Source organism: Nocardiopsis sp. iso_40 (assembly GCF_056173285.1).
Map to the genome: position 1 here is coordinate 1719742 of NZ_CM149666.1, position 56242 is coordinate 1775983.

54 protein-coding genes and 3 tRNA genes (1 of these 57 cut by a window edge) are annotated in these 56242 nt (G+C 72.1%); 22 read left to right on the forward strand and 35 right to left on the reverse strand.

What is annotated here, in order from left to right; genetic code table 11:
* The first annotated feature begins 9 nt into the window (after positions 1–9).
* From AC0VYD_RS07555 to AC0VYD_RS07570, 4 genes are all read left to right on the forward strand, one after another.
* Positions 10–2730 carry a bifunctional acetate--CoA ligase family protein/GNAT family N-acetyltransferase gene (locus tag AC0VYD_RS07555; RefSeq protein WP_475480217.1) on the forward strand — a complete coding sequence of 907 codons (2721 nt, stop codon included), beginning with the start codon at positions 10–12 and terminating at the stop codon, positions 2728–2730.
* Positions 2731–2816: 86 nt separating this feature from the next.
* On the forward strand, positions 2817–3395 hold the full coding sequence (locus AC0VYD_RS07560; RefSeq protein WP_473040995.1) for a DUF5998 family protein: 579 nt from the start codon (positions 2817–2819) through the stop codon (positions 3393–3395).
* Positions 3396–3789: 394 nt separating this feature from the next.
* On the forward strand, positions 3790–4614 hold the full coding sequence (locus AC0VYD_RS07565) for an enoyl-CoA hydratase-related protein (RefSeq protein WP_475479213.1): 825 nt from the start codon (positions 3790–3792) through the stop codon (positions 4612–4614).
* A gap of 139 nt (positions 4615–4753) precedes the next feature.
* Positions 4754–5407, forward strand: coding sequence for an MBL fold metallo-hydrolase (locus tag AC0VYD_RS07570; protein ID WP_475479214.1), 654 nt, complete (start codon positions 4754–4756; stop codon positions 5405–5407).
* A 38-nt stretch (positions 5408–5445) separates the two neighbouring features.
* Here the strand turns inward: AC0VYD_RS07570 and AC0VYD_RS07575 are convergent, their stop codons facing one another.
* The 3 genes from AC0VYD_RS07575 to AC0VYD_RS07585 all read right to left on the reverse strand — a co-directional run bounded on the left by AC0VYD_RS07575 (position 5446) and on the right by AC0VYD_RS07585 (position 8788).
* On the reverse strand, positions 5446–7560 hold the full coding sequence (locus AC0VYD_RS07575; protein ID WP_475479215.1) for a CHAT domain-containing protein: 2115 nt from the start codon (positions 7558–7560) through the stop codon (positions 5446–5448).
* 199 nt (positions 7561–7759) lie between these two features.
* On the reverse strand, positions 7760–8203 hold the full coding sequence (locus tag AC0VYD_RS07580; RefSeq protein WP_475479216.1) for a carboxypeptidase regulatory-like domain-containing protein: 444 nt from the start codon (positions 8201–8203) through the stop codon (positions 7760–7762).
* A 3-nt stretch (positions 8204–8206) separates the two neighbouring features.
* Complete coding sequence (locus tag AC0VYD_RS07585; RefSeq protein WP_475479217.1) at positions 8207–8788, reverse strand: RNA polymerase sigma factor; 582 nt, start codon at positions 8786–8788, stop codon at positions 8207–8209.
* Between the two features lie 313 nt (positions 8789–9101).
* On the opposite strand from AC0VYD_RS07585, the gene AC0VYD_RS07590 reads away from it, so the two are divergent.
* Positions 9102–9593 (forward strand): DUF3145 family protein, encoded by a 492-nt coding sequence (locus AC0VYD_RS07590; RefSeq protein ID WP_473040829.1) that lies wholly within the window; start codon positions 9102–9104, stop codon positions 9591–9593.
* A 28-nt stretch (positions 9594–9621) separates the two neighbouring features.
* Here AC0VYD_RS07590 and AC0VYD_RS07595 read toward each other — a convergent pair whose 3' ends face one another.
* The 4 genes from AC0VYD_RS07595 to AC0VYD_RS07610 form a co-directional block, all read right to left on the reverse strand.
* Positions 9622–10083 (reverse strand): DUF1707 SHOCT-like domain-containing protein, encoded by a 462-nt coding sequence (locus AC0VYD_RS07595; RefSeq protein WP_475479218.1) that lies wholly within the window; start codon positions 10081–10083, stop codon positions 9622–9624.
* Between the two features lie 127 nt (positions 10084–10210).
* The gene (locus tag AC0VYD_RS07600; protein ID WP_475479219.1) at positions 10211–10999 is read right to left on the reverse strand and encodes a 3'(2'),5'-bisphosphate nucleotidase CysQ family protein; all 789 of its coding nucleotides are present in this window, start codon (positions 10997–10999) and stop codon (positions 10211–10213) included.
* The gene (locus AC0VYD_RS07605; RefSeq protein WP_475479220.1) at positions 10996–12057 is read right to left on the reverse strand and encodes an ATP-grasp domain-containing protein; all 1062 of its coding nucleotides are present in this window, start codon (positions 12055–12057) and stop codon (positions 10996–10998) included. Before AC0VYD_RS07605 ends, AC0VYD_RS07600 begins: the two co-directional genes overlap by 4 nt.
* A gap of 235 nt (positions 12058–12292) precedes the next feature.
* On the reverse strand, positions 12293–12823 hold the full coding sequence (locus AC0VYD_RS07610) for a YbhB/YbcL family Raf kinase inhibitor-like protein (protein WP_473040825.1): 531 nt from the start codon (positions 12821–12823) through the stop codon (positions 12293–12295).
* A 238-nt stretch (positions 12824–13061) separates the two neighbouring features.
* On the opposite strand from AC0VYD_RS07610, the gene AC0VYD_RS07615 reads away from it, so the two are divergent.
* Positions 13062–14027 carry an LLM class F420-dependent oxidoreductase gene (locus tag AC0VYD_RS07615; protein WP_473040824.1) on the forward strand — a complete coding sequence of 322 codons (966 nt, stop codon included), beginning with the start codon at positions 13062–13064 and terminating at the stop codon, positions 14025–14027.
* A 63-nt stretch (positions 14028–14090) separates the two neighbouring features.
* Here the strand turns inward: AC0VYD_RS07615 and AC0VYD_RS07620 are convergent, their stop codons facing one another.
* Positions 14091–15308 carry a PucR family transcriptional regulator gene (locus AC0VYD_RS07620; protein ID WP_475479221.1) on the reverse strand — a complete coding sequence of 406 codons (1218 nt, stop codon included), beginning with the start codon at positions 15306–15308 and terminating at the stop codon, positions 14091–14093.
* 363 nt (positions 15309–15671) lie between these two features.
* Between AC0VYD_RS07620 and AC0VYD_RS07625 the strand changes: the two genes are divergently transcribed.
* The 3 genes from AC0VYD_RS07625 to AC0VYD_RS07635 all read left to right on the forward strand — a co-directional run bounded on the left by AC0VYD_RS07625 (position 15672) and on the right by AC0VYD_RS07635 (position 17716).
* Complete coding sequence (locus tag AC0VYD_RS07625; RefSeq protein WP_475479222.1) at positions 15672–16178, forward strand: lumazine-binding domain protein; 507 nt, start codon at positions 15672–15674, stop codon at positions 16176–16178.
* A 137-nt stretch (positions 16179–16315) separates the two neighbouring features.
* A complete protein-coding gene (locus AC0VYD_RS07630) occupies positions 16316–16639 on the forward strand; it encodes an antibiotic biosynthesis monooxygenase (protein WP_473040821.1) in 324 nt (107 codons plus the stop codon).
* Between the two features lie 27 nt (positions 16640–16666).
* Positions 16667–17716 carry an aldo/keto reductase gene (locus tag AC0VYD_RS07635; protein WP_475479223.1) on the forward strand — a complete coding sequence of 350 codons (1050 nt, stop codon included), beginning with the start codon at positions 16667–16669 and terminating at the stop codon, positions 17714–17716.
* Positions 17717–17843: 127 nt separating this feature from the next.
* Here AC0VYD_RS07635 and AC0VYD_RS07640 read toward each other — a convergent pair whose 3' ends face one another.
* Together AC0VYD_RS07640 and AC0VYD_RS07645 are read right to left on the reverse strand one after the other, a co-directional pair.
* Positions 17844–18137, reverse strand: coding sequence for a hypothetical protein (locus tag AC0VYD_RS07640; protein ID WP_475479224.1), 294 nt, complete (start codon positions 18135–18137; stop codon positions 17844–17846).
* Between the two features lie 149 nt (positions 18138–18286).
* Positions 18287–19501, reverse strand: coding sequence for an acyl-CoA dehydrogenase family protein (locus AC0VYD_RS07645; RefSeq protein ID WP_475479225.1), 1215 nt, complete (start codon positions 19499–19501; stop codon positions 18287–18289).
* 536 nt (positions 19502–20037) lie between these two features.
* Here AC0VYD_RS07645 and AC0VYD_RS07650 point away from each other — a divergent pair.
* Positions 20038–21852, forward strand: coding sequence for an AMP-dependent synthetase/ligase (locus tag AC0VYD_RS07650; protein WP_475479226.1), 1815 nt, complete (start codon positions 20038–20040; stop codon positions 21850–21852).
* Between the two features lie 223 nt (positions 21853–22075).
* On the opposite strand, the gene AC0VYD_RS07655 is transcribed toward AC0VYD_RS07650, so the two are convergent.
* Positions 22076–23113: a hypothetical protein gene (locus AC0VYD_RS07655; protein WP_475479227.1), complete on the reverse strand. Its 1038-nt coding sequence runs from the start codon at positions 23111–23113 to the stop codon at positions 22076–22078.
* Between the two features lie 166 nt (positions 23114–23279).
* Positions 23280–24128, reverse strand: coding sequence for an LLM class F420-dependent oxidoreductase (locus AC0VYD_RS07660; protein WP_475479228.1), 849 nt, complete (start codon positions 24126–24128; stop codon positions 23280–23282).
* Between the two features lie 233 nt (positions 24129–24361).
* Here AC0VYD_RS07660 and AC0VYD_RS07665 point away from each other — a divergent pair, with 233 nt between their 5' ends.
* Positions 24362–25156, forward strand: coding sequence for a winged helix-turn-helix domain-containing protein (locus tag AC0VYD_RS07665; RefSeq protein WP_475479229.1), 795 nt, complete (start codon positions 24362–24364; stop codon positions 25154–25156).
* 24 nt (positions 25157–25180) lie between these two features.
* Here AC0VYD_RS07665 and AC0VYD_RS07670 read toward each other — a convergent pair whose 3' ends face one another.
* Positions 25181–26068 (reverse strand): LysR family transcriptional regulator ArgP, encoded by an 888-nt coding sequence (locus AC0VYD_RS07670; protein ID WP_475479230.1) that lies wholly within the window; start codon positions 26066–26068, stop codon positions 25181–25183.
* Positions 26069–26161: 93 nt separating this feature from the next.
* Between AC0VYD_RS07670 and AC0VYD_RS07675 the strand changes: the two genes are divergently transcribed.
* The 3 genes from AC0VYD_RS07675 (at position 26162) to AC0VYD_RS07685 (ending at position 28646) form a co-directional block, all read left to right on the forward strand.
* Positions 26162–26869, forward strand: coding sequence for a LysE/ArgO family amino acid transporter (locus AC0VYD_RS07675; protein WP_475479231.1), 708 nt, complete (start codon positions 26162–26164; stop codon positions 26867–26869).
* 129 nt (positions 26870–26998) lie between these two features.
* A complete protein-coding gene (locus AC0VYD_RS07680) occupies positions 26999–28108 on the forward strand; it encodes a helix-turn-helix domain-containing protein (RefSeq protein WP_475479232.1) in 1110 nt (369 codons plus the stop codon).
* Positions 28109–28124: 16 nt separating this feature from the next.
* Positions 28125–28646 carry a PIN domain-containing protein gene (locus AC0VYD_RS07685; protein ID WP_475479233.1) on the forward strand — a complete coding sequence of 174 codons (522 nt, stop codon included), beginning with the start codon at positions 28125–28127 and terminating at the stop codon, positions 28644–28646.
* Positions 28647–28762: 116 nt separating this feature from the next.
* On the opposite strand, the gene AC0VYD_RS07690 is transcribed toward AC0VYD_RS07685, so the two are convergent.
* The 5 genes from AC0VYD_RS07690 to AC0VYD_RS07710 all read right to left on the reverse strand — a co-directional run bounded on the left by AC0VYD_RS07690 (position 28763) and on the right by AC0VYD_RS07710 (position 34046).
* A complete protein-coding gene (locus AC0VYD_RS07690; RefSeq protein WP_475479234.1) occupies positions 28763–29020 on the reverse strand; it encodes a hypothetical protein in 258 nt (85 codons plus the stop codon).
* A 242-nt stretch (positions 29021–29262) separates the two neighbouring features.
* On the reverse strand, positions 29263–30894 hold the full coding sequence (locus AC0VYD_RS07695; protein WP_475479235.1) for a glycoside hydrolase family 43 protein: 1632 nt from the start codon (positions 30892–30894) through the stop codon (positions 29263–29265).
* Between the two features lie 122 nt (positions 30895–31016).
* Complete coding sequence (locus tag AC0VYD_RS07700) at positions 31017–31865, reverse strand: carbohydrate ABC transporter permease (RefSeq protein ID WP_475479236.1); 849 nt, start codon at positions 31863–31865, stop codon at positions 31017–31019.
* 1 nt (position 31866) lies between these two features.
* A complete protein-coding gene (locus AC0VYD_RS07705; protein ID WP_475479237.1) occupies positions 31867–32754 on the reverse strand; it encodes a carbohydrate ABC transporter permease in 888 nt (295 codons plus the stop codon).
* Positions 32751–34046 (reverse strand): ABC transporter substrate-binding protein, encoded by a 1296-nt coding sequence (locus tag AC0VYD_RS07710; RefSeq protein WP_475479238.1) that lies wholly within the window; start codon positions 34044–34046, stop codon positions 32751–32753. Before AC0VYD_RS07710 ends, AC0VYD_RS07705 begins: the two co-directional genes overlap by 4 nt.
* 217 nt (positions 34047–34263) lie before the next feature.
* On the opposite strand from AC0VYD_RS07710, the gene AC0VYD_RS07715 reads away from it, so the two are divergent.
* Positions 34264–35280 (forward strand): LacI family DNA-binding transcriptional regulator, encoded by a 1017-nt coding sequence (locus AC0VYD_RS07715; protein ID WP_475479239.1) that lies wholly within the window; start codon positions 34264–34266, stop codon positions 35278–35280.
* A gap of 241 nt (positions 35281–35521) precedes the next feature.
* Here the strand turns inward: AC0VYD_RS07715 and rpsN are convergent, their stop codons facing one another.
* From rpsN to AC0VYD_RS07765, 10 genes are all read right to left on the reverse strand, one after another.
* The gene (gene rpsN, locus AC0VYD_RS07720) at positions 35522–35827 is read right to left on the reverse strand and encodes a 30S ribosomal protein S14 (RefSeq protein WP_475479240.1); all 306 of its coding nucleotides are present in this window, start codon (positions 35825–35827) and stop codon (positions 35522–35524) included.
* Positions 35827–36063, reverse strand: coding sequence for a 50S ribosomal protein L28 (gene rpmB, locus AC0VYD_RS07725; RefSeq protein WP_475479241.1), 237 nt, complete (start codon positions 36061–36063; stop codon positions 35827–35829). Before rpmB ends, rpsN begins: the two co-directional genes overlap by 1 nt.
* 84 nt (positions 36064–36147) lie before the next feature.
* Complete coding sequence (gene rpsR, locus AC0VYD_RS07730; protein ID WP_475479242.1) at positions 36148–36399, reverse strand: 30S ribosomal protein S18; 252 nt, start codon at positions 36397–36399, stop codon at positions 36148–36150.
* Between the two features lie 55 nt (positions 36400–36454).
* On the reverse strand, positions 36455–37570 hold the full coding sequence (locus AC0VYD_RS07735) for a CobW family GTP-binding protein (RefSeq protein ID WP_475479243.1): 1116 nt from the start codon (positions 37568–37570) through the stop codon (positions 36455–36457).
* Between the two features lie 129 nt (positions 37571–37699).
* A complete protein-coding gene (locus AC0VYD_RS07740) occupies positions 37700–38551 on the reverse strand; it encodes an NAD-dependent protein deacetylase (protein WP_475479244.1) in 852 nt (283 codons plus the stop codon).
* A gap of 244 nt (positions 38552–38795) precedes the next feature.
* Entirely contained in the window at positions 38796–39071 is a 276-nt protein-coding gene (locus tag AC0VYD_RS07745) for a hypothetical protein (protein WP_475479245.1), read from the reverse strand.
* A 1-nt stretch (position 39072) separates the two neighbouring features.
* A complete protein-coding gene (locus AC0VYD_RS07750; protein WP_475479246.1) occupies positions 39073–39342 on the reverse strand; it encodes a hypothetical protein in 270 nt (89 codons plus the stop codon).
* A 196-nt stretch (positions 39343–39538) separates the two neighbouring features.
* Positions 39539–40252, reverse strand: coding sequence for a PIG-L deacetylase family protein (locus AC0VYD_RS07755; RefSeq protein WP_475479247.1), 714 nt, complete (start codon positions 40250–40252; stop codon positions 39539–39541).
* A gap of 231 nt (positions 40253–40483) precedes the next feature.
* A complete protein-coding gene (locus AC0VYD_RS07760; RefSeq protein WP_475479248.1) occupies positions 40484–43855 on the reverse strand; it encodes a pyruvate carboxylase in 3372 nt (1123 codons plus the stop codon).
* 266 nt (positions 43856–44121) lie between these two features.
* Complete coding sequence (locus tag AC0VYD_RS07765; protein WP_475479249.1) at positions 44122–44769, reverse strand: TetR/AcrR family transcriptional regulator; 648 nt, start codon at positions 44767–44769, stop codon at positions 44122–44124.
* 240 nt (positions 44770–45009) lie between these two features.
* On the opposite strand from AC0VYD_RS07765, the gene AC0VYD_RS07770 reads away from it, so the two are divergent.
* Positions 45010–45774: an SDR family NAD(P)-dependent oxidoreductase gene (locus tag AC0VYD_RS07770; RefSeq protein ID WP_475479250.1), complete on the forward strand. Its 765-nt coding sequence runs from the start codon at positions 45010–45012 to the stop codon at positions 45772–45774.
* 100 nt (positions 45775–45874) lie between these two features.
* On the opposite strand, the gene AC0VYD_RS07775 is transcribed toward AC0VYD_RS07770, so the two are convergent.
* Positions 45875–46795, reverse strand: a complete 921-nt coding sequence (locus tag AC0VYD_RS07775) for a universal stress protein (RefSeq protein WP_475479251.1) — start codon at positions 46793–46795, stop codon at positions 45875–45877.
* A gap of 449 nt (positions 46796–47244) precedes the next feature.
* Between AC0VYD_RS07775 and AC0VYD_RS07780 the strand changes: the two genes are divergently transcribed.
* Positions 47245–48384: an RNA-guided endonuclease InsQ/TnpB family protein gene (locus AC0VYD_RS07780; protein WP_475479252.1), complete on the forward strand. Its 1140-nt coding sequence runs from the start codon at positions 47245–47247 to the stop codon at positions 48382–48384.
* Positions 48385–48611: 227 nt separating this feature from the next.
* A complete protein-coding gene (locus AC0VYD_RS07785) occupies positions 48612–49082 on the forward strand; it encodes a hypothetical protein (protein ID WP_475479253.1) in 471 nt (156 codons plus the stop codon).
* A 158-nt stretch (positions 49083–49240) separates the two neighbouring features.
* Here the strand turns inward: AC0VYD_RS07785 and AC0VYD_RS07790 are convergent, their stop codons facing one another.
* A complete protein-coding gene (locus AC0VYD_RS07790) occupies positions 49241–50344 on the reverse strand; it encodes an NADH:flavin oxidoreductase/NADH oxidase (protein WP_475479254.1) in 1104 nt (367 codons plus the stop codon).
* 134 nt (positions 50345–50478) lie between these two features.
* Between AC0VYD_RS07790 and AC0VYD_RS07795 the strand changes: the two genes are divergently transcribed.
* The 3 genes from AC0VYD_RS07795 to AC0VYD_RS07805 all read left to right on the forward strand — a co-directional run bounded on the left by AC0VYD_RS07795 (position 50479) and on the right by AC0VYD_RS07805 (position 52899).
* On the forward strand, positions 50479–50826 hold the full coding sequence (locus AC0VYD_RS07795) for an ArsR/SmtB family transcription factor (protein ID WP_191273183.1): 348 nt from the start codon (positions 50479–50481) through the stop codon (positions 50824–50826).
* A 157-nt stretch (positions 50827–50983) separates the two neighbouring features.
* Positions 50984–52258 (forward strand): sensor histidine kinase, encoded by a 1275-nt coding sequence (locus AC0VYD_RS07800; protein ID WP_475479255.1) that lies wholly within the window; start codon positions 50984–50986, stop codon positions 52256–52258.
* On the forward strand, positions 52246–52899 hold the full coding sequence (locus tag AC0VYD_RS07805) for a response regulator transcription factor (RefSeq protein ID WP_475479256.1): 654 nt from the start codon (positions 52246–52248) through the stop codon (positions 52897–52899). Before AC0VYD_RS07800 ends, AC0VYD_RS07805 begins: the two co-directional genes overlap by 13 nt.
* Before the next feature lie 29 nt (positions 52900–52928).
* On the opposite strand, the gene AC0VYD_RS07810 is transcribed toward AC0VYD_RS07805, so the two are convergent.
* From AC0VYD_RS07810 to AC0VYD_RS07825, 4 genes are all read right to left on the reverse strand, one after another.
* Positions 52929–54188 carry an NAD(P)/FAD-dependent oxidoreductase gene (locus AC0VYD_RS07810; protein WP_475479257.1) on the reverse strand — a complete coding sequence of 420 codons (1260 nt, stop codon included), beginning with the start codon at positions 54186–54188 and terminating at the stop codon, positions 52929–52931.
* Between the two features lie 121 nt (positions 54189–54309).
* A tRNA-Val gene (locus AC0VYD_RS07815) sits at positions 54310–54383 on the reverse strand.
* 13 nt (positions 54384–54396) lie between these two features.
* Positions 54397–54467, reverse strand: a tRNA-Cys gene (locus tag AC0VYD_RS07820).
* Positions 54468–54508: 41 nt separating this feature from the next.
* Positions 54509–54581, reverse strand: a tRNA-Gly gene (locus AC0VYD_RS07825).
* 205 nt (positions 54582–54786) lie between these two features.
* Here AC0VYD_RS07825 and AC0VYD_RS07830 point away from each other — a divergent pair.
* Entirely contained in the window at positions 54787–55977 is a 1191-nt protein-coding gene (locus AC0VYD_RS07830; RefSeq protein ID WP_475479258.1) for a molybdopterin molybdotransferase MoeA, read from the forward strand.
* A gap of 157 nt (positions 55978–56134) precedes the next feature.
* Here the strand turns inward: AC0VYD_RS07830 and AC0VYD_RS07835 are convergent, their stop codons facing one another.
* Positions 56135–56242, reverse strand: partial view of an MFS transporter gene (locus AC0VYD_RS07835; protein ID WP_475479259.1) — the end only. The gene runs 1593 nt beyond the window's last position; only the last 108 of its 1701 coding nucleotides appear in the window; the start codon falls outside the window, past its right edge; the stop codon is at positions 56135–56137.

Below are 56242 nucleotides of genomic sequence, written 5' to 3' on the forward strand. Positions count from 1 at the left end.
CTCGCAGTCGTGCAGTCCTACCCGAACCACTGGGAAGCCGACGTCGTCCTGACCGACGGAGGCACCGCGCATCTGCGCCCCATCACCCCTGACGACGCCGACCTGCTGCGCGAGTTCCACGCCCGGCTCTCGCCGGAGACGATCTACTACCGGTTCTTCGCGCCCTACCCGAAACTCTCCGACCGTGACGTCAAACGCTTCACCACGGTCGACTACGAGGACCGTGTGGCCCTCGTGGCCACGATCTCCGACTCACTCGTCGCCGTGGTGCGTTACGACAAGGTCGCCCCGGAGGAGGCCGAGGTGGCCTTCGTCGTGGAGGACGGCCACCAGGGACGGGGCCTGGCCTCGGTGCTCCTGGAACACATCGGGGCGGCCGCCCGCGAGCGGGGGATGCGCCGCTTCATCGCCGACGTGCTGCCCGAGAACCGGCGCATGATCAACGTCTTCCGTGAGGCCGGGTACACCGCCCAGCAGACCTTCGACGAGGGCGTCATCCGGCTCACCCTGGACCTGCAGCCCACCGACGACTCCAGGGAGGTCATGCAGGCCCGGGAACAGCGCGCCGAGTCGCGTTCCATCGCCCGGCTGCTCTTCCCCGAGTCCGTCGCGGTCATCGGAGCCAGCCGCACCGCGCACACCATCGGCCAGACCGCCCTGCGCAACCTGCTCGGCGGGGAGTTCCAGGGGCCGGTCTACCCCGTCCACCCCGAGGCCAGGGCCGTGGTGGGCGTACGCGCCTACCCCTCCGTCCTGGAGATCCCGGACCAGGTCGACCTGGCCGTGGTGGCGGTGCGCGCCGACATGGTCGTCGACGTGGTCGAGCAGTGCGCCGAGAAGGGCGTACACGGCCTGATCGTGGTCAGCTCCGGTTTCGGAGAGGTCGGGGCCGAGGGCCGGGCCCGCCAGGACGAGCTGGTGCGCACCGCCCGCGCCGCCGGTATGCGCGTGGTCGGCCCCAACTGCCTGGGCATCGCCAACAGCGACCCCTCGGTCTCCCTCAACGCCACCCTGTCCCCGGACCTGCCCTCCCAGGGGCCCATCGGGTTCTTCTCCCAGTCCGGAGCCCTGGGCCGGGCCATCCTCCAGCGGGTCGCCGAACGCGGAATGGGCCTGTCCACCTTCGTGTCCGCGGGCAACCGCGCGGACGTGTCCGGCAACGACCTCATGCAGTACTGGCAGGAGGACCCCGCCACCCAGGTGGTGCTCCAGTACCTGGAGTCCCTGGGCAACCCGCGCAAGTTCACCCGGCTGGCACGGCGCCTGGCCAAGCAGAAGCCGGTCGTGGCGGTGCGCAGCGGCGGTTCCGCGCAGACCACGCCCACCGGGCACGCCGCGGGCGGTCTCGCCCTGCCCGACTACGCCGTCACCTCCCTGTTCCAGCAGGCCGGTGTGGTGCGGGTGGACGACATCACCCAGATGTTCGACGCCGCCCAGGTGTTCGCCTACCAGCCGCTGCCCCAGGGCCCCCGGGTGGGCATCATCGGCAACTCCGACTCCCTGGAGCTGCTGGTCAAGGATGCCGCCGTCCGTCAGGGCCTCAAACCGCACGATCCGGTCAACCTGGGGCCGCAGGCCACCGCCGAGGACTTCGACACCGCGATCCGGGCCGCGCTGGCCGCCGAGGACGTGCACTCGGTCGTGGTGGTCTTCGTGCCCGCCCTGCACCCCATCGGGGACGACGTGGCCCGTGTGCTGCGCGCCCGCTCCCTGGACTCGGACAAGCCCATCGTCACCACCTACCTGGCCCGCCAGGGCATCCCCGAGGAACTGAGGCACGTCGGGGAGCGGAACCAGACCCTGCACGGTTCGGTGCCCTCCTACCCCTCGCCGGAGGACGCCGTGCGCGCCCTCGCCCACTCCACCCGGTACGCCCAGTGGCGCAACCGCAAGCCCGGACGCCACCCCGAGCTGCCCGACATCGACCGCGCACGGGCGCGGGCCACCATCACCCGCGCCCTCAGGAAGGCGACCCCGGCGATGGAGGACGTCGCCTGGTTCGGCGGCGAGCGGCGGTACGACGAGGAGACCGCGATCTCCGCCGAGGACGCCCGCGACCTGCTGGGCTGCTACGGGATCGCCGCCTACCCGGACATCAGGGTCAGCTCCGCGGACGAGGCCGTCGTCGCCGCGGGTGAGCTCGGCTATCCCGCCGTGGTCAAGGCCGACGCGCCCGACCTGCGGGTACGTGCGGGCGGCACGTTCGTCCGGGCCGACCTGCGCACCCCCGAGGACGTGCGCAGCGCCTACCTCTCCCTGCTCGACCGCTTCGGCGGCGAGGCGGAGCTGGTCGTCCAGCGGATGGCGGCGCCCGGCGTGCCCACGGTGGTGCGCGCGGGCGACAACCGGTCCTTCGGGTCGGTGGTCTCCTTCGGGCTGGCGGACGTCACCGCCGAACTCCTCGACGACCGGTCGTTCCGGCTGGCACCGCTGACCGACATGGACGCCGCCGACCTCATCCACGCGGTCCGGGCCGCCCCGCTGCTGTTCGGCCTGCCCGCGGGGGCGACCTCGCTGGCCGAACAACCCAACGTGGAGGCGCTGGAGGAACTGCTCATCCGGGTGTCCCGCCTGGTGGAGGCCTTCCCCGAGATCGGTTACGTGGACCTGGACCCCGTACTGGTCAACGCCACCGGGGCCCATGTCCTGGGCGCCCGCATGTGGCTGCGCGAGGCCCCCGACGTGCGGCCGGACGCCGGCCCGCGCCGACTGCGCGGGGTGACGTTCTGATCAGGGAATGGGCCTCCCGTTTCGGTGGACGGTCGCGAAGTGTCACCGGAAGGAGGCAGGATAGGGGTATGAGGAAAACACGTGCCGTGCCCACGGACTGGCGCCTGGAGATCGAGCGGAGCGGGTACTACCCCGCCCTGGTCATCGACGCCGTCGCGACCACCCTGGGCGAGGAGGACGCCGAGGCGTTCATCGTGCACCATGAGGCGACCTTCGATCCGGCGATGGAGATGCGGCGGCACATCACCGTGATGCTGCTGACCGCGACCCGGCTCGTCGTCTGCCACACGGATGAGCACCCGCCCACCGAACCCGGTGGGACCTCGCACGCCTCCACCACGACCGACAGCATCCAGCTGGGCAACGTCCAGTCGGTGGCGCTGACCCGGGTCGTGCCCAACCCCGCCCAGTACAAGCCGGGCAGCCTGCCCAGTGAACTGGTGCTCAGCGTGAACCTGTCGGTGAACTGGGGCGCCGTCGCCCACATCGACCTCGAACCGGCCTCCTGCGCCGACGAGAGCTGTGAACTCGACCACGGGTACACCGGTGCCATCACCGCCGAACCCCTCACCCTGAGGGTGAGCGAGGCGGCCGACGGCACCGACGCCGTCACCACCATGATGCACTTCGCCGACGCCCTGTCCGCGGCCACCACCCGCCGCTGAGACCGGGGAGCCCGAAAGGACGGCGTGATGCCTTCCGGGGTCGGGGCGGGGTCCGGGAACGGCCCCCGCCCCGGCCCCGTCCGTGTTCCCGGTCAGGGCCCCGGAGCGGGCCGCGGGGAACCGGCGCCCGGGGCCGGGACCGGTGGGGCGGGCGGAGGTCGCGGCGGGCGCGAACGCTAGCGTGTGGTCCACGTAACACAAGCGCTGTCACGCGTGACACGGACTTAACCGGTCCGGCTGCGGTGGACGCCGTGCCGAAACAACCGGCCTGTCTACTGTTCGGGGCGGATGCGTTCCCACCGCCACCAGCGAGACGCACACGGCCACAAGCCGTTCGCGTACCGCGCGCCGTGACCGGATCCGCGCGCGTTCAACGGAGAAAGGTCAGTCTGCGATGACGCAGCACCCGACGTCCCCGACCCCCTCGGACGACGCTCCCCTCGTACGGTCGAGCGTTGACCGTGCCATCGCCACGATCACCCTCGACTCACCGCACAACCGCAACGCGCTCTCCGCGCGGCTGCGCACCGAACTCTCCCGGGCCCTGACCGACGCGATGGCCGACGAGGACGTCCGCGGGGTCGTCCTCACCGGCAACGGCCCGGTGTTCTGCGCCGGGGCCGACCTCAAAGAGATCGGTGCGGCCCTCCAGGGCGCCCCGGTGGCACCCGCACCGGAGCTCCCGGAGATCTTCGAGCAGATCATGGGTGCGCCCAAGCCGGTGATCGCCGTGCTCAACGGCGCCGCACGCGCGGGCGGGATCGGTCTGGTGGCCGCCGCCGACATCGCCCTGGCACCCAAGAGCGCCACCTTCGCGTTCACCGAGGTACGTATCGGCGTGGTCCCGGCGATCATCTCCGTTCCGGTCTCGGCCCGGATGCACTCCCGGCAGCTCAGCCGCTACTTCCTCACCGGTGAGCTCTTCGACGCCTCCGCCGCCGCCAAGGCCGGGCTCCTCACCCAGGCCGTCCCCGACCGGGAGATGGACCACGCGGTGGACGCGGTGCTCCAGGGCCTGCGGGGCTCGGCGCCGAGCGCTCTGTCCCGCACCAAGGAGCTCCTGGGCGAGCTCGCGGGCGGCGCCCAGGCCGCCCCGGACCGGCGTACCGAGGCGTTCACCCGGATGGGCGAGCTGTCCGCCGAGTTCTTCGCCGGCCAGGACGCGGCGGAGGGGCGTGCGGCCTTCTTCGAGAAGAGGCCTCCTCGTTGGGCCCGGTGATCCGGTGACACCGACACGCTGAACCCGCGGGCCGGTGCGGCCCCTCCGGCGGGCCGCACCGGCGCGGAGGCCGCGCACCCGCACCACCGGGTGCGCGGCCCCGGTTCGTGCGCTCCCTCCGACAGGCCACAATGGTCGGGTGAGCTACTCCGGAGATACCAGGGTCGGCGGTCCGGCCGACCTGCGCCAACTATCGAACCTGACGATCACCAAGCTGGCCGTGGGCCCGATGGACAACAACGCCTACCTCCTCCGTTGCCGGGGGACGGGTGAGGCGGTCCTCATCGACGCGGCGGCCGAACCCGACCGGATCCTGGAGCTGATCGGCGAGGAGGGTCTGGCCCGTGTGGTCACCACCCACCGCCACCAGGACCACTGGCAGGCCCTGGCCGAGGTCGTCGGCCAGACCGGTGCCCGTACGGTCGCCCACCCCGAGGACGCCGAGGAGCTGCCGGTCTCGGTGGACGAGCCCGTCACCCACGGCGGCACCGTCCCGGTCGGGGACTGCGTACTCACCGTCATCCACCTGCGCGGCCACACACCCGGGTCGATCGCCCTGCGCTACGACGACCCCGGGGGCCGGACCCACCTGTTCACCGGGGACAGCCTCTTCCCGGGCGGGGTCGGCAAGACCTGGTCCGACGGGGACTTCCGGACCCTGTTCGGTGACGTCTCGGAGCGGGTCTTCGGTGCCCTGGCCGACGACACCTGGGTCTACCCCGGGCACGGCAAGGACACCACCCTGGGCGCGGAGCGCCCCCGCCTGGCCGAATGGCGCGAGCGCGGCTGGTAGCGCGCCGGGGGTGACCGCCCGCTGCGGTCACCCCTTCCTCAGGCGCCGTAACAGCAGAAACCGACGTGCCCGAGGTGGTCGGACACCGCCTCGGACACGTCGGTGCCCGTGGTGATCGCCCGGTGGAAGGCGAGCATGGCCGCTCCGGTCCGTGCGTCCTCGACCGGGACCGGGCTGGCCACCACCGTGCGGGTGCCCCGGGCCAACAGGGCGCCCACGAACCCGAGCGGCTGCCCGGCCGCCCCGCCGAAGCCGCGGCCGCCCCAGCAGGAGGACAGGGTGACCAGGTCGGGCGCCGAGGGCAGGGAAGCCAGGTCGCAGGCGAGCAACGGCTCGTCGTGCAGCTCCAGCCGGGAGAGCATGGGCGTGCGGTCGCCCACCTGTCCGTGCCCGGCCAGGTGGGCCAGGTCCGATCGGGCCAGTTCGGCCAGGACCCGGTCCCGGTGCGCCCGCTCCAGGAGCCGTGCCCCCGGGTGGATCGCGGCCAGCGCGGCCACCTCCAGGCGGGCCTGTTCGGGTTCGGGACCGCAGGCCAGCAGAACCCTCTCCCAGCCGCGCCGTTCGGGCGGCCGCTGCGCCCAGGACCGGGCCGTGGGCACCAGCCGCACCGGACGGCCCCGCAGTGCCGGGAGCAGGCCCCACGGCAGGTCGCTCAGGTAGGGGTCACCGGTCACCACCACAGCGCGTTCCCCGACCAGGGGCAGCAACGGCCGGAACAGGGCGTCGGAGGCGTGCGCGGCGGTCGAGCGGTGCGGCTCCGCGGGCGCGCCTGTCGACGGCGCCGACCTCTCGTGTGCGAACCGGGCCAGGGCGCGGCGGACCGTCAGAAGGGGGCCGAGGTGCCTGGCGTGCACCCGGCCGTCCACCGCGAGCAGCGCCACGGCCTCCCCGCCCGCCGCGGTGTAGTGGATGAACGCCCGGCCCTCCAGTGCGGCCAGGAGCGGTTCCAGTACCGGGCCCGGGGCCTGGCCCCGGGGCTCCGCCCACGGGTTCCGGCGCCCCGGGTGCAGTGCCCGCCAGCGGGCGGCCTCCCACCGCCGGGCGTAGGCGCCGGCCTCGGGGCCGCCGCCCCGGCACAGCGCACGGCGGTAGCGTCCGGTCAGCTCCCTGAGCGCGGAGCCGCCGACGGTGCCCGGCCCCGGCACCAGCCCGACCGCCCAGGTGCGTCCCAGCTCCGCCCATTCGAGCGCGGTCTCGGCGTCCCCGGTGGCCAGGGCGCTCTCCAGTCCGGCCCGCACCACGTGGGGGTCGCGGCCGGCGCTCCCGAGCCAGGGGCCGGGCGGCGGGGCTCCCAGCCTGGAGAGCCGGGCCAGGGCCCGGTACGCGCCCGACAGCCCCTCCTGGTGCCGGCCCCCGTCCCTGGGGCCCGCGGACGCGTGTCCCCGGGACGGTCGCGGCAGGGAGGGGGCGCGCAACGCCAGGGTGTCCTGTGCGCGCAGAACCGGGGAGCCGTCGTCGGTGACGCCGAGGGCGGCCCGCTCCAACCGCGTGGTGATGCCGTGCCACAGGGAACCCGGACCCTCGCTCGCGCGGACCTGCCGGGTGAGGTGGAGCGAGCCCCGGTGGTCGCCGTCCAGGAGCCGCAGCTTGGCCTCCACGAGGGTGCGGGCGACCCCGCCCCGGGCCGCGTGCCACGGGGCCTCGGCGAGGGTGCGCCCGGCCTCCTCCACGAGCCCTTCGCAGAGCAGGGCCTCGGCCAGGTCGACGCGCAGGGCCTCCTGCCGGTCCGCGGGCATCCGGTGCACGAGTTCGTGGAAGGTGGTGATGGCGGTGGCGGTCTCGCCCCGGTGCAGGTCCAGGCAGCCGAGGTTGTGCTCGGCCACCAGACCCAGCAGGGGGAGACGGCGTGCGTCGGCCAGGGAGCGGGCCTCGTTGAGGTGTTCCTCGGCCTGACCGAAACGGCCGCACAGGGTCTGGGCCAGCCCGAGGTCGGCCAGGAGGCCCGGCAGGACGGGGGCGAGCTCGGCGATGGGATGACCGTGCAGCCGTTTCCGGGTGTCGTAGAGGAGGGCGACGGTTTCCTCGAAGAGGCCGTTCCGGGCCAGCCGGACGCCCTGGGTGACCCGGGACAGCAGGATCTGTCCCGTGCTCGGGTCCGGGGTGTCCGGGAGGGTGTTCGCGGGCGTGGGGTCGGGCGCTGCGCTGGGGAGCACGTCCGGCTGCCTTTCGCCAGTGGGGCCGGTCGACTCCAGTGATAGCAGCGGTCGCCGTCCGGCGGGAGTGGCCAGCCCCGGCCTGTGCACAACCCGTTGGCCGTGAACCGGGGCGAACCGGGGCGAAGGCGGGTGATCGGTCCGGGGTTGGCGCGCGCACCTAACCGGATTCGGGCCGTATCCGTTTCCCGCGGTCGGTTCAGCGGCCCCCGTCGGCGGTCGACAGGGTGAACCAGTCGGTGACGGCGAGCGGGCGGCCGGGGATCTCCACGGCCAGGCTCAGCGGGCCGGGCGCCAGGTCGTGGGCCTCGAACCGGCCGTCGACCCCCACGAACAGGCGCAGCGTGCTCCCGGAGCGGCGAACGTGCACGTCCACGTGGTCGAACTCGCCGCCGACCAGGCCGGAGAGCGAGTGGTGGGCCCCGCGCTGGTGGATCCGCAGGTCCAGGTGGACGCCCCCCAGGTCGAACAGGAGGGTGGTCGGGGCGGCGCCGCGGTGGTCGCGGTGGACCGCCGGCCCGGGGGCCAGGGCCGTGTCGCTGATGGTCCTGGCCTGGCGGGCACGGTCAAGGGAGCGGTCGAAGGCGGCCAGTGCGGCGGCCCGCCCGCTCCGGTCCTCGGTGGGGTCCGGATCGTTCCACACGGTTCACGCACGCCTTTCGTTCGGTTCTCTGGTCGCTCTGAGGGAGCGGCGGAGCTGGCGGAGCAGGTGTCGCCGCTGGTTCGGGGTGGTCCGGTGGGAGATCGGTCGGGCGTCGGGTGAGTCGTCGAGGTAGTGCCGTGCGACCCGGCGGTCTACCGGGTCGGTGAGTTCTCCGATGGCCCGGTGCAGTTCGGCGTGCCTCTCCTTGAGCAGGTACTCGTGTTCGGGGTCGGTCCGGTGGTGGAGGTGATCGGCCAGGGCCAGGGGGTCTACCGGGAGGAAGCGCCGCCGGTGCTGCCGCTGTCGGCCGCAGGCCGTGTGCGCCGCCCGGCTCAGCCAGGCGGCGAGCAGGTGCGGGGAGTGGAGCCGGGGTAGGTTCTGGTTGAGGCGGAGCCAGACCGTCTGGACGGCGTCCTCGTGGTCCTGCCGGGGGAGCCCGTAGGAACGGGCGATCCGGTTCACCATGCCCAGGTGGCGGTCGACGATGGCCTCCCACGCGTCCGCGTCCCCGTGGCAGGCGCTCAGCACCAGTTCGGCGTCGGAGCGCGGGGCGTGCTCGGGGCCGGTTGTGGCCGGAACCGACAAGAAAGTGGTGGAAACATATCCTGAAGTGCGCGAATGGGTGTTTTCTGATGTTGGTTCCGGGGGGTGGATGTCTCCGTGCGACTGGTCTGGCACATCCGCCCCCACTATGATCGAACTCCCTGTCGCCGCCTGTGGCACACGCTAATCTCTGGGCGCTCCGGGCGCGGTGGGAACGCTGGAAAATACCAGCGTGCGAGATGGTTCCCAGGGTGCCCTTGGGGCACAATGGGGCAAAAGGCATTCAGGCGGGTATGCAACCTTCTCGTGGTACGAGGGCGTCGGGGAAGCGCACTCGTTCGTATCAGGAGGTTCGGTGTCCGCACGTGGCGTCTTGTACGTCCACTCCGCGCCCGCGGCGCTGTGCCCACACGTCGAGTGGGCGGTCGCGGGTGTTGTTGGAGTACCCGTGAAACTAGACTGGGTCGCCCAACCGGCGGCACCCGGCCACCACCGTGCCGAGCTCAACTGGCAGGGGAAGCCGGGGACCGCGGGGGCGGTGGCCTCCGCGTTGAACGCGTGGCAGCGCCTGCGCTTCGAGGTGACCGAGGAGGGGTCGCCCGGCTGTGACGGTACGCGTTACAGCTACACGCCCACCCTCGGTGTGTTCACCGCCATCACCAGTGCCGCCGGTGAGGTCCTCGTACCCGAGGGCAGACTGCGCGCCGCCATGGCCGCGGCCGCCGACGGCCGCGACCTGGCCGACGAACTCGACCGGCTCACCGGGCGTGCCTGGGACGAGGAACTCGAACCCTTCCGCTACGCGGGTGACGGCGCCCCCGTGCGCTGGCTGCACGCGGTGGGCTGAGCGGGGAGCGGTTCCGGCCGCGCCCCGCTCAGGGCGGTTCCTCCCCGCTGGGCCAGATGGCCGAGGCCAACAGTACGGCCGCCCAGATCCCCAGGGGGACCAGCGGCCAGTACGGCACCCACTCACCGCCCAGAAGGCTGGCGCCGGCCCATACCCCGGTCAGCAGCCCGGCCACGCCCAGCCACCACCGCCACTCCTCGCCCCACTCCTCCCACGGCACGAGCGGGCCCTCCGGCGCGGGTCCGGTGCGGTGCTCGCGGTGGGGCCTCGGCTGTGGGACCGGGACCGGCACCCGGGCCCCCGGGAGGTCGGCGGTCAGTGAGCGGAGCTCGCCGACCAGGACCGCGCTCAGCGCCGTACCCACTCGGCGCTCGTACTCCTCGTGGTCCAGACGGCCCTCGGAGAAGGCCACCGCGAGGCGGTCCACCGTCAGGTCCCGATCGGTGTCCGAGGCTCGCATCCGGTCCACCGGCAGACGTCGGGTCTCCACTTCCCACCCCCCGAAGGCGCGAGTTGGTGACCACACGATACGCGCCGTGCCCGGCGCGCGAAAGGGAACCGCGAAGGCAGTTCGAACGGCCTGCTCCCAGCTCATCGAGGCGCACTGTCATCGCAGGTCAGGGCGTTGCCCACCGGGCCACGGCGCGACACGTCGACGGATCGGCGGCACCCACCAGACCGGTGTGCTCGAAGGTCCCCCGGTAGCTGAAGCCGGTACCGTCCAGACGCGTCACCAGACCACCCGTCTCCGCCAGGACCAGACCGGGCGCGGCCACGTCCCAGTCACGCACCGGGACGTCCTTGACGAACAGGTGGGCGTGGCCCTCGGCGATCCTGCACAGCTTCAACGAGATGCTGCCGCTCTCCAGGTACTCGCCGTAACCGAAGCGCTCGTAGACGCGCCGGGCGATCCCCGTGGGCTCGGGGGTGTTGTCGGTGAGCACCCCGTGCCCCGGCGGGGTGGGCGGGTGTACGGGCAGGGGGCGGCCGTCCCGGCGGGCGCCCCGGCCGCGCACGGCCGTGTACAGGACCTCGCTCTCGGGTGCGAAGACCGCCGCCACCTCGGGATGCTCACCGATGACCAGGGCGGCCTGGGTGACGTACCCGTCGAACCCGTGCACGTAGCTGGCGGTTCCGTCGATCGGGTCGATCAGCCAGTACCGGGGCGGGCGCTGGCGGCTCAGCGACGCGGGGTCCTCCTCGCTCACCACCGGGATTCGGCCGTCGATCGCGCTCAGCCGCCGGGAGAGCGCCCGGTGGGCCATCGCGTCGGCCTCGGCCTTGAACTGGCTGCCCTCCCACACGCCGCTGCGGGCCCCCGGGTCCCGGCGCCACTCGCGCAGCAGCCCGCCGACCTCCACGACCGCAGCGGCCACCGCCGAGGCGAGGGGGTGCGGGCCGTTCACCGCGCACGCACCGGGACGATCGGGGACCGTCCGCCGTCGGCCGCCGCGCCCGGCGGTGCGGATTCCCCGCCGTCGGGAGCGGGGACCGGGGCGGGGGAGATCCCGTGCGAGGTGAACTGCTCCTCGCTCAGGAACTCGTCCGTCCACCGGCGCACCATCGCCACGCCCTCCCGCCACCCGTCGTCCAGCCGGGGCCCGCCGCACACGGCCTGCCGCAGCAGACCGGTGACCTCGTCAACCCCGGCGGCCGCGGTGAGCGCCGCAGTGGAGGAGAAGCGGGGGTTGATCTCGAAGATCCTGGGGCGTCCCAGTCCGTCCAGGCACAGCTGGACGTTGAACGGCCCGTCCGCGCGCAGGGCGCTCTGCACCGACCGGCAGGCGCGGACGACCCCGTGGTCGCGCCTGGTGACGGCGTACCTGGTGACCCCCTGTTTGAGCACGACCTCCTTGGGCACCACCGCCTGCACCCCGCCGTCGCGCCAGACCACGACCGACACCGTGTACTCGGGGCCGGTGACGCGTTCCTGCACGATCAGTTCGTCGGCGGCGTATCCGCTCTCGGCGACCGCGCGGGCCACGTCGCGTGCGGACCCGACGGTCACGACACCGCGACTGCCCCGTCCGCTGCGGGGTTTGACGACGAAACCGCCGGAAGGGGGGTCGGTGGCGCCGGTCGGCCACTCCGAGGCGAGCCAGGTGCGGGGCACCCCGATCCCGGCCCCGTCCAGCCGCCGCATGAGGGCGTACTTGTCCAGGCAGCCGACGACGAAGTCCGGGCGGGGCAGCAGTACGGCCACCCCGTCCCCGGCGAGTTCGCCCACCGGGACGAGTTCCTCGTCCACCAGCGGAACCACGGCCACGGCCCCCTCCCGGGCGCACAGGGCGCGCATCCGGGGCAGGAAGGCATCGCTGTCGCCCGGGGGCACCAGGTAACCGCGGTCAGCCAGGTAGAGGCCCGGGGCGGCGGGGTCCACGTCGGTGGCCACCACCCGGAAACCGTGCTCACGTAGGTGCAGGATGGTTCCGGGCGTCGGAGCGGAACCCGCTGTCGTGACCACGACGGTCGGTTTCCTCGAAGGCTGCTGTGGCACCGGTCGAACCCTTCCAGGCGTGTTCCGAGTGAATGGACCGAGCCTAGACGGGGGCGGGTCCCCGGGGCTTGTGAATGGCCGAATGCGGTTGCCCGGTGAACCGGACGGTCCCTGGCGCGTGTCCCCTCGGCCCGGGCGGAAAAGGGCGGAGGGCGGACGGCGCGCCGAGCGCACCGCCCGCCCCCGCGGTCGGCCCGGGTTGTTACCGCTGCTCGTACGTGGGCGTGATGATCGCCCGGCCGAGCGTGTGCGAGAACAGGTTGAAGCCGAGAAAGGCGGGGCTCGCGGAGGAGTCCACGCCCAGGCTCGCCACGTCCACCGCGTGCACCACGAAGAAGTACCGGTGCGGGCCGTGCCCGGCGGGCGGCGCGGCACCGATGTAGCGGTGGCTTCCGGCGTCGTTGCGCAGGGTGACGGCCTGTTCCGGCAGTCCGGAACCGTTGCCCGCGTCGGTCGCCAGCTCGGTGACCTCCACGGGGATGTCGCAGACCGCCCAGTGCCAGAAACCGCTCGCGGTCGGGGCGTCCGGGTCGAAGCAGGTGACGGCGAAGCTCCGGGTCCCCTCGGGGAACCCGCTCCAGGCCAGATGCGGTGAGGCGTCCTCGCCCCCGGCTCCCATGATTCCGCTGACCTGTGCCTTGGGCAGGGTCTGTCCGTCCACCACGTCGTCGCTGGTGACGGTGAACGCGTCGACCTCGGGCAGGAAGTCGTAGGGGGAGGGTGGCTTGGCCACGGCGATGGCCTCCTTCGTTCTCGTGGATGTCCGTACCGGCCGGGACGGCCGGATACCTACGAACATACGCCCCATGGGACCCGTGCGTCGGGTGCAGCACACATCGCTCCGGGAGCGCGCGGGGCGGCGTAGGGCGGACTCGGTCTTCTGCGGTGACACCGGCGGCGGGTACCGTCGTGCCCATACCGAACGCGAACCGGGTTCGGTTTGTAAGACCGGTCCACTGACAGGAGTCGCCATGACCGACCGCTGGGGCATCACCGTTCCCTTCGAGGGCATCCCCCTGGCCGACCAGCGTCCTCTCTTCGAGGCACTGCCCGACCTCGGCTACACCGACGCCTGGTCCGCCGAGGCCAACAGCACCGACGCGTTCACGCCGCTGGCCCTGGCCAGCGTGTGGGCGCCGCGGCTGCGCCTGGGCACCGCGATCGTGCCCGCCTACACACGCGGCCCCGCGACCCTGGCGATGAGCGCCGCCACGATGGCCGCCGCCGCGCCGGGCCGTTTCGCGCTGGGCGTGGGCACCTCCTCCAACGTCATCGTCGAGCGTTGGAACTCCATCCCCTTCGAGGAGCCCTACAAGAAGGTCCGCGACACCGTGCGCTTCCTTCGCGAGGCGCTGACCGGGCAGAAGGTCAAGGCCGACTACGACACCTTCTCCGTGAAGGGGTTCACCCTGGGCTCGGCGCCCGAACAGCAGCCGCCCATCCTGGTGGCCGCGCTGCGCCAGGGCATGCTGCGCCTCGCCGGGCGCGAGGGCGACGGCGCGATCATCAACTGGCTGTCCTCGGAGGACGTGCGCACGGTCGCCCCGATCGTGCGCGAGTTCGGCGAGGACAAGGAGATCGTCGCGCGGATCTTCGCCATCCCCGACACCGACGCCGACACCGCCCGGGAGATCGGCCGGTGGGCGATCTCGGCCTACCTGAACGTGCCCGTCTACCGGGCCTTCCACGAGTGGCTGGGCAGGGAGGAGCTCGGTCCCATGTGGAAGGCGTGGGACGACGGCGACCGCAAGGGCGCGCTGGCCGCGATCCCGGACTCCGTCGTGGACGACCTCATCGTGCACGGACCCGCGGAGTACTGCCGGGAGCGGATCGAGGCCTACGCGCAGGCGGGGGTGAGTACCCCGATGATCGCCCCGATCGGCCCGCCCGGTCAGGACCCGGCCGCGGTGATCCGCGCGCTGGCGCCCCGGGGCTGACCCGGAGGCCGTGGATGTTCCCCGCGCACCGGTGTGCGGGGAACATCCCGACCGTTCGGTATGTCATTCGTCCAGCGAGGGTCCGAGGAGCCTGCGCGCCCGCAGCACCAGTTCCAGCTCGAACCGCGCCCCCGGCTCCCGCAGACGAGCCCCGAACAGCTCTTCGAGCTGCCGCATCCGGTACCGCACGGTCTGCGGGTGGATCCGCAGCCGCTCGGCCGCCTCGTTGGCGTTGGAACCCGACGCCAGCCAGGCCAGGAGGGTGTCGGCCATCCGCTCCCGCTGCGGTGCCCGCACGCCCTCCAACGGGGCCAGCCGGGACCGGGCCATCTCCGCCACCAGCTCCGTGTCCCGGGACAGCAGCAGCTCCGGCAGGTGGTCGTTCCACCGCAGCACCCCCCGGCCCGACACCACCCCGGCGCGTACCAGTTCCGCCAGCTCCCGGGCCCGGGACAGCGACACCGGGGCCCGCTCCAGCGGCACCGTCGGACCCAGTACCGCAGCGGACCCCCGCAGCGAGCGCTCCAGGGAGCGCAGCCGACCGGGCCCCTCCGGGTCGGGTACCAGGGCACACGGTTCCAACCGGTCCAGGTCCGCCAACACGTCGGAGGGCAGCACCGGTGCTGCCCCCTCCGCGGAGTCCTCCCGTGGCAGCAGGGCCACCGCCACCCGTTCGGGCACCCGCCACCGGGCCGCACGGGCCAGGGTGGACAGCGCCCGCGGGTCCGGCTCCGTCCCGGACTCGGCCAGCAGCACCTCCAGCAAACGGGACCGCCTGCGCCGCAGGGCCTCCACCCCGGCGCCGCGCACCTGGGCGTGGCCCTCGGCGGCCGCCGTCGAGATCTCCTCCTGGAACGCGAAGATCGCCTCGCCCAGGGCGGCCATCTGGTCCCGGTCGATCGACTCGGCCCGCGCCAGCCGCCGCCACGCCGCCGCCACCGACGTGCGCATACCCGTGTGCAGGCACTCCAGGGTGCGCCCCTGCCGGGCCTCGCCCGCCCCGAACGCGCGGAAGGTCTCCGTGACGGTGTCGGAGCGCTCCGAGGCGGGGCCGTCCCCGAGCCGGTCCAGGAAGGCGTGCACGGCGGTGCCGATCGCCTGCCTGATCGTCTCGGTGTGCGCCGGGTCCAGGGGGTGGGAGTGGGCCTCGGCCCGTCGGCGGATCCCGTCCAGGGCCTCCTCGGTCAGGTGCGGGACCAGGGGGCGGAGCCGGGCCCCCAGCGCCGGGGGCAGGACGGTGGCGGGGGCGCCCCGGGGTTCGGCCCGAAGTCGGTACGACATGTCACCTCCGGCGCGGACGCACAGCGGAACCGCTCGGCCACGTCTACGCGTGCACCGAATTTCCCCAAGCACGCCCGCGCGTGCTCTGTGCGCCATGGATGCCGTGATGCCGGTCACCCGCATCCATGACATCAGAGGTCGCCCCCGCGGACAAGCCCCGGCCCCGGTGAGGGGGCCGGGGTCCGCGGACCGGCCCCCACGCGCCCGTGCCGCCGTTCCGGCTGGCCGTCCCTGCCTGGTCAGGGCTGTGTGCACGTTCCAGATGCGGGTACTCATGGTCATCAATCGGGTGAATGCGGTAACAATAGTGCGGTGCGGACGTCCGCCGCTGATCGACCCCACCCGCTCCCGGAAGGCAGCCCCATGCGACGCACCCTCCTGTGTTCCCTGCTCCTGACCCTCGCCCTCACCGCCTGCCAGGGCGGGGAGGAGACGCCCGCAGACGACACCGCCGGCGGGTCGGCCGCGGAAGGGCCGGACGTGTCCGCCGAGGCCGAGGCCGAGGCCGCCGAGTCGGCACGGACCGTGGCGGAGGGGTTCGTGGCGGCCCTCGTGGCCGGAGACGGCGAGGCGGGCTGTGCCTTCACCGACGAGGGCGCCCAGTCCGCGATCACCGGCCAGAGCGAGGACGCCCGGGACTGTGCGTCCGCCTTCCCCGACTACCTCGCCGAACTGCCCGGCTCGGAGGACGCGGAGGGCTTCGAGGTCGGCGAGGTCACCGTCAGCACCGACCTGGACGGCGAGACCCTCATCGCCAGCGTCGAACTGCTCCATCCCGAGGAGGACCCCGGTGTCCTGGAGGTACGGGAGGGCGAGGACGGGCAGTGGCGCGCCACCCGCGTGCCCGGCGCCGCCCTCGGCGGGGCCTGACCGGCCCCTGCGTGAGCGACGGAACACCCCGCCGTCGGCTCCGTCGGGCTTCCGGGCGTGCGCGCTCTGCAAGAGTGGTGGTCCGTGGGGCACGGCACGACCGCGTGCCCCGTGGCACAACACGAAGGAGATCCGGGATGATCCTGATCGTCGTCAAGTACCGGGTGAAGCCCGAGGCCGTGGACAGCTTCCTCGACGAGGTCGCCGACTTCACCGCGGCGACCCGCGCGGAACCCGGGAACCTGTGGTTCGAGTGGTCCCGCAGCGTCGAGCGCGACGACGAGTTCGTGCTCGTCGAGGCGTTCAGGGACGGTGCCGGTGAGGCCCACGTCAACAGCGACCACTTCAGGGCCGGTCTGGCGTCCATGAAGCCGCTGCTGAAGGAGACCCCGCTGATCGTCAGCCGGGTGGTCGAGGGCGAGGGCTGGGACCGCATGGGCGAACTCACCGTCGACGAGTAGCGGCACGGCTGGGAAGGGGAGCGGACGTTGGGCACGTACGTGGCGGACGAGGCGCGGTACGACTCGTTGGAGTACCGGAGCTGCGGCAGGAGCGGGTTGAGGTTGCCGAGGCTGTCGTTGGGCCTGTGGCAGAACTTCGGCGGCGACCGGGACCTGGAGGGGCAGCGCCGGATCCTGCGCCGCGCCTTCGACCTGGGTGTCTTCCACTTCGACCTGGCCAACAACTACGGTCCGCCGCCGGGCAGCGCGGAGGAGAACCTCGGCCGGATCCTGGCGCGCGACTTCGGCCCCTACCGGGACGAGCTGGTGATCACCACCAAGGCCGGCTGGGTGATGGGACCGGGGCCGCACCAGCAGGGCGGTTCGCGCAAGTACCTGCTGTCCTCGCTCGACCGCTCCCTGGAACGGATGGGCCTCGACCACGTCGACGTCTTCTACAGTCACCGGCCCGACCCGGACACCCCGTTGGAGGAGACCATGACGGCCCTCCACCACGCGGTGGTGTCCGGGAGGGCCGTGTACGCGGGCATCTCCTCCTACGGGCCGTCGCTGACCCGCAGGGCGGCGGCGATCATGCGCGACCTGGGCACGCCCCTGGTCGTGCACCAGCCCTCGTACTCGATGCTCAACCGCTGGGTGGAGGACGGTCTGCTGGACGCGGCCGCGGACGAGGGCATGGGCGTGGTCGCGTTCTCGCCCCTGGCACAGGGACTGCTGACCTCCCGCTACCTGGACGGGTCGGTGCCCGCGGACTCCCGTGCCGGGGTGGGGCGGCCCAGCTGGCGCGGGAACATGCTCACCGACGAGGTGCTGGGGCGGGCCCGAGCGCTCGACCGGATCGCGGCCGAACGCGGCCAGACCCTGGCGCAGATGGCGATCTCCTGGGTGTTGCGCGACCAGGGGCCGCGCACCGTCACCACCGCGCTGATCGGGGCGTCCAGCGTGGAGCAGCTGGAACAGAACCTGGGGGCGGCGGACTCGGCGGGGTTCTCCGACGAGGAGCTGCGTGAGATCGACCGGTGGGCGGTCGACTCCGACCTCAACATCTGGTGGGGCGCCACCGCCTCCAAGGACTGACCGTTCCTCAGCAGTGTGCGGGAGCGCCCTGTGATGTCCTCCCGGTCCTGAGCGCGTTCCCCCGCCTTCTCCGTTCCCCGGTTCGGGCACGCGCCTCGTGGGCGCGCCGTCTGGACGGCCCCGGCCCCTACCGTTCGGAGGCGTCCCCCTCGTCCCTCTCGTCCCCCGGGGCGCGCCCCTCCCGGGGCTTGCGCTCGGAGCCGTCGTCGGGTTCGTCGGGGGCGGGCTCCGTCGGGGCGGGCTCCTCGCCCCAACCGGTCGGGTACCTCTTCCCGTCGGGTACCTCGTCCCAGTAGTCGGGTGAACGGACGGCCTTCTCCGCCTGGCGTTGGACGACCCAGAAGATCCCCAGCACCAGGAAGATGACGGCGACGGGTACGGCCACGGCGATCAGCGGGCCGAACGCGGGCAGCTCGAACACCGGCCTCACCTCCTTGCTCCGCGCCTACCCGCTCACCCGCGCCCTCACCCATCGCGGCGGGCGCGGGGAGGCCCTGCCCCGCCTCCGTGGGGCGGGGCAGGGCCCGAGGGGGCCGGGCCGGAGACAGTCCCGGGCGTCGCGGCAGGGTGTTACCGGACGGGCAGGCCGGTGACGGTGCGGCCGATGATGAGTTTCTGGATCTCGCTGGCGCCCTCGAAGATGGTGAAGATGGTGGCGTCGCGGTGCCAGCGCTCGACGGGGTACTCGCGGGTGTAGCCGTTGCCGCCGAGGATGCGCAGGGCGTTCTGGGTGACGAAGGTGGCGGTCTCGGAGGCGAACAGTTTGCTCATGGAGCCCTCGGCGTTGGCGAAGTCCTTGCCGTTGCGGGCCATCCAGGCGGCGCGCCACACGAGCAGGCGGGCGGCGTCGATGCGGGTGGCCATGTCGGCGAGCAGGAAGGCCACGCCCTGGTTGTCGCCGATGGGCTTGCCGAACTGCTCGCGCTGGGTGGAGTAGTCACGGGCGTACTCGTAGGCGGCCCGGGCGCAGCCGACCGCCATCGCGCCGACCGTGGGCCGGGTCGCCTCGAAGGTCTTCATGGCGGCCTGGCCCTTGGAGCGTTTGCCCTCGCGGGCGCGGGCGAGGCGTTCGTCGAGTTTGTCCTTGCCGCCCAGCAGGCAGGAGCCGGGGATTCGGACGTCGTCCAGGACGACCTCGGCGGTGTGCGAGGCGCGGATGCCGTGTTTGGCGAACTTCTGCCCCTGGGACAGCCCCGGGGTGTTCGGCGGGATGACGAACGAGGCCTGTCCGCGTGAACCCAGTTCCGGTTCGACCGCGGCGATGACCACGTGGACGTTGGCGATGCCGCCGTTGGTGGCCCAGGTCTTGACGCCGTTGAGGACCCACTCGTCCTTGGCCTGGTCGTAGACGGCGCGGGTCCTGATCGCGGAGACGTCGGAGCCGGCGTTGGGCTCGGAGGCGCAGAACGCGGCGAGCTTGACGTCGTCGGCGGTGCCGAACATCTGCGGCGCCCACTCACCGACCTGCTCGGGGGTGCCGGTCTTGCTCAGTGACGCGGCGGCCAGGCCGGTGCCCATGATGGACAGGCCGATGCCGGAGTCGCCCCAGAACAGTTCCTCGATGGCCACCGACATGCCCAGGCCGCTCTCCTCGAACGCCTGGGTGGCGAAGAAGTCGAGCGAGTACAGCCCGATCTTGGCGGCCTCCTGGATGATCGGCCAGGGGGTCTCCTCGCGCTCGTCCCACTCGGCCCCGGCGGGGCGGATGACGTCCTTGGCGAACCCGTGCGTCCAGTCCCGGACGTCGCTGATCTCTTCGGGCAACTGGAGGGAGAAGTCGGGCATGGGGGTGGCTCCTTGGCAGTTCGGGCTGGGGTGTTACCGGCGGTTACGCGCAGGTGTTACCCATGGGTAGCACTCCGGTTTCCGAGCTGTCCAGGTGTCGGGGGCCTTCGCGTGCGAGGGTGACGCGGCAGCGGGGGAATCCGGTGGTTCCGCGCGGGGAAAGGGGTGTTGTCGCATTCTTTCCCCTGATCCGCCAGGGGAAAGCGTTCTCGCTCGAACCCGGAGCCCCGTGCCGGACGAGCCGGGAGCCCGTCTCCGGTCCCGTGGATTCCGTGCCCGGGTCGGGCTCCTCCCGGGTCGGGCGCCGCGTCTCGACGCTCGCCCGGGAAATCTTCTGCGCGGCCGGGGATATTGGGGCGACCGGGGAGGCCGCCCCCGATGATTTCTCGCCCCGTTTATTCCTTGTGGGGCTGATGGGGCTCAAGGGTTCTTTTTCGGTGATCTGGAAAACGCGAACGCTTTTCCCGGGGGCCCCGAATGGCTAGGCTCTCGTGTGTCCTAGATCACAGCTTCGAGGAAGCCGTTCAGGAGAACCCATGACCTCCGTACCCGGCACCGCGGACGCCCCCACGCACCGCACCCTTCCCGAACTCCTCCTGCGCAACGCCCGGGAGCACCCCGACCGACCGGCCCTGTCCTGGCGTGAACCCGGGGCCGCCGAATGGACCACCCTCACCTGGGCCCGGGTCCACGACGCCGTCACCGCCCTCACCGAGGGGTACGCCGCCCTCGGCGTCCGCCCCGGCGACCACGCTCTCATCATGATGGGCAACCGGCCCGAACACTGGCTCTCCGACCTGGCCCTGGTGCACGCCGGCGCCGTCCCCAGCACCGTCTACTCCACCTCCGCGCCCGAGCAGGTCACCCACATCGCCCGGCACAGCCGCGCCCGCCTGGCCGTGGTCGAGAGCGCCGAGACCGCCGCCCACTGGGAGACCCTCCTCAAGGACCCGGACACACCCCTGGAACACCTCGTCGTGGTCGAGGGAGCCGACCCCGACCGCGGCCACACCCCCTACACCGCCCTCGCCGCAACCGTCCCCGCGGGCGCGGCCGACCGGTGGCGCGACCTCACCCCCGACTCCCTCGCCACCGTCGTCTACACCTCCGGCACCACCGGGAACCCCAAGGGCGTGGCGATCTCCCACCGCAGCGTCCTCGCCCAGGCCAACGCCCTGGACCGGGCCATCGAGGTACCCGAGAACCCCGCCCACGTCTGCTACCTGCCCCTGGCCCACATCGCCGAACGGCTGCTGGGCCTGTACATGCCGCTGGTGCGCGTCTCCCACGTGTGGATGTGCGCCGACCCCACCGCGGTGGCCGGGGTCCTGCCGCACGTGCGTCCCCCGCACTTCCTCGGCGTGCCCCGGGTGTGGGAGAAGTTCGCCGGGGCGGTCCAGGCGGTCCTGGCCGGCCTGCCCGAGGAACAGCGCCAGGCCGTCGACCGGGCCCGGGCGGTCGCCACCGCCTACGTCGAACACCTCGAACGCGACGGCGAGGTCCCCGCCGACCTCGAACGGCGCTACCAGGACGCCCGCTCCGCCGTTCTCGAACCCCTCCTCGCCAAACTGGGCCTGGACCGCGTGGTCCTGCCCTCCAGCGCCTCGGCACCCATGCCCCTGGACGTGGTCCGCTTCTGGGCCTCCCTCGGCATCGTCGTCATGGACGCCTGGGGCCTCACCGAGTCCGTGGGCGTGGCCACCATGAACGTGCCCGGAACCGGGAGCTTCCGGCTCGGATCGGTGGGCCGCCCCATCGAGGGAGTCCAGATGCGGTTGGGTGAGGACGGCGAGGTGTTCCTGCGCGGCGACACCCTCTTCGACGGCTACCTCCAGCCGGACGGGTCGGTGCGCCCCGACACAGACGGCGAGGGCTGGTTCGCCACCGGCGACGTCGGCCGGGTCGACGAGGACGGCTTTCTGTGGATCACCGACCGCAAGAAGGAACTCATCGTCACCTCCGGCGGCAAGAACGTCTCACCGGCCCTGGTGGAGAACACCCTCAAGGAGCACCCGCTGGTCGGGCAGGCCTTCGCGCACGGCGACCACCGGCCCTACCTGGTGGCGCTCCTCGTGCTCGACCCCGAACTGACCCCGCTGTGGGCCGCGTCCCAGGGCATCGGGGCGCAGGGGGAGGAACTGGCCGGGCATCCGGAGGTCCTCGCCGAGGTGGACCGCGCCGTCCAGGCCGCCAACGCCCGCCTCAGCCGGGCCGAACAGGTCAAGCGGTACCGGGTGCTGACCGGGGAGTGGGGGCCGGACACCGGTGAACTGACCCCCTCCCTCAAACTCCGCCGCCGCGTGGTGGCGGACCGCTACGCCGACCAGTTGAACGCCCTCTACCAGGACTGATAGCGAACGAGGGGAGAGCGTCACCAGCGACGACAGCATCCCCTCGGTTCGGGGTGCCAGGAACCCGGACGGGATCGGGCCTTGTAGTCCTGTGGGTGCAGGGCTACAGGGCCGCCAGGGGCGGAGGCGGTCAGTGGTGGACGCCCACAGCGGTCAGGTGCAGGGCGCACACGGTTCCGGCTGTGCTCGCGCCGATCAGCAGGGCGCACCGGGGGAGCCCCCACTACGGTTTCAGGATCCTTAGCACGGCGCCCACCTTCGCCTCCAGGGCATCGACCAGCTCCGGTCCACTGGCGTCTCCGGGCACTTCCAGGGGCACCCACGCCTGTCCATCATCGCGTCGGACCTCGCGGGACAGTTCCGAAGCCAGGAGTCGCTGGAGTGCCGCCTGGAATCCGCCGGATCCCCTGTCGTCCTTGTGGAGCATCAGCCAGAACGGGGTCAGCCCCTCGTCCGCGAAGCTGCCCCAGACCCCGACCTGCACCCAGGTCTCCTGGCTGATCTCCGGCAGGTACCGGTATGTCCATGGCTTCGAGACCAGGTCCCCTTGCATCGGTAGGTCACGGGGCCGCGAAGACCCCAGAAACCGCGCCGTGAGGACGTTCACGATCCTGACGAGGTCGCCCGCCCGCTCCTGCCAGTCCCGGCCGGTGGCGGTTCCAGCCAGAGGCGGTATCACGCCTGCGCCCAGCGTCCGGCACATGGCCCTCAGCTGACGCAGGTCGCTGGCAAGCCCGGCATCACTGGATTCCTCGGCGACGGCAGCCCACACGTTGAGCCACTCACCCCAGGTGACGACAGCGTGCGCCACCGCTTCGGACCGAGCGTCGACCGCCCGCTCGAGGGTCCGCTGCACCTCGTCCACTCTGCTTGGCGGAACGAGCACGAACAAAGCACCGTGGTGGGGGCCGGAACGCCGGTTGAGGACCTCGAGATAGGCAGCTACCTGCCCGTCGGTCAGATCCGCGCCGAACTTGGCCTCGACCAGGGCGATGGTGTGTCCGTCCGTGTCGAGCATCTCGATGTCGGGTCGGGACCTGTCATCGTGCACTGACTCGGGAACGAACTGGTCCACGCTGGTGAGGTCTATGTTGGCCCGTGCCCCCAGGTACGCGAGTATCGCAGCGCGTAGCTCCGGGTCGGACGCCAGCCAGGTCAGCGATTTGGTCGCCGCGACCTCGCCCATGCCCATGAACCAGCCCTCACCGGCAAGTTGACCCAGCAGGGGGACCCGGCCATCCGGGGAGTCAGCGTCTGTCATGGCCACACCGTAGACCGGTGCCGCCAGGAACTTCCAACGCAATGGCTTCTGGGTGGCCGACCACGGCATCAGCTGCTCCTGACGAGCCGACTGACGCGGCGCGGGGGCGCTCCGCAGCCTGAGCGCCCCCGCGCGAGGGAGTGGGGCCCAGCGGGCCGGTCGGTCCTCAGGAGGAGAGCAGGGGGGCCAACCGGGCCAGGGTGCCCAGCCGGTCGCACTCGCCGGGCAGCGGCTGGACCACGACGTGGTCGGCACCGGCCGCCAGGTGCGCGTCCAGCGCGGTGGCCGCCTCCCGGGCCGACCCCTGGGCCACGAGGGCGTCGATCAGGGCGTCGCTGCCGCCGTCGGCCAGGTCCCCGCTGGTGAACCCCAGCCGCTCCAGGTTGGCTGCGTAATTACGTATCCCCAGGTAGAAGGACATGCCCTCGCGTGCGGCCCGCCGGGTTCCGGCCGGGTCCCCGCCCAGCACCGCCTTGTGCTCGACGGCCAGCAACGGCCCTTCGCCCAGTACCTCCCGGGCGGTGCGGGTGTGCTCCGGGGTGACCAGGTAGGGGTGGGACCCGGCCGCGCGTTCGGCGCTCAGCCCCAGCATCCTCGGCCCCAACGCCGCCAACACCCTGCGGTTCCCCGGGACCCCTTCCGCGTCCAGCACGTCCAGGTACTCCCGCATCCCGTGCAGGGGCCGGACCGCCTCACCACCGTCGGTCTCCCGGTGCCCCGCCCCGATCCCCAGCAGGAACCGGCCCGGGTACGCGGCCTCCAACCGCCGGTAGGCGTCGGCGACCTCCTCGGCGGGCGCGGACCAGATGTTGACGATCCCGGTGGCCACCGCCAGCCGGGACGTGGCCGCCAACGCGGTCGCCACCGGCTCCAGTTCGGAGGTGGGCGAACCGCCCACCCACAGGGTGCCGTAGTCCAGGCGCTCCACCTCGGCGGCCACGTCCTCGTCGACGTACTGGTGCGGCAGCCACACACCGTGCCTGCCCAGTGCCACCGGTGTCGCGTCCAGGCCCATGGGTTCTCCTCGATGCGCTCGCTGTCCTCGGATCGGTGCCCTCACCAAACTACGGCGGCGGGGCGGACGGCACGACGACCGCCTCGCCCCGTGTCCGGTCCCGTTCGGATGCGGCGCAGGTCGCCCCCGGTGCCGTGGTTCGCAGATCCGCCGCCCGCCCCGCGCGGCACGCAGTATCCTTCAACGCACAGGCCCGGCCCCGTGCGGCTCCCCCCGCCCCCTGGAGACGGCACATGCGCGCGTTCCCCCCGAGTGAGGACCCCGACCAGGTCGTCACGGTCCAGCAGGACTACGACAGCGACACCCACCTGGACACCCACCACCTGGAAGCGGGCCAGGTCCGCACCTTCGGCCGCGGCGGACGCAACCGCCGGGTCGACATCCGGCTGGCCGACGAGGACCGGGCGGTGTCCCGGGTGGCCGGGGAGATCATCGCGCGCGGCGACCACTGGCGGATCAGCAACCTGAGCCCGACCAAGTCCTACGTCGTGGAGAACACCGAACGCCTCGCCGGTTTCCTCAAGGTCCCACCGCACACCCAGGGGATGCTGGTCCCCTTCGAGACCTCCCGGGTCCTCGTCCCCGGGGGCCGGGGCGAACACGGTTTCCTGGTGATGGCGCCCGCGGCCTGCAGCAGTATTCTGGTTCCCGGTGCGGGCGAGGACCCGTTCGTCGCCCAGGACCCCGACGACACCGCCGCCGAGCACACCGACGTCCGCAGCTTCCGGATCGACCGCCTGCACACCTACTACCGGGTCCTCGTGGCCTTCTGCGAACCCCGGCTGCGCGACCCCGGCACCCGGTACACGCCCACCCAGGTCCAGGTGGCCGAACGGCTCGGCCTGTCCAAGGCGGCGGTCAACTCCCACATCGACTACCTGCTCAGGAACAAGTTCCAGGTGGAACCGGGGGAGGCCCGCCAGGGGCAGGACTGGCGGGTGGACGTGCTCACGGAGAAGGCGCTCCACTTCGGCCTGGTCACCGACGGGGACCTGTCCGTGCTCCCCGACCCCCAGGGTTCGCGGTAGCCGTACGGCACCGGCCGGGGCGGATCACATCGGGTGCAGGCGGGCCGCGGCCCCTTCGCGCACGCACCGGGTGACCTCGTCGAGCAGCGGCGAGCGCAGGTTCCAGCGCTGCCAGAACAGCCGGACCTCCACCGGGCGCTCCGGGGCCAGCGCCACCAGCCTGCCGCTCTCCAGGTCCCGCGCGCACTGGTGCTCGGGGACCGCGCCCCACCCGAAGCCCAGCAGTACCGTGCGCGCGAAGTCCTCCGACGCCGGGATGTAGTGGCGCGGCCCGCGTGAGCCCTCCCCGGTCAGGTCGCGCAGGAAGCGGTCCTGCAGATCGTCCTTGCGGTCGAAGTTCACCACCGGCGCCCTGTTGAGCCCCTCGACCCCGCGCACCCCGTGGCGCTCGGCGAACCCCGGGCTGCACACCGCCTGGTAGCGCAGCACCCCCAGACCCTCCACGGAACACCCCTGCACCGCCTCCGGCGTGGAGGTCACCGCGGCCATCACCGAACCCGAGCGCAGCAGCCCGGTGGTGTGCTCCTCGTCCTCGCGGTGGATCTCGAAGACGGCGCCCAGTTCCGGGGGGAGTTCGGAGAGCGCCTCCAGGAACCAGGTGGACAGGCTGTCGGCGTTCACGGCCAGGGGTACGTGGTTGCGGTTCCCCTCCCCGCCGTGGCGCAGTTCGGACAGCACGTCCTGGTCCAGCAGCAGCACCTGGCGGGCGTAGCGCAGTACGGCGTCGCCCGCCTCGGTGGGCACCACCGGGTTGGTCCGCTGTACCAGGACCTGGCCCGCGGTCTGCTCCATGGTCCGGACCCGCTGCGAGACCGCGGAGGAGGTCACGTGCAGGCGGCGGGCGGCCGACTCGAAGGTGCCCTCGTCGACGAGGGCGGTCAGTGTGCGCAGGTGGTCGAACTGGAAGGGCATCCACGGGCTCCTGACGTGCGGTCATAAGGAGTGCTTAGGTGTTCTGAGAAAGTTTAGCTTTACTGTATGACGCAGGTGGGGGAGGCTTCTCCCGTGAACGAAACCCTTCTCCCCGCACTGACGGGCATGGGCACCGGCCTGGCGCTCATCGTCGCCATCGGTGCCCAGAACGCGTACCTGCTCCGGCTCGGCATCGAGGGCCGGTCCGACACGGTCCTGGCGGTGGTGCTGCTCTGCGCGGTGTCGGACGCGCTGCTCATTACCGCCGGTGTCGTGGGCATCGGCGGGCTGGTCGAGGCCCTGCCCACGGCGATGGTGGTCATCCGGCTGCTCGGCGCCGGCTTCCTCGTGGTGTACGGCCTGCTCGCCGCCTGGAGGGCCCTTCGGCCCGGGCGGGCCGAGGCCCTGGTGCCCACGGAGGACGTTCCCGGGGCCGAACCGAGGCCAGCGGAGAGCGCTTCGGCGGTCCGGGCCGCCACCCGCGAGCGCACGAGTACCCGGAAACGCACCGGCACCAGGGCCGCGCTCGTCACCGCTTTCGCTCTGACCTGGCTCAACCCGCACGTGTACCTGGACACCGTGCTCTTCCTCGGTTCGGTCGCCAACCAGCAGGCCGGGGACGCCCGCTGGTGGTGGGCGGCCGGGGCCGTGACCGGGAGCTTCGTGTGGTTCTTCTCCCTGGGTTTCGGGGCCGGGCTGCTTCGTCCGGTGTTCGCCCGCCCGGCAGCCTGGCGGGTGCTCGACGGGGCCATCGCGGTTCTCATGCTCACCCTCGGCGTCCGGCTGGCGCTCGGGAGCTGAGGCCTATGGCTCGCTCTGCTCCCCGTGCACTCGGGAACGGTTCCGGGGAGATGTTGCTTTCGGGGCGGGACGTGAAGCGATCCGGAGTTCCTTCGACAACGGTCCACTTGATGTGTGAAAATCACACACATGGACAAGTTGGCCCTTGGGAAGCGCATTGCTCAGGCCCGCGAAGACGCGGGCATGACCCAGGAGGAGATCGGCCTTGCGGTAGGGCTCGACCGGAGCGCGGTCAGCAGGCTTGAGAAGGGCGAGCGAAAGCTGAGCGTCCCTGAACTCGTCGCTGTCGCGAACCAGCTCGACCGCCCTCTCGCCTACTTCGTCACCGAGCCGGTGCCCGCGGCGGTGAGTCGGCGAAGCGACACCGTGCAGGCCCACGAGACCACATGGGCCCTAGACTCAGAACTCGAACAGTTCGCGGCGGACGTCCGGCTGTGCCTGGAGATGGGCCTGCTCACGCCGATGGCGCGCCCCAAGGATGCGTGCACTCCGAAGACTCACGAATCCGCGGAGCGCATGGCCGGGCTGGTCCGGCGGCGCCTCGACATGGCTGACAAACCTGTACGGGATCTCGGTGCGGTCTGCCAGCGCCTCGGGCTGTACACGTTCTCCTCACCACTGGGCGGGAACGGCCCCGACGGTGGCTGTGTTGAGGTCACCGACGGCTCGGAGACTCTCGGGGCTGCGGTGATCAACGGTGACGCTCCTGCTGGGCGTCGTCGCATGACTCTGGCGCACGAACTCGGCCACTGGCTCTGCGGCGACGCGTACGACGCGCGAGTGTCCTCAGGCAGCGAAAAGATGATCAACTCGTTCGCAATCCACTTTCTTGCTCCGCGCGCTGGCGTCAGTGCGGTTTGGAAACAGCACGCGAGCTGGACTGTTCGGGAGAGGGCTCTCGCGATCGGAGCGTCGTTCAGACTGAGCTGGTCCGCCGCCCTCGGACAACTCAGAAACCTCGGGCTCATCAGTTACGACGAGCACGGATCCATGAACCAGGAGGATCCGCGAGCCGGAGACTACATGCGCCTCGGTCTGTCCTGGGACAACGAACTCTCCAGTCCCTACGTCTCGCCAGGCTTCGCGGCGGCTTGCGTGAACGGCTACACATCGGGCCGTCTGACGGCCGACCGGACGGTCGAACTGATGCGGGGGACACTCGCCGCCGAAGAACTGCCACATCAGGACCCCCTATCCCTGGACGACCTCCGCGTCTCGTTTGCGGGGCACGATGACTGATCCACGCAGGTGGGTGATGGATACAAGCACCTATACGCACCTTTGTCGCGCTGGCCACGCGGACATCATCGAGAAACTCGCGCCCCTCGGTGTCGTACTCGTACCCAGTGAGGTGAACACCGAGATCGAACGGGGGAGGGAGGCCTATCAGGATATTCCGTCCGTTTCCTCCGTCAGCTGGGCCGAGATAGCCATTCTGTCAGAGGAAGAGGTCTGGACGCAGATCGAGGTCAAGGCCCAGATGGGCGGAGACCCCACCAGTCATATCGGCGAGTGTGCTGTCATCGCCTGTGCCAGGCACCGGGGCATGGTCGCGATCCTGGATGAACGCGCCGCGGTCGCGCAGGCAAGGCGGTTTCGCGTGCCCACGCATGACACGTTGTGGATCGTGGTCGAGGCGTACAAGGAGCTTTACCAGAGGGACCGTGCTCTGGCCGCTCGTGTGGTGGACGACCTGCTGTCCACCGGCATGTTCCTGCCAGTCCCCTCGGGCGGGAGCCTGTTCTCCTGGGCGTACGAGGAAGGCCTTCTTCCCTGACCCTGGCCCACTGGGGTCCACGCCAGAACCGAACCAGGCGCCCGGTCTGTCCCGGCCATCTGGCTCTGCTTTCATTGCAAGGACCGGGCGTTCCCTCTGCGAAGACGTTCGTCCGCCTACGCGCCGAGTGTGCTGATGGACAGCGGGGCGGTGCTGTGCAGCGCTTCCCACCTGGCGTTGTGCGCGACTGGCCACAAGCTGGCCGCCCAGGTGACCTCCTGCCCCTCGGTGGTGAACTTCCGGCCCCGAATCTCCTGGTAGGTCGTCAGGAACGCCTCGGAACTCTCGATCGGCGCCAGCCTGGGAATCCCGGAGTTGGCGAAGGTCCTGCTGGTGGCTCCCACGAGTGCGGCCTCCGGCTGCCAGCCCAGCACGACGGAAGCGAGTTCCCGGGTCGCTGCGCAGGGTTCCAGAAGCCTGAAACTACTAAGAATCTACGTAGTAAAGGCTTGGTGGACTTTTCCACGGATGGCTCGGACACGGGCGGAACATGCGCTGAGCCAGGCTCCCGGTCTGCCCCAGGTCACCTGGCTCCACTATCCCTTTCCGGAATCCGAGCCGGAAGAGAGCGCTCTCCGCGGATCGGCAATCCCACAGGAGCGCTCCCCACCGCCTCTCAGCCATCGAGCTCCCGGTAGGCGGCGTGGTCGAAGTCGGCATGGCAGCCCGTCCCGGTCAGGTCGTGCACCCACAACCCCAGGAAGGCCCCGGTGAAACCCCAGACGGTGGCGGTCTCACCGTCGGCCGCCTTCTCCGCCGCGTAGTCGTCGGACAGGATGCTGGCGTCCAACACCCCGCCCACCCCGATCCACTCCCGGCCGTCCCGGGAGAGCGAGAAGCGCAGCTCCGCCCCGTCGATCTCGGCGCGCAGGTGGAACCTCTCCCACCCCCGCACGTCCACCCGGCCACCGACCTCGCGCACCAGGCCGCGGTCGGAACTGAGCACCCCGGCGAACATCCCCTCCCGCTCGTCGAACCCCACGTGCAGGTAGTGCCACTGCCGCATGTTGTAGTACGCGGTCAGCCCGGCCATCCGCTGGAAGGTGTCGGTGGAGAACTCCATCACGGTCTCCAGCACGCACCGCTCGTGCTGCACCCGCCGGGCCACCAGGCTCGGCCGACGCGTCCCGGACGGCGACTCCCCGCCCCGGACACGCAGGTGCCCCGGACGTTCGGCCAACGACACCCACCCCTCGTCCGCGTGGCGCCGCAGCGTGCTCCACTCCGGGCGCAGCACCGGAGCGTCGAAGTCGTCCCGGGCGGGCGCCTCCGGCCAGGGGTGCGGCGCCAACGCGGGTCCCTCGACCTCCACGCGGGGAACCCCGCCCGCAATCCTCGGCCACCCCTCGGCCCACTCCACCCGTTGCAGCGCCGTCTCCCGCCCGCGCACGCACCGGCCGCGCTCGGTGAGCGGACGTGAGGCCAGGTGGGCCAGGAACCACTCGCCGTCCGGGGTGGCGACCAGGCTCCCGTGCCCGGCCTTCTGCAGGCCCAGGGACGGGTGCTCGCGCGAGGACAGCATCGGCCCGGCCGGGTCCACCTCGTACGGCCCGGTGATCTCCCGGGACCGGGCCACCGTCACCTGGTGGTCCCACTGCGTCCCGCCCTCGGCGGTCACCAGGTAGTACCAGCCGTTCTCGCGGTACAGGTGCGGCGCCTCGGTCACCCGGGCGGACGTGCCCTCGAAGACCATCCGGGGCCGGCCCAGCAGCCGCATCCGCTCGGGATCCAGTTCCTGGAGCACGATCCCGGCGAAAGCCTCGCGGCCGGGCCGCCAGTCCATCACGTTGGTCAGCACCCAGCTCCGGCCGTCCGAGTCGTGGAACAGGGACGGGTCGAACCCCATCGAGTGGATCGGGACCGGGTCGCTCCACGGCCCCTCCACCGAACGGGCCGTGGTCACGTAGTTGGGGGTGTCCCAGAAACCTCCGGCGTAGTTCTCCACGTCGGTGAAGATCAGATGGAACACCCCGTCCCGGTGGGACAGGCAGGGCGCCCACACGCCCGCGCCGTCCCGGTGCCCGGTCAGGTCGAGGAGGCGGTCCCGGTCCAGAATCCCGCCGAGGGGACGCCAGTGGACCAGGTCGCGGGAGTGGTGCAGCAGCACCCCCGGGCTCCACTCGAAGGTCGACGTCGCCAGGTAGTAGTCCTCGCCGACCCGCAGGACCGACGGGTCGGGGTGGAAGCCGGGCAGCACCGGGTTGGTGATGGTGCCGGCGCGGGCACCGGCGGCGGAGGAGGTCGTCATCTCGGCCTTTCGTCAGGGACGGACTCGGGGTGTCGGGGACGGACTCGGGCGGGAAGGAGCCGGGCGCGGCAGGGACGGCACGGGCGTGCCCGGGGCAGGGGGACACGGCGCCCGTGCCGGGGCTACTTGCCGAAACCGGCGGCCAGGCCGCTCAGCAGTTGCCTGCGGCCGAACAGGTACAGGGCCAGGATCGGCAGCGAGGACAGCACCACCGCCGCCATCAGCCCGGGCACGTCGGTTCCGTACTGGGTCTGGAACGCCCACAACCCCAGGGGCAGCACCCGGTTGGACTCGCTCTGGGTGAGCACCAGGGGGAAGATGAAGTTGTTCCACGCGTTGAGGCCCACGAAGATCGCCACCGTCATGACCCCGGGGCGGGACAGCGGCAGCACCAGGCGGACGAACACCTGCCAGGTGGGCGCGCCGTCCAGGGCCATCGCCTCGTAGAGCTCGCCGGGCACGTCACGCAGCGAGCTGGTGAGCACCACGATGGAGATCGGCAGGGCGAACGCCGAGGTGGGGAGGATGATCGCGGGCAGGCTGTCGTACAGGTTCAGCCGGGTGATGATCAGGTAGATCGGGATGATCACCGCCTGCGCGGGCACCGCCAGCCCCAGCAGGAACAGGGTGAAGCTCACCCGGACTGCCCGGCTGCGGCTGCGCACGATCGCGAAGGCGGCGGGCACCGCCACCGCCAGCACCAGGGCGATCGAACCCAGGGCCACGATCAGGCTGTTGGCCAGGAACCCGAGGAACCCGACCTCGAACACGTTGCGGTAGTTGTCCAGGGTGAGGGACCCGGGGAGGGACAGCGGACCCTGGGACATGTAGTCGCCCGGGCCGCGCAGGCTGGTGGCGACCAGGTAGTACAGCGGGACGGCCACGAGGACCAGCCAGAGTGCTGCCCCGATCCCGGCGCCGTAGGCGGGCCTCCTGCCCGGGCCGGTCATCGGCCGTGTTCGGGCGGCCATGTCACATCCCCTCCCTCTGGCTGGTCATCCGGGAGTAGCCGGTGACCCGCACGACCAGCAGGGACAGCCCGGCCCCCAGAACCACCAGGAGCACGGCGATCGCGCTCGCGTACCCCATCTGGAAGGCCGCGAAGCCCTGGTTGTACATGTGCAGCGGCAGGATGCGGGTCGCGTTTCCCGGGCCGCCGTTGGTGAGCAGCAGGACGGTCTCGAAGTAGGTCATCGAGCCGACCACCATCAGCACCGAAGAGGCGATGACGGTGTGCCTGAGCTGCGGCACGGTGATGCGCAGGAAGCGCTGCGGGCCGGAGGCCCCGTCGAGTTCGGCCGCCTCGTACAGGGACTGCGGCACCTGCCGCGCGGCCGCCTGGTACAGCAGCATGTGGAAGGGCAGGAACTGCCACAGCAGGATGAACACGATCGCGTACAGCGCCAGCGAGGAGTTGCCGAGCACGTTGCTGTGGGTCAGCCCGAAGGCGTCGCGGACCTGGGCCGGGACGCCGAAGCTCGGGTCGAGCAGGGCCTTCCACACCAGGGCGATCGCCGCCGTGGACAGCAGCAGCGGCAGGAAGAAGACCGCGCTCACCACCGCGCGCACGCGCTGGTGTCCGGCGGCCCACACGCCGAAGGCCAGGGCCAGCGGGGTCTGGGTGGCCCAGCACAGCACGGTGAGGATCAGCGTGATGCGCAGACCCCCGCCGACCTGGGCGTCCCCGGCCAGGGCCGACCAGTTGTCCAGGCCGGTCCACTCGGGGGAGCCGATACCGCTCCAGGAGGTGAAGCTCAGGTAGGCCACGACGGCGACGGGCCCCAGGCCGAAGAGGCCGAAGAACAGCAGGGCCGGAGCGACCCAGACGAATCCGGGCCGCTCCGTGGCGGACGCTCTCACCGGAGGCTCTCCATGTCCTGTGCGAACTCCTCCGGGGTGAGGTCACCCAGGAAGAGCAGTTGGAGGTTGGTCAGCATCGCCTCGGCCGCGTCCGGGGCCAGGGCCTGGTCCCAGGACTGGGTGAAGGTCGGTGCCTCGGAGACCAGTTCGTGGGTGAAGGTGGCGAACTCGGCGTGGTCGCTCTCCTGGAGCCGGCCCTCGATGCCCTCGACGGCGGGGACCTGTCCGGCCGCGATGAGCTCGTCCACGTACTCGTCGGAGGCCATGGTCTCGACGAGGAAGTCGACCGCCGCCTCGGTGTGTTCGCTGTCGCTGTTGACCGAGAAGTAGTTGCTGGGGTTGCCGACGATCGCGCCGGGTTCGCCCGCGCCGCCCTCCAGTGCGGGGAAGGAGGTGAAGCCGAGGGCGCCGCTCTCGACGAACTCGGGGTTGTTCTCCATCTGCTGGGCGAGGTCCCAGCTGCCCATCAGGAACATCGCGGACTCGCCGGTGGCCAGGAGCGCCGAGGCGCTGCCGTTGTCGTAGTCGATGGAGCTGAAGTTGTTGCCGAAGGCGCCCCGTTCGACCAGGTCCTGGCACATCTCCATGGCCTCGAGGACGGCGGGCTGCTCCCAGGCGCCCTCCTCCCCGTCGGAGATGGCCTGGAACACGTCGGGTCCGCCGACCCGGTCCACCAGGTAGGAGAACCACATCAGCTGGGTCCAGCCCTGGGCGCCGGGGAGGGTGATCGGGGTGACGCCCTCCTCCTGGAGGACGTCGATCGCCTCGTACAGGTCGTCGATGGTCCTGGGCGGTTCGAGTCCGGCCCCGTCCAGGACGTCCCTGTTGTAGTACATGACGACGGGTTGGACCCCGAGGAGCGGGACCCCGTAGTAGGAGCCGTCCACGGCGGCGACGTCGAGGACGCTGGGCAGGAAGGAGTCCCGGAACCCGGGGTTGTCCTCCAGGGTCTGGGTGAGGTCGTACACCTGGCCCTGCGAGGTGTACTGGGCGAGGTTGCCGCCGCCCCAGTTGAAGAACACGTCGGGGGCGTTGGGGGAGCCGAGAGCGACCTGGAGGCGCTGTTTGTAGGCGTCGTTGACGAAGGTGACGAGTTCGGCGGGGGTCTCGTGCGAGCCGTTGTAGGCCTCGATGCCCTGTTCGACGATCTCGTTGACCGCGGCGTCCTCCAGCGCCCAGACCTGCACGGCGTCCCCGGAACCGGGGCCGGAGGTGCCGCAGCCGGTGGCGAGGAGGAGGGACAGGGCCAGGGAGGTGCTGCCGATCACACGTGTCCGATGGGTGCGACTCATGGCGTGGAACCGTTCTTCCGTCGGTCTGGGGGGAACCGAAAGCTTTCGAAATGTTTCCGATAGCTTTCGAGAAGGCTGACGCTAGGCCGTCCGCGGTTTTCCGTCAAGAGGCCCTCTGGTTGCGAGGATGTTGCGGTGCTCGGGGTCGAAAAGTTTCGGGATAGAATCCCTCGCAGAGAATCCAGGGGAGCCCGTTCCCCCGACGACGAGGAGGCACATGGCGAAGCGACGCCCCACCCTGGCCGAGATCGCTGGTGAAGCGGGGGTCTCCGTCTCGACCGTCTCCAAGGTGATCAACGGTCACCTCGACGTCGCGGCCGACACCCGGCGCCAGGTGGAACGGCTCCTGGAGCAGCACCGGTACCAGCCGCGCCGCCACCGGGGGCGGCGCCCCGTCGGCCTGATCGACCTCGTCTTCCACGACCTGGGCAGCCCCTGGGCGATGGAGATCCTCACCGGCGTCGAGGAGGTCACGCACGACGCCGGGTCCGGGGTCGTGGTCTCCGCCGTGCACGACCGCAAACGCAGCAGGCCCGGGCGCAAGTGGCTGGACAACCTCCAGGCCCGGCGCTCCGACGGGGTGGTCCTGGTGCTGTCCGAACTCTCCTCCCAGCAGCAGGCCCAGCTCGACGCCCTCGGGATCCCCGTGGTGATCGTGGACCCCGTCGGCGACCCCGCCCGCGAGGTCCCGGCGGTGGGCGCCGCCAACTGGGACGGGGGGCTCACCGCCACCGAACACCTCATCGGCCTGGGGCACCGGCGCGTCGCCATGCTCAGCGGGCCGCCGGACGTCATGTGCAGCCGGGCCCGCGTGGACGGGTACCGCAGCGCCATGCGCGACGCCGGGCTGCCCGTCCCGGAGGGCTACGTGCGCCACGGTGACTTCATGGCCGGGACCGGCAAACAGCTCACCGAGGAGCTGTTGGACCTGCCCGAACCGCCCACGGCGATCTTCGCGGGCTCCGACCAGATGGCCCGCGGCGCCTACGAGGTCCTGTACAAGCGGGGCCTGAGCGTACCCGACGACGTCTCGGTGGTGGGGTTCGACGACCTGCCCGAGGCCCGGTGGGCGACCCCGCCGCTGACCACCGTCCGCCAACCGCTGCGCGACATGGCGCAGATGGCCACCCGGATGCTGTTCGACCTGGTCAACGGCAACGAACCCGAGACCACCCGGGTGGAGCTGGCCACCCGCCTGGTCGAGCGCGACAGTACGGCCCCGCCCAAGGGGTGAGTCCGCCGGGGCGCCCGGGGCGGCTCCTCGGGTCCCTCGGGTGCCCGGGCCCCGGAGGCAGAGGGGGTCTGGTGGCACGGGCCCCGGGGGTACCGGCACCGCGAGGCGGGTTCGACGGGGCGGGGAGGAGGCGGGGGCGCGCCCCGCCGAACCCTCGGGCCGACCGGATCGCGAACGGTCGGCCCGGTCTGTGCCCGGACCGCCTTCGGGCCCGGTCCGGGCGGGTCCGAAGGCGGCCCGGTTACCAGCTGGACTTGGTGACCCCGGGCAGTTCGCCCCGGTGGGCCATCTCCCGGAACCGGATGCGCGACAGCCCGAACTTCCTCAGGTGCGCGCGGGGGCGACCGTCGACGGCGTCGCGGTTGCGGACCCGGGTGGCGCTGGCGTCACGGGGCTGGCGCCGCAGTTCGGCGACGGCGGCCGCGCGCTCCTCCTCGCCGGTGTGCGGGCTTTTGATCAGCCGCTTCAGTTCGGCGCGCCGCTCGGCGTAGCGGGCGACGACCTCCCTGCGCTGTTCGTTGCGGGCGATCTTGCTCTTCTTGGCCATCAGACCCTCTCCCCTCGGGCACGGATGTCGGCGACCACGCGTTCGATGCCGCGGGCGTCGATCACCTTCATCCCCTTGGTGCTCAGCCGGAGCCTCACGAAGCGCTGCTCGCTGGGCAGCCAGTACCGCTTGTTCTGGATGTTGGGGTCGAAGCGGCGCTTGGTGCGCCGGTGGGAGTGGGAGACGGCATTGCCGAAACCGGGCGCCTTTCCGGTCACCTGGCAGACACGGGACACGGGGTTTCCCTCCTTCTCTGTGGTTGCTCTGTTGCTTGGTCGGGCTCCGCGGCCGGCCCGTTCTGGTCCGGTCGGTGGCCCCGGTCAGTTCTGCCTGGTCGAGGACGGGTAGGGCAGCAGGGCCATCTCCCGGGCGTTCTTGACCGCGGCGGCGATCAGGCGCTGCTGGCGTGCGGTGACGCGGGTGACCCGGCGGCTGCGGATCTTGCCCTTCTCCGAGATGAACTTGCGGAGCAGGACGGTGTCCTTGTAGTCGACGTGGTCGGCCTCGCCCAGCGGGTTGGCGAACTTACGCGGGGCACCGCGTCCCGTGGAGCGGCGGGCCTTGGGCGGCATGGGTGTTCCTCACCTTCTCTTGCGGTTTTTGGTCCCCTTCCGGGGGCCGGGCTGCTCAGATCGCGTCGGCGAAGGGGTCCTCGGCCAGGGGGCGCCCCGACTCCCCGTCGGTGAGCAGGCAGGAGTCGAGCAGTTCGACCAGCCGGTCGGCGTCCAGGTCGATCCCGGTGAACGCCAGGTGCTGGCGGCGGTCGCCGACGACCGGGTCCCAGTCCAGGAGCGCGGAGGCCCGGCGGGTCTCGGAGACCATCTCGGCGGCGGCCTCGGGCAGGGCTCCCAGCCAGGGCCCGCCGCTCTCCAGGATCAGGGCGTCGTTGTAGGCGTCCCAGACCAGGAGGGTGTCGGGCCTGCTGGCCAGCCAGATCCGGCCGCGCCCGCGCATCCCCGAAGCCACGATCCGTTCCAGCGCCTCGTGCAGGCGGACCGGGTGCAGGGGGCGCTTGCGGGTCCACACGAGGGTGCTGACCCGGCCGTCGGACATGTCGGAGTACTGGGCCCAGGCCGGGTTGAGCCGGTTCGCGGCGCTCTCGGGGTCGAAGCGGCCCTCGGTGAGGGCGACCAGCCCGCCGCCGGGAGGGACCACCACGGCGGCCGGGTTGAGGTGTTCGATGATCGCGCGGGCCTCGTCGCGGTGGCGGGAGCCGTGCAGGGTGAGCACCGTGGGGTACTCGATCTGGTGGGCGAGGACCTCCGCGACGGTCCGTTCGTCCTCCACGGCGATGTCCAGGGACCGGTCGGCCAGGTCGTCGTGGCCGGACAGGTCGGGCAGCAGGCGTTCGGAGTCCACCGCGGTGACGACGGCGGCCAGGCGCAGTTCCTCCTGTGAGGCGACCGCCTCGGCCACCGAGCGCGGCTCGACCCCGTCCCAGGCCTCCACCACGCACAGGGTGTGCTCACCGCGTTCGGCCAGTTCCAGCAGGGTGGGGATCAGGTCCTCGCGCAGGGTGCAGGAGGCGCACAGGTGGTCCAGGTCGACCGGGCCGTGGTCGAGGACGCCCCACCGGTCCCGGGTGACGCGGTGGACGATGCCCTCGGCGATGCCGTCGAGGTCGTGGTGGACGGCGATGGACCCGGGGACGGCGGTGATGAGGTCGTCCACGGTGCTGCGGCGTGCGAGCCGGTGCAGCCCGGAGGCCACGACCACGCGCAGGGGTGCGGTCACTTCTTTCATCGGGGAAGACCCTCCCAGTGCTGAAAACGATAACCATTATCGTAACGCACGCGCGCGGTCCCCGAGACCGGAGGGCGGGGAGACCACGGAGAGGGGGACGTGCCGGGCCAGCCCGGGACCGGGGCGTGTTCAGTCCCGGGGGTCGTAGCCGTCCGCGAGCGCGCGCAGCACCTCGGAACAGCCGTCCTCGACCGTCAGGGTCGCGGCGTCGTCCATCCGGGTCGCGCCCCGGTTGAGGATCACCACGGGTTTGCCCTGGCTGAGGGCGTGCTTGACGAACCTCCGGCCGGAGAAGACCGTCAGCGAGGAGCCCGCGACCAGCAGCCCGGACGCCCGGTCCACCAGGGCGTAGGCCTCCAGGACCCGGGGTTTGGGCACGTTCTCGCCGAAGTACACGATGTCCGGTTTGAGGACGCCGCCGCAGGATGAGCAGTCGGCCACCCGGAAGCCCTCGGTGGAGGCCAGCACGGCGTCGGCGTCCGGGGCCACCTCGATGTCGGCCACCCGCTCGGCGAAGCCGGGGTTGAGTTCGGTGAGGCGCTCCGCCAGCTCCTCGCGGCCGGTCACCGTACGGCAGCCCAGGCAGATCACCCGGTCGTAGCGGCCGTGCAGGTCGATGACCCGGCGGCTGCCCGCGACCCCGTGCAGGGTGTCGACGTTCTGGGTGATGACCCCGGACACCACCCCCGCGCGTTCGAGGTCGGCGAGGGCGCGGTGGCCGTCGTTGGGGCGGGTGTGCTCGACGTGGCGCCAGCCGACGTGGTTGCGGGCCCAGTAGTGGCGCCGGAACGCGGCGTCGCCGACGAACTCCTGGTAGGTCATGGGTTTGCGCGGCGGTGAGTCCGGGCCCCGGTAGTCGGGGATGCCCGAGTCCGTCGACATCCCCGCGCCGGTCAGCGCGACCACGGGCCCCCTGCCGAGGACCTCGCGCATCCGGGCGGCGGCCTCACCGGGACCGCGGACGTGGAGCGTGTTCGTCACCCTTCGAGGGTATGTCGTCGCGGCCGACCTCTTCCGCCTCCGGTGCCTTCTGGCGGGTCAGCGGGCGGGTGGCCGACGGCGGCTGAGGGAGGGCGCGTTCCCCGGTGCACGGGAGGGCCGTTTCCTCCCGTCCTGGAAAACCGGGGAAAGTGCCGGGCCCGATGACGGTGAACCCCGACAGCGAATCAGGGTCAGCCTGTGCGATACGGGCCCGGTACAGGTCCACTCCCTTGCGGAACCGGGCTCAGAGGGCGAAAAGGAGGAACAGGGAGGCGGCGGTGAGGACGGCCCCGAGGCAGACGTAGAACACACCGGTCCTCATGGAGGCGAGGAGGAGAGCCGCCACCGTCGCGGTGAGGAAGGTGAAGTTCTGGAGCCCGCTCCTGGTGAGCTCCACGTCCTGCCTGCTGGCCCGGGCGGCCTCCGCGGAGTCCAGCGGGCTGAAGGAGGCGCCGATGACGAGCAGGGACAGGGACACCAGGAGGTAGACCCAGGTCGCGGGAACCCTTGACCTCTCCACGTCAGGTCACCCCCAGGAGGAATCCGAAGCAGACGGCCGAGAAGGACGCGCAGATGACCAGTGGAGCCCGGTGGCGCCACATGAGGCGAAAAGCGAGAAGCTGGAGCACGAGCGAGAACGACACGAGGACGTGCGCCAGTTCGTACTCCGTGAGTCGCACGTACTCGTCGAAATAAGTCCCGTTCCAGTACGCCCAGTCCTCCTCCATCAGCCCCAAGGCGAGGAGGAACAGGGAAAGGAACAGGAGAACCAGGTAGAACGACGTCCTCATGGAGCCGTCTCCGCACCTCGTCCGATCCGGTGCCCGGACATCGTGACCCTTTCTCGGCCGGTACAGCAGCGGCCCCCGAGCAGAACTTCGGAGCGGCGGCCGCACGCCGCGGGGCCTGAGCCCCCGGGACGGCGCGCCCACCAGTGCCGGTGCCGGCCACGGGCCGCTCCGCCCGTGGCCCCGCACCCGTTCCTGGTCAGGCGGTGTGGACGATCTGGAAGACCTCGGCCAGAGTGCCCTCGGGCATACCCGCCTCGGCTGCGTTGGCCGCCATCCACTGGCGCAGCACCGGTTCGAGTTCGGTGATGTCGCCGATCTGGCTCTCGTGCGAGGCCAGCGCCGCCATCTTGCGGTCGAAGACCCCGGTGATGTCGGAGCGGTGGTTGGTCTTGGGGCCTCCGGCGACCCACACCTCGGGGACGGTCCACGGGGCCAGCCCCTCCTCGGCGAGGAGCTCGCGGTGCGCGTGCGGGTTGCGCGCGTCCGGGTAGACCGCGTTGAGCGCCGCCTCCCCGGTGGCCATGTGGTCGGGGTGGCTGGCGGCGATGCTGTCCCAGTCCCGCTCGGGGCTGGGGATGACCACACGCTGGGGCCGCACCTGCCGGATGACGCGTGAGACGTCGCGGCGCAGACCGAGCGAGGCGACCACCCGACCGTCCGGGTAGCCGAGGAAACGCACGTCCTTGACCCCGACCTCGGCCGCGGCCCGGCGCTGCTCCTCCCGGCGCATCGCCGCGATCTCCGAGCTGTCCAGGGTGATCTCGTCCCCGCCGGCCTCGCCGTCGGTGACCATCAGATAGACCACCTCGGTCCCGGCGTCGGTCCACAGGGCCACGGTCCCCGCACAGGCGAAGTCGGCGTCGTCGGGGTGGGCCATCACGACCAGTGCGCGTTCGGGCACGTCAGGCACCGGGGCTCCTTTCGCTGCGGGCTCTCCCGCGTTTTCGGGGTCGCCCCCATCGTACGAACCGCCTCCCCGCGGCGCTTCCCGTTTTCCTCCGGGTCCTCCGCCCTGTCCGCTTCCGGACAGGGCCGGGCCCGGCCTCCATGGGCTCGCGCCCGTTTCCCGCACGGACGCGGACGGCCCCGGCCGGCCCGACCCGCACGGGGACGGACCGGCCGGGGCCGGGGAGCGCCTGCCTCAGCCCAGCTGGACGATCAGGTCGCCGCCCTCCACCCGGCGGACGCCGTCGACGGCCAACCGGGAGACCACACCGTCCTGCGATGCGGTGATCGAGGCCTCCATCTTCATCGCCTCGATGGTGGCGACCGTGTCACCGGCCTTGACCTCGTCGCCCACGGCCACGACCGGGGTGACCACACCCGCGAAGGGCGCCGCCACCTGCGAGGGGTCGTTCCGGTCGGCCTTCTCCGCCTCGGGCACGTCCGAGGCCAGCGACCGGTCCCGGATGTGCAGCGGCCTCAGCTGGTCGTTGAGGGTGGTCATGACGGTGCGCATGCCGCGCTCGTCCGCCTCGCTCACCGCCTGGAGCCCGATGAGCAGCCGCACACCCGGCTCCAGGTCCACGACGTGCTCCTCGCCCTCGCGCAGACCGTAGAAGAAGTCCTTGCTGTCCAGCACGCTCGTGTCGCCGTAGGCGGCGCGGTGCGACTCGAACTCCTTCGTCGGACCCGCGAACAGCAGCCGGTTCAGCGTGGCGCGCGGCTCCTCGGCCAGACCGGCCCGGTCCGCCTCGGTGAGCGGGGTGGTCTCGCGGGCCTCGCCGCGCCCGCGCAGCGCCTTGGTGCGGAACGGCTCGGGCCACTCGCCCGGGGGGACCCCCAGCTCGCCGCGGAGGAAGCCCACCACCGAGTCGGGCACGTCGAACCGGTCCGGGTCCTTCTCGAACTCCTCGGGGGAGACCCCGGCGCCCACCAGGTGCAGGGCCAAATCGCCCACCACCTTGGAGGAGGGGGTCACCTTCACCAGGCGGCCCAGCATCCGGTCGGCGGCGGCGTACATCGCCTCGATGTCCTCGAACCGGTCGCCCAGCCCCAGCGCGATGGCCTGCGTGCGCAGGTTGGACAGCTGGCCGCCGGGGATCTCGTGGTGGTAGACCCGGCCGGTCGGGGAGGCCAGACCCGCCTCGAACGGCGCGTACACCCGGCGCACCGCCTCCCAGTACGGCTCCAGCTCGTTGACCGCGTCCAGGGACAGCCCGGTGGGGGTGTCGGAGTGGTCGAAGGCGGCCACGATCGCCGACAGCGACGGCTGCGAGGTGGTGCCCGCCATCGACGCCACTGCGCCGTCCACGGCGTCCGCGCCCGCGTTGACCGCCGCCAGGTAGGTGGCGAGCTGGCCGCCCGCGGTGTCGTGCGTGTGCACGTGGACCGGCAGGTCGAACTCGCTCCGCAGTGCGCTGACCAGGCGGGAGGCGGCCGGGGCGCGCAGCAGCCCGGCCATGTCCTTGATGGCGAGCACGTGCGCGCCGGACTCCACGATCCGCTCCGCCAGCTTCAGGTAGTAGTCCAGCGTGTACAGCTTCTCCGACGGGTCCGACAGGTCGGCGGTGTAGCACAGCGCCACCTCGGCCACCCCGGTGCCGGTCTCGCGGACCGCGTCGATCGCCGGGCGCATCTGCTCGACGTCGTTGAGGGCGTCGAAGATCCGGAAGACGTCCACGCCGGTCGCGGCGGCCTCACGCACGAACGCGTTGGTGACCTCGGTGGGGTAGGGCGTGTACCCGACCGTGTTGCGGCCGCGCAGCAGCATCTGCAGGGCCACGTTGGGCACGGCCTCCCGCAGCGCCGCGAGCCGCTCCCACGGGTCCTCGGCGAGGAACCGCAGCGCCACGTCGTAGGTCGCGCCGCCCCAGCACTCCAGGGAGAGGAGCTCGGGCAGGGTGTGCGCCACGGCGGGAGCCGCCGCGAGCAGGTCCTGGGTGCGCACCCGGGTGGCCAGCAGAGACTGGTGGGCGTCCCGGAAGGTGGTGTCGGTGACCCCCAGGGTGTCGGAGGAGCGCAGCCACCGCGCGAACCCCTCGGGGCCCAGTTCGGCCAGGCGCTGCCTGGACCCGGCGGGCGGAGCGCCCTCGGGCACGGCGGGCAGCTTGGCGACCGGGTCGATCAGCTGCGGGCGCTCCCCGTGCGGCTTGTTCACCGTCACGTCGGCCAGGTAGGTGAGCAGGCGGGTGCCCCGGTCCGCGGAGGGGCGCGCGGTCAGCAGCTGGGGGCGCTCCTCGATGAACGAGGTGGTGGCCCGGCCCTGCCGGAAGTCCTCGTCCTCCAGTACCGCCTGGAGGAAGGGGATGTTGGTGGAGATCCCGCGGATACGGAACTCGGCGACCGCGCGCTGGGCCCGGCTCACCGCCGTGGCGAAGTCGCGGCCCCGGCAGGTGAGCTTGACCAGCAGGGAGTCGAAGTAGGCGCTGACCTCCGAACCGGCCGCCGCGGTCCCGCCGTCCAGGCGGATCCCCGAACCGCCGGGGGAGCGGTAGGCGCTGATCGTTCCGGTGTCGGGCCGGAACCCGTTGGCCGGGTCCTCGGTGGTGATGCGGCACTGCAGGGCAGCGCCGTGCAGCACGATCGCGTCCTGGGACAGGCCCAGGTCGGCGAGGGTCGCACCGGAGGCGATCCGGATCTGCGACTGCACGAGGTCGACGTCGGTGACCTCCTCGGTCACCGTGTGCTCCACCTGGATGCGCGGGTTGAGCTCGATGAACACGTGCTGGCCGTCCCGGCCCACCAGGAACTCGACCGTGCCCGCGTTGCGGTAGCCCAGCTCCCGGGCCAGGCGCACCGCGTCGGCGCACATGCGGTCGCGCAGCTCCGGGTCGAGGTTGGGCGCCGGGGCCAGCTCCACGACCTTCTGGTGCCGCCGCTGCACCGAGCAGTCGCGCTCGTACAGGTGGATGACGTCCTCGCCGTCGGAGAGGATCTGCACCTCGATGTGGCGCGGGTCCACCACGGCGCGCTCCAGGAACACCGTGGGGTCGCCGAAGGCGGTCTCGGCCTCGCGCATGGCCGCCTCGATGGACTCCCGGAGCGCTCCGGCCGTGTCCACGCGGCGCATCCCCCGGCCGCCGCCGCCCGCCACGGCCTTGACGAAGATGGGGAAGCCGATCTGTTCGGCGGCGGTGAGCAGCCCGTCCACGTCGGTGGAGGGCTCGGTGGAGTCCAGGACCGGGACGCCCGCGCGCTTGGCGGCGGCGATGGCGGTCGCCTTGTTCCCGGTCAGCTCCAGGACCTCGGCGGGCGGGCCGACGAAGGTGATGCCCGCCTCCGCGCAGGCCCGGGCCAGGTCGGGGTTCTCGGAGAGGAACCCGTACCCGGGGTAGACGGCGTCGGCGCCCGCCTCCCGCGCGGCGCGGACGATCTCGTCGACCGACAGGTACGCCCGGACGGGGTGACCGGGCTCACCGATCTGGTAGGCCTCGTCGGCCTTGAGCCGGTGCAGCGAGTGGCGGTCCTCGTGGGGGAAGACCGCGACGGTCCGCGCCCCCAGCTCGTGTCCCGCGCGCAGTGCGCGGATCGCGATCTCACCGCGGTTGGCCACCAGTATCTTCTCGAACATGCCGGATGCCTCCTGGACTCCGTGGTGCGGTGCTGGCATGGTCCGGCTCCGTTGCCGGTGGCCGCGCCGGGGTACCGCTCCGTGGAAGCGGTGCCCCGGTGGGGCCCGGAGGAACCCTAACGAGAAAGGTCGGCGGCGTGTGCGGGTGGGGTTGCCCCGGCGCCGGTTCGCGGTGTGTCCAGGCGTTTGGGGAGGTCGGGCCGGAGGGGGACCGCCGAGCCGCCGGTGGGAGGGGCGGAGGCGTCGCCGGGGCCGTCCGGAGCCCTTCAGCCCGGGTGGCGGTCCGGGGCGTCGCGGAGGCGGGGTCCGGGCTCTCCGGTCCCGGTTCCCCGGGGGAGCGGTCCCAGGCCGTCGCCGACGGTGGTGAGGGCTTTTCGGACCAGGGCGGTCATGCTCGCACCGTGCCCCTCGTCGGCGGCGAACTGTTCCGCGGCCACCCTCAGCGCCACGTTGATCGCGGCGGCCTGGACCCGTACGGACAGGGTGTCGGGTGCGGCCCCGGCGCGTTCCGCGACGGCCTCGGCGAAGACGCCCTCGGCGGTCTGGTGGACCGTCAGCCACACGGCCATCAGCCCCGGTTCGGTACGGGTCATCCGGATGAGGTCGACCGTCGGGGCGCCCAGCGCTGTCCGGTCGTCCTCGTCCAGGGCGCCCGAACGCTCCAGGTGCTCGGTGAGTGAGAGGTCGGCGGGCCACGAGCGCAGTTGGTCGGCCATGAGGTCGAGTCCGCTGGTGAGCAGCGGGCGCACACAGCTCTCCTTGCTCGGGAAGTACCGCCACAGGGTGCGGGTGGAGATCCCGAGTTCGCGGGCGATGTCGTCCCCCGTGGTCGCGGTCACCCCCTTGGCGGTGAACAGCTCCACGGCGGCGCGGGCGATCTGCATACGCATGATCTCCCGGCGTCGCCTGCTCATGGGCGGCCTCCCCCGGGCCGGTGGTGCGGGGGAGGGGTTCGGGGTACGGGGCACGTGCCCTCCTCCGGGTGGCTCCTCGACGGTCCGGCCAACTCTACTGACCTGGGGTCCCAGCACAGAATAATTGTCTTAAAGCGACAAAAAGTCTTATAGTGACAATATTGGTCGCAGTGACCGTCCGGACCCCGCGCACCGCGGGAATCCGTGCGCAGAACCCCGCAGGGGAGAACAGAGGGAGTCATGACCGCATCGGGTCTGACCGGGAAGAACGCCGTCGTCACCGGGGGCGGCTCCGGAATCGGGCGGGCGAGCGCGCTGCGTTTGGCCGGGGAGGGCGCCAGGGTTCTGGTGGCCGATCTGGACGGCGCCTCCGCCGACAGCGCCGTCCGGGAGATCCGCGACGCAGGGGGGACGGCGGAGAGCGTCGCGGGCGACCTCAGCCGTCAGGAGGTCGTGGACGAGGTCGTCGCCACCGCCCTCGACCGCCTGGGCGGCATCGACGTCCTGGTCAACAACGCCGGGATCATGGACGACATGTCCGCGACCGCCGACGTCACCGACGCCCTGTGGGAGCGGCTCATCCGGGTCAACCTGACCGCCCCCTTCCTGCTCACCCGGGCGGTCCTGCCGCACATGGTCGAGCACGGCCGGGGCTCCGTCGTCTTCACCGCCTCCGAGGCCTCCCTGCGCGGCAGCGCCGCCGGGGCCGCCTACACCGCCGCCAAGCACGGGGTGGTGGGGCTCGTCAAGTCGACCGCGGTCATGTACCGGGACCAGGGGATCCGGGTCAACGCGGTCGCCCCGGGCGGCACGGCCACCGGAATCAGGGTCGACGCGGACACCCGGGCAACCGGCCCCGCCGTCCTCGGCCGCTACACGGGCAACATGGGCGAGGTGGCCCGAGCCGACGAACTCGCCGCCGCCATCGTCTTCCTGGCCTCGGACGCCGCGAGCAACGTCAACGGCGTACTGCTCCCGGTGGACGGCGGCTGGTCCGCGGTCTGACCGGGGCCCGCCCGACCCGGAGCCCGCCACCGCGGGCCCGTGCCCGGCCCCGCGGCCCCATCGGGCCCCGGGGCCGGGCACGTCCGCTCGGCCCCGCGGGTCAGCCCCGCGGGCGGGGGTGCTTCGGCAGCACCGCGACCGGCACCGTCGCCGAGTGCAGCACGCCCTGGCTCACCGAACCCAGCAGCAGGCCCCGCACGCTGCCCCGGCCCCGCGATCCGACCACGATCAGGTCCGCGTCGTCAGCCGCCTCGACGACGGCCTCCGCCGGGGGCCGCTCGCTGCGCACGACGGAGACCTCCACGCCCTCGGTCTCGACCGAGGACTGCTCCAGCATTTCCGCCACCATCTTCCGGGAGCGCTCGTCCAACTCCTCACCCGGGGGAGCCCAGCCGCCCCCGACCAGGGACCCGGGGTCGAACGGCAGCTGGACCCACCAGCTGTGCACGACCACGACCGAACCGCCCTCGACGCGAGCGGCCTCGCGCAGCGCGAAGTCCAGCGCCCGCCGCGAGTAGTCGGAGCCGTCCACACCCACCACGATCCGGTGCGGTTCCGTCGGTTCCGCCGCCCCGGAGGCGGGCACCACGATCACCGGGCACTCGGCCCGTGCCGCCAGTCGCACGCTCACGGAGGAGTCCAGGGCCGAGCGGGCGGCGCCCAGGCCGCGGGAGCCCACGACCAGGAGGTCCTCCGGGCCGCTCCTGCGCAGCAGCGCCGTCGCGGGGTCCTCCAGGGCCAGGACCTCCTCCACCTGCACCCCGGGCCGCAGTTCACGCGCGCGCTCGGACGCCTCGCCCAGCAACCGGTGGCCCTGCGCGGTGATCTCCTCCGAGGGAGGGAAGCGGGTGGGGCCCGCGTACATCGACGCCACCAGCGGCATCGCCAGCGCGCACACCACGTGCAGCGGCCAGCCCCGGCGGTCGGCATCGGCCGCCGCCCAGGCCAGTGCAGCGGACGCGGTCGGCGACCCGTCCACCCCCACCATCACCTTCGGCGTGACCGTTCCGTCCTCAACCATGACAACCTCCTTCAGTGAACACCGCGAGCGACGCGGTCCTCCCCTGAAGTCTTCCATCCGGTCGGCGCCGGGGCGCCGCGACCCGGCCGTCGCGCGGTCCCCGCCGCAGCCGGGCGCGGGGGCGGTAACCGCGGTCACGTCCACGACACCCCCGGGCGGCCCCGCCGCCCCGCCGCGCGCGTCACCCGCTTCCGGCTTGTGGCGGCCGACGACTCCGGCAAGGATGGGGCCGGGGCCGCACCCCGGCCCCGGAACCCGCCCCAGCGCCGTACCGGAAGGCATCCGTGGACGAGCACTCCGCCATCACCGTCGAAGGTCTGCGGGTCCGCTACCGGTTTTGATCCGAGAGTGCTCCGGCCTTCGGGCCGGAGGTGAATCGGCTCTGAAAAGCCTCCCGTGTGTCCTTGGTCGGTCACGTTCTGTCGTAGCCCGCCTCTACTGTCAAAGGTATGCAGTTGCGGTACAACTTCCGTGTGTACCCGAACGCCGATCAGTGCACAGATCTGGCCCGCGCGTTCGGGTGCTCCCGTGTGGTCTACAACGACGCCCTGCGGGCGCGTGAGACCGCGCGGGCGCAGGGTGGAGCCTTCCCCAAGACGGGGGAGTTGTCCACGCGGTTGATCACCCAGGCCAAGGGAACCGAGGAACGGTCCTGGCTGGGCGAGGTCTGCTCGGTGATCCTCCAGCAGTCGTTGCGCGACCTGGATACCGCGTACCGCAACTTCTTCGCCTCCCTGAAAGGTAAGCGCAAGGGTCCCAAGGTGGGTCGGCCCCGGTTCAAGTCCCGCAAGGACCACCGGCAGTCGATCCGGTTCACCGCCAACGCCCGCTGGAAGATCACCGATCAGGGCAAGCTGTGGTTGCCCAAGGTGGGTGAGGTGAAGGTGAAGTGGTCACGGGCCCTGCCCTCGGCCCCGTCCACGGTCACGGTGGTCAAGGACGCCGCCGGGCGCTACTTCGCCTCGTTCGTGGTCGAGACCGATGACACACCGCTCCGGGAGAGTGCGGATGATGTGGGGATCGATCTGGGGTTGGGCCACTTCGCGGTGCTCTCTGACGGCACCAAGGTGTCCAACCCGAGGTTCCTGCGCCGTGCCGAGAAGAAGCTGAGGAAGGCCCAGAAGGACCTGTCCCGTAAACGGGAAGGGTCGAACAACCGTGCCAGGGCACGGGTGAAGGTCGCCCGCGCCCATGCGGGGGTGGCCGATGCCCGCCGTGAGTTCCACCATCAGCTGTCCACACGCATCGTCCGCGAGAATCAAGCGGTGTTCGTGGAGGAGCTGTGTGTGAAGGGGCTCGGGCGCACCCGGTTGGCCAAGAGTGTGCACGACGCCGGGTGGTCGGCGTTCGTGGGCATGCTGGGGTACAAGGCGCAACGGTACGGGCGCACCTTTGTCAAGGTGGGCCGGTTCCTGCCGTCGTCGCAGACCTGCTCGGTGTGCTGGGTGGTCGATGGCCCCAAACCTCTCCATGTGCGTACCTGGACGTGTTCTGGGTGCGCGATGGTCCATGACCGGGATGTGAACGCGTCTCGGGTGGTGCTCGCCGCTGGACGGAAACTCGCCAGAGAGCGGGAAGCGGAGAGCTGAAACGCCGGGCCCCCGCTGTGCGATCATGCCGAGCTTGCGAGGCAACGCACAGTAGGGGCGGGAGGTTGGGTAAGACCATTGCCCTTACGGGTGGGGCGCCGGCCAGCGAAACAGGAACCAGCGGACGCCGTGAGGCGCACCGCGCCTACAGCCGCGAGGCTGTGGGAATCCCCGGGGGTTCACCCCGGGGAGGACGTCAAGGCTTCGACCCGGTCCCGCTGACCCCGGTGCTGCTGGCGACCCTGGTGGTGTTGCACGTCCCGATGATGCTGGGGATGGTGAGCGGTCTGCGCGCGGTGGAGGACGGCGACGAGGGGATCCTTCCGGCCCTGCGGGTCTCGCCGCTGTCACTGAGGGCCTATCTGGCCTATCGAACGGTTCTGCCCCTCCTCGGGTTGGCCGCGGCCCTGCCGTTGAGCGGCTTCGTGACACCCGGTCGGCCCTGGGGGACGACGGTCGCGCTGCTGCTGGCCGCGGCGCAGGCCGCCCTGGTCACGGCGGTGATCATGGCGTGGTCCCGGGACAGGGTAGCGGCCCTGCTCGTGTCGCCGCCCTCGTGGGCGGTGCTGGCCGTGCCCGGCTACGACGCCGGTCCGCTGCCCCCGTGGGCCTGCCTGGTCGGGGGCGCTCTGGTGACGGCGGTGGCGGTGTGGCTGCTGCTGCGGCGGGCGGCGCACCGGGTGGACGGCCGGGGCTGAACCCGGACCGAACGCCCTCCGCGCCGTCTCCGCCCTCCAGACCCTCTCCGGCCGCCCGCCGGCACCGGACCCGCCGTTTCCTTCCGGGCCGTCCCCGAACCTGTCTTTCCTCCCCGGGCCGTCTCCCGGGCCGGCCGTTCGGGGCCCACGCGGCCCGGTCAGCCGCGGCCGACCGCGTAGCCGTACTGCACCGGCCAGTTCGACCGCGCGTCCAGTTCGGTGGCGGCGTGGTGCGCCCAGTAGGGGTCGCGCAGCAGTTCGCGGCCGAGCATGGCGGCGTCGGCGGCACCGGAGGAGATGATCTCCTCGGCCTGGCGGGGGTCGGTGATGAGCCCGACCGCCGCCGTGGGCAGTCCGGTCTCCTCACGCACCCGCGTGGCGAAGGGCGTCTGGAAGCCGGGTGCGGCCGGGATGCGGGCGTCGTGCACCATGCCGCCGGTGGACACGTCCATCAGGTCCACCCCGCGGGCCTGGAGTTCCTTGGCCAGGAGCACGGTCTCCTCAGGGGTCCAGCCAGCGCGGTTGTCCTCGGGGTTCTCCTCGATCCAGTCGGTGGCCGAGACCCGGAAGAACACGGGCAGGTCATCGGGCCACACCTCGCGTACGGCCTCGACCACCCGGAGCGGGAAGCGCATGCGGCCGGTGAGGTCGCCGCCGTAGGAGTCGGTGCGCCGGTTGCCCGCGGGGGAGAGGAACGAGTTCAGCAGGTAGCCGTGGGCACCGTGTACCTCGACGACCTGGAACCCCGCGGCCATGGCGCGTTCGGCCGAGGCGGCGAAGTCGGCCACCAGCCGGTCGATCTCGGCCGTGGTGAGCTCGTGCGGCACGGGCAGGCCCTCGAAGGCCCAGGCGCTGGGGGCGACCGGGGTCCAGCCGCCCTCGGCCCCGGACAGTCCGCGGCCGCCCAGCCAGGGGCGGTCGGTGGCGGCCTTGCGTCCGGCGTGGGCGAGCTGGATGGCGGGGACGGCCCCGTGGGCGCGGACGGCGGCGGTGACACGGGCGAAGGCGGCCTGCTGCCGGTCGTTCCACAGGCCCAGGTCCCAGGGGCTGATCCGGCCGTCGGGGCGCACCCCGGTGGCCTCGGCCATCACCAGGCCCGCGCCGCCGGCGGCCCGGGATGCCAGGTGGGTGAGGTGGAAGTCGGTGGGCGCTCCGGTCCGCGGCCCCTCGTCGGGGGCGGAGTACATGCACATCGGGGCCATCCACACCCGGTTGGGGATGGTCAGCGAACGCAGGGTCAGCGGGGCGAACAACTGGCTCACGGTGGATTCCTTCGCGTCGACTGGCCGCGGCGGCTGCGGCGACCTTAGTACGTTACTCGTCGTACTACGATGGTTGTCAAACTACGAGGGTTTTCGTACTTTGGGGTGTGAACAGGACCAACGGAGGCCACAGCATGCCCAAGTCCGATTCCGGAACCGTGTCCGGGCGCCGGCTGGACCATCCCGAGACCTCGCGGATACGCCTGGAGGCCGTGCTGAGCGCGCTGGCCGACCCGGTACGGCTGAGCATCGTGCTCGCCCTGGACGAGGGCCACGAGGACATGGCCTGCGTCTCCTTCGCGCTTCCGGTGAGCAAGTCCACCTCCACCCACCACTTCCGGGTGCTGCGCGAGGCCGGGGTCATCCGCCAGTACTACGAGGGGACCGCCCGCAAGAGCAGCCTGCGCACGGCGGACCTGGAAGGGCGCTTCCCCGGGCTGCTCGCCGCGGTGCTGGACGCCGAACGGGCCCGCCGGGGCTGAACGGCTCCGGCGGGCCGGTGCCGCGCACCGCACGACACCGGGTACCGCGGGCCGCACCCTTTCCGGTGGTCCCTGCTCCGGGGTACCCCGTGCGGGTAGGGTTTCGCCGGTCCCGACCCGGTCGGGAAGCGGACGCGCCCCCAAGGACGAAGTGGACATGCCCCCCAAGGACAACGACACCAGACCGTTCCGGGAACTGGCGGCGACCGGCTTCAACAACGTCTTCCTGAGCCTGGAACGCCTCTCCGGCGGCCTGGTCACCGCCCTGATGGCGCTGTTCGCCCTCGGCGCCCTCACCGCGGTCCTCCTCGCCTGCCTCCTCGGTGTCGGCCTGCTGCTCCTCCCCGCGGCCCTGCGCGTGCTCCGGGCGGTCGCCGACCGGGAGCGCCACCGCCTCAGCCGGTGGGGGCCGCCGGTACCGCCGCCGACCGCCGCCCACGGACCCGGCACCGTGGCCGGGGCGCTCACCGCCCTGGTCGGGGACGCCCAGGTCCGGCGCGACCTCGCCTGGCTGGCCTGCCACGCCACCCTGGGACTCGGGACGGGGCTCCTCGGGGTGCTGCTGCCGGTGCTCGCGGTCCGGGACGGCACCTTTCCCCTGTGGTGGTGGCTGCTGTCCCCGGACACGGCGGGGGCCTCCATCGGCTTCCCCGTGCACGACTGGTACGCCGCCCTGGCCGTCGGCCTGTCGGGGGTGGCCTGGGGAGCGATCATGTTCGGGTTCGAACCGGCCCTGGCCCGGCTCCAGTCGTTGCCGGGCCGACGGCTGCTGGGTCCGCACTCCCGGACCGTCCTCAACGAACGCATCACCGAACTCACCGTCACCAGAGCCGCCGCCCTGCAGTCGCACACCCGTGAACTGCGCCGGATCGAGCGCTCCCTGCACGACGGTGCGCAGAGCCGCCTGGTCTCCGTCATCATCCAGCTGGGGTCCGCTCGGCGGGCGCTGAGAACACACCCGGAGCGGGCCGAGGACGCGCTGGAACGCGCACAGACCGCGGCCGAGGACGCGCTGTCCGAACTGCGCGGGCTGGTGCGCGGCATCCTCCCCCCGGTGCTGGAGACCCACGGCTTGGAGGGGGCCCTGGGCGCGCTCGCCGCCGGCTGCTCGGCCCCCTGCACGGTCGAGGCCGGGGACCTCGGCCCCCTCGCCTCCTCCACCGAGGCGACGGCCTACTTCACCGTCGCCGAGGCGGTCACCAACATCACCCGGCACAGCGGGGCCACACGCGCCGGGATCCGGATCAACAGAGAAGGGGACACCTTGTACGTCCACATCCACGACGACGGGCGGGGCGGCGCCGCCGAACACGCCGGGACCGGCCTGTCCGGCATCCGGCGCCGGGTGGAGGCGCACGACGGCGTCCTCACGGTCCACAGCCCCGAGGGCGGGCCGACCGACGTCCGGGTGGAGCTGCCGTGCGCATCGTGATCGCCGAGGACGACGCCCTGCTGCGGGAGGGGATGGCCGCGCTGCTGCGGGACGAGGGCTTCGAGATCGTCGCGGCCGTCGGCGAGGCCGACGCCCTGGTCGAGGCCGTGGCCGAACACCGTCCCGACCTCGCCGTCATCGACGTGCGGATGCCCCCGACCCACACCGACGAGGGCATCCGGGCGGCGGCGCGCGCCCGCCGGGTCCGCGCGGACCTGCCGGTCCTGGTGCTGTCCGCCTACGTCGAGCGCTCGTTCGCCACGGAGCTGATGAGGACCGGCACCTCCGGGATCGGCTACCTGCTCAAGGAGCGGGTGGGCCGGGTCGAGCAGTTCCTCGACACCCTGCGCAGGGTCGCGGACGGGCAGACCGCCATCGACCCGGAGGTCGTCGCCCAACTGTTCGCCCGCAGGAGCGCCGACGACGTGCTGTCCCGGCTCAGCCCCCGCGAGCGCGACGTGCTCGCCCTGATGGCCGAGGGGCTGGGGAACGGGGCGATCGCCGAGCGGATGACCGTGACGGACGGGGCGGTGCACAAGCACATCCGCAGCATCTTCGGCAAGCTCGGGCTGGCCCCGGACGACCGCTCCGACCGGCGGGTGGCGGCGGTCCTGCGCTACCTGGACGCCACGGCCCACTGACGGGGCGTTCGGACGGAGCCGCCGCGCCGCTACGCACCGCCGGCGAGGTCCGCCAGCACCGCCGCGGCGGCCCGCTCCCCGCTGACCAGCGCACCCTGGAGCGAGGGTGTGTCGCGGTGGTCCCCGGCCACGTAGAGCCCGTCGCCCAACCGCACGGGGAGCCGCAGGTCGCCCCTGGGCGGGGGAGCGGCGGGCAGGGCGTCCGGTACGTGCACGGTGCGCAGGTGCTCCCAGTTCCCGGGGTGGGTGCCCAGGACCCGGGCCGCCTCGGCGCGCACGTCGGCCTCGGCGGGCTGTTGGGCACCCACCACGGACGAGGCGATGAGCGACCGCCCGGGCGGCGCGTAGGAGGGCGCGGTGGCCGTCATCACCATGACACCGGACAGGCGGGTGCGCCCCCGGTCGGAACGGCCGTCGACGTGTAGGAGCGGGTCCTCGTCCGCGAGGACCGGCCGCGTGTGGAAGTAGGTGGTGGTCGCGTTGGTGCGGGGTGAGTCGAGCGCGGGGAGCAGCCGCGGGGCCTGCGCGGGCCCCGCGGCCACCAGGACGGCGCGGGCCCGCACCTTTCCGGCCTCGGTGTCGACCCGCCCGGGCGCCACTTCCCGCACCGGGGTCCCCAACACGATGGACGCTCCGCGGGCGTGCTCGGCCAGCTGCTCCGGGACGGCCCGCATCCCGGCGGCCGGGACGGTGAGGCTCCCCCGGGCGAAGGAGCGCCAGACCAGGTCGTTGACCCGGCTGGAGGTCGCGAGGCTCTCGTCGAGGAAGACACCCGTCAGGAAGGGGCGCACCAGGGTGTCCACGGCGCGTTTGCCAAGGCCGCGTCGGCGCAGTTCGGTGATGGTGTCCGTCTCGGGCCGCGCCTTGAGGCGCTCGGCGGGCAGCAGGGTGTTCTCGGCGAGCATCCCCAGGAGCCGGAACAGGTCCGAGGGCCGGACGACGCTGCCGGAGAGCAGGGACAGGGACGAGAGGGCGCCGGACGGGGAGGCCACCAGCCGGACCAGCCCCCGGTCGGTGCGCACCGCCATGCCCTTGGGAAAGGCGCGAAGGTTCAGGGCGTCGAGGTCGAGTCGGCGGCGCACGGCCGGATAGGCGGTGTTGAGGACCTGGAAACCGCGGTCGAGGACGTAGCCGTCCACCACGCTGCTGCGGACCCGGCCGCCCACCTCGTCCCCGGCCTCCAGCACGGTCACGTCCAGCCCCGCGGCGACGAGGTCGGCCGCCGCCACCAGGCCGGCCGCTCCGGCGCCCACGACCACGACGTCACAGCTGTGCGGTAGTTCGCTCATTCGGCCCACCCTAAGCAGGAGAGCGCCCCTCACCCCGTTGAACCGCCCGTGCGCGCCCGGGGTGTCGTCCCCGGGAAACGCGAGAGGCCAGATCCGAAGATCTGGCCTCTCGCGTTGCGTGTGGGCGATACAGGACTCGAACCTGTGACCCCTACCGTGTCGAGGTAGTGCTCTAGCCAACTGAGCTAATCGCCCCAGTGAAACTGGGAGGTGGAGACGGGATTTGAACCCGTGTAGACGGCTTTGCAGGCCGCTGCCTCGCCTCTCGGCCACTCCACCGAGTATCCGTGGGGCGGTTTCCCGCCCCAGCGTCTCCTCCGAGCGGACGACGGGATTCGAACCCGCGACCCTCACCTTGGCAAGGTGATGCTCTACCAGCTGAGCCACGTCCGCTTGCTGCTCGGCCCGGCCCCGCTTGCGCGGGTCCCGCCTTGCTGCTGATAAAGACTTTAGCGGAGATTCGACAGACGGCAAATCGGAGCTCGTCGAGGGCGGTGCGGCGGTCACCTCGGAGGGTGCGCACAGGCGGTAGCGTCCGCCTCGTGTGGCCCGGGTAGACAGGGGACACCCCCTCGGAGGGCGGAGCGGACGGAGCGGCATGGACATCCCCGTGGCGGAAGGTTCGGCGTGCGGTGGTCACCGCGGCGCCACCTCGTGGGCGCGGGCGCGCGAGGTGGCCCGGCGGCTGGGGGAGGAGCTGCGCTCCCCGGTGCGCGACCTCCCGCTGGAACGGGCCCTGGGCGGTGTGCTCGCCGCTGACCTGAGGGCGCTGGTGGGGTCGCCCGCCTTCGACGCCTCGGCGATGGACGGGTTCGCGGTGGCGGGGGAGGGGCCGTGGACCCTGGTGGGGACCCAGTTGGCCGGAACCCCCGTGGCCGGGCTCTGCCTGGCGGAGGGCGAGGCCGTGGAGATCGCCACGGGCGCCCGGGTGCCGAAGGGGACCGAGGCGGTCCTGCCCTACGAACTGGCCGAGACGGCCGGCGGCCGGGTGCGGGGCGATGCCCACCGGGGCAGGCACGTGCGCTGGGCGGGTGAGGAGACTGCCCCGGGCGAGACGGTGCTGGCGGCGGGCACCGAGGTGGCTCCGGCGGTGCTGGGGCTGGCCGCGAGCCTGGGCCACGACAGCCTTCCGGTGCGTCTGCCGACGGTGTCGGTGCTGGTCACCGGGGACGAGATCGCCACGGGCGGGCTGCCCGGCGAGGGTGTGGTGCGGGACGCGATCGGCCCGCTGATGCCCGGCCTGGTCGCCTGGGCCGGCGGGCACCTGGAGGGCTTCCGGGTCCTGGGCGACGGTTACCGGGACCTGGGCGAGGCCCTGACCGCGGGCGGAACCGACGTGGTCGTGGTGTGCGGGTCCTCCTCGAAGGGCCCCGCCGACCACCTGCGCGGGGTGCTGCGGGAGGCGGGTGCGCAGCCGGTCGTGGACGGTGTGGCCTGCCGTCCGGGGCATCCGCAGCTGCTCGCCCGCGCCGGAAACACCGCGTTCGTGGGGCTGCCCGGCAACCCGAACGCCGCCCTGGTGGCCTCCCTCACGCTGCTGGTGCCGCTGCTGTGCGCGATGTCCGGACGCACCGACCCGACGAGGGCGGGGACGGCCCCGCTCTCCGGTGAGGTGCGTTCGAGGCCCGAGGACACCCGGCTGGTCGCGGTACGGCTCCGGGAGGGCCGGGCCGAACCGGTCGGCCACGACCGGCCGGGCAGCCTGCGCGGCGCGGCCCTGGCCGAGGCGTACGCGGTGGTGCCCCCCGGCTGGGCGGGCGCGGAGGTGGAACTGCTGCGGCTGCCCTGAACCGTTCCGCCGTCCGTCCCCGTGTCGGACGCCGTTCCCGGGGGCCGGTCGTCCCCGGACACGGATCGGCCCCCGGGGGGTCTCCCGGGGGCCGAACGGTTCGTCCCATGACGGGCCCGCCGTACGTCTGCGGGCGGCGGCCTGAGGCGGGCGGCGGCTACCTCGCGGACTCGGAGGAGCCCGTGTCCGCGGGGTTCGCCCGGGTCCCGTCGCCCCCGTCCGCGGAGGCGTACCCGGCCTCGCTGACCTCGGGTCGCCCGTGCTG

Excerpts from the sequence above, each read along its gene's own strand:
- AC0VYD_RS07565 (WP_475479213.1), top strand. The coding sequence starts at position 3,790 with ATGACGCAGCACCCGACGTCCCCGACCCCCTCGGACGACGCTCCCCTC.
- AC0VYD_RS07615 (WP_473040824.1), top strand. The coding sequence starts at position 13,062 with ATGACCGACCGCTGGGGCATCACCGTTCCCTTCGAGGGCATCCCCCTG.
- AC0VYD_RS07620 (WP_475479221.1), bottom strand. The coding sequence starts at position 15,308 with ATGTCGTACCGACTTCGGGCCGAACCCCGGGGCGCCCCCGCCACCGTC.
- AC0VYD_RS07625 (WP_475479222.1), top strand. The coding sequence starts at position 15,672 with ATGCGACGCACCCTCCTGTGTTCCCTGCTCCTGACCCTCGCCCTCACC.
- AC0VYD_RS07630 (WP_473040821.1), top strand. The coding sequence starts at position 16,316 with ATGATCCTGATCGTCGTCAAGTACCGGGTGAAGCCCGAGGCCGTGGAC.
- AC0VYD_RS07645 (WP_475479225.1), bottom strand. The coding sequence starts at position 19,501 with ATGCCCGACTTCTCCCTCCAGTTGCCCGAAGAGATCAGCGACGTCCGG.
- AC0VYD_RS07650 (WP_475479226.1), top strand. The coding sequence starts at position 20,038 with ATGACCTCCGTACCCGGCACCGCGGACGCCCCCACGCACCGCACCCTT.
- AC0VYD_RS07655 (WP_475479227.1), bottom strand. The coding sequence starts at position 23,113 with ATGACAGACGCTGACTCCCCGGATGGCCGGGTCCCCCTGCTGGGTCAA.
- AC0VYD_RS07660 (WP_475479228.1), bottom strand. The coding sequence starts at position 24,128 with ATGGGCCTGGACGCGACACCGGTGGCACTGGGCAGGCACGGTGTGTGG.
- AC0VYD_RS07665 (WP_475479229.1), top strand. The coding sequence starts at position 24,362 with ATGCGCGCGTTCCCCCCGAGTGAGGACCCCGACCAGGTCGTCACGGTC.
- AC0VYD_RS07670 (WP_475479230.1), bottom strand. The coding sequence starts at position 26,068 with ATGCCCTTCCAGTTCGACCACCTGCGCACACTGACCGCCCTCGTCGAC.
- AC0VYD_RS07680 (WP_475479232.1), top strand. The coding sequence starts at position 26,999 with ATGGACAAGTTGGCCCTTGGGAAGCGCATTGCTCAGGCCCGCGAAGAC.
- AC0VYD_RS07685 (WP_475479233.1), top strand. The coding sequence starts at position 28,125 with ATGGATACAAGCACCTATACGCACCTTTGTCGCGCTGGCCACGCGGAC.
- AC0VYD_RS07695 (WP_475479235.1), bottom strand. The coding sequence starts at position 30,894 with ATGACGACCTCCTCCGCCGCCGGTGCCCGCGCCGGCACCATCACCAAC.
- AC0VYD_RS07700 (WP_475479236.1), bottom strand. The coding sequence starts at position 31,865 with ATGGCCGCCCGAACACGGCCGATGACCGGCCCGGGCAGGAGGCCCGCC.
- AC0VYD_RS07710 (WP_475479238.1), bottom strand. The coding sequence starts at position 34,046 with ATGAGTCGCACCCATCGGACACGTGTGATCGGCAGCACCTCCCTGGCC.
- AC0VYD_RS07715 (WP_475479239.1), top strand. The coding sequence starts at position 34,264 with ATGGCGAAGCGACGCCCCACCCTGGCCGAGATCGCTGGTGAAGCGGGG.
- rpsN (WP_475479240.1), bottom strand. The coding sequence starts at position 35,827 with ATGGCCAAGAAGAGCAAGATCGCCCGCAACGAACAGCGCAGGGAGGTC.
- rpsR (WP_475479242.1), bottom strand. The coding sequence starts at position 36,399 with ATGCCGCCCAAGGCCCGCCGCTCCACGGGACGCGGTGCCCCGCGTAAG.
- AC0VYD_RS07735 (WP_475479243.1), bottom strand. The coding sequence starts at position 37,570 with ATGAAAGAAGTGACCGCACCCCTGCGCGTGGTCGTGGCCTCCGGGCTG.
- AC0VYD_RS07750 (WP_475479246.1), bottom strand. The coding sequence starts at position 39,342 with ATGAGGACGTCGTTCTACCTGGTTCTCCTGTTCCTTTCCCTGTTCCTC.
- AC0VYD_RS07760 (WP_475479248.1), bottom strand. The coding sequence starts at position 43,855 with ATGTTCGAGAAGATACTGGTGGCCAACCGCGGTGAGATCGCGATCCGC.
- AC0VYD_RS07765 (WP_475479249.1), bottom strand. The coding sequence starts at position 44,769 with ATGAGCAGGCGACGCCGGGAGATCATGCGTATGCAGATCGCCCGCGCC.
- AC0VYD_RS07770 (WP_475479250.1), top strand. The coding sequence starts at position 45,010 with ATGACCGCATCGGGTCTGACCGGGAAGAACGCCGTCGTCACCGGGGGC.
- AC0VYD_RS07775 (WP_475479251.1), bottom strand. The coding sequence starts at position 46,795 with ATGGTTGAGGACGGAACGGTCACGCCGAAGGTGATGGTGGGGGTGGAC.
- AC0VYD_RS07780 (WP_475479252.1), top strand. The coding sequence starts at position 47,245 with ATGCAGTTGCGGTACAACTTCCGTGTGTACCCGAACGCCGATCAGTGC.
- AC0VYD_RS07795 (WP_191273183.1), top strand. The coding sequence starts at position 50,479 with ATGCCCAAGTCCGATTCCGGAACCGTGTCCGGGCGCCGGCTGGACCAT.
- AC0VYD_RS07800 (WP_475479255.1), top strand. The coding sequence starts at position 50,984 with ATGCCCCCCAAGGACAACGACACCAGACCGTTCCGGGAACTGGCGGCG.
- AC0VYD_RS07810 (WP_475479257.1), bottom strand. The coding sequence starts at position 54,188 with ATGAGCGAACTACCGCACAGCTGTGACGTCGTGGTCGTGGGCGCCGGA.
- AC0VYD_RS07830 (WP_475479258.1), top strand. The coding sequence starts at position 54,787 with ATGGACATCCCCGTGGCGGAAGGTTCGGCGTGCGGTGGTCACCGCGGC.